This window comes from Pseudomonas sp. B3(2017) (assembly GCF_002113595.1).
Taxonomy (GTDB): Bacteria; Pseudomonadota; Gammaproteobacteria; order Pseudomonadales; family Pseudomonadaceae; genus Aquipseudomonas; species Aquipseudomonas ekonensis.
In genome coordinates this window covers 275,065-330,748 of the sequence record NZ_NEIU01000003.1, presented here as the reverse complement: position 1 = coordinate 330,748, position 55,684 = coordinate 275,065, and the positions used below count along the sequence as shown (strand labels likewise).

The 55,684-nt window shown below is 64.9% G+C and carries 60 protein-coding genes and 1 pseudogene (2 of these 61 running past the window's edge); 58 read left to right on the top strand and 3 right to left on the bottom strand.

Going from position 1 to position 55,684, the window contains the following annotated elements:
- The 10 genes from lpxB to ispD all read left to right on the top strand — a co-directional run.
- Positions 1-909 carry the 3' portion of a lipid-A-disaccharide synthase gene (gene lpxB, locus CAG33_RS06425; RefSeq protein WP_085581399.1) on the top strand. The gene continues 222 nt to the left of window position 1, outside the view, so the window shows 909 of its 1,131 coding nt (coding positions 223-1,131); its start codon lies off the left edge, out of view; the stop codon is at positions 907-909.
- An 11-nt stretch (positions 910-920) separates the two neighbouring features.
- Positions 921-1,547, top strand: a complete 627-nt coding sequence (gene rnhB, locus CAG33_RS06420; protein ID WP_085581759.1) for a ribonuclease HII — start codon at positions 921-923, stop codon at positions 1,545-1,547.
- A 76-nt stretch (positions 1,548-1,623) separates the two neighbouring features.
- Positions 1,624-5,145, top strand: a complete 3,522-nt coding sequence (gene dnaE / locus CAG33_RS06415) for a DNA polymerase III subunit alpha (protein ID WP_085637402.1) — start codon at positions 1,624-1,626, stop codon at positions 5,143-5,145.
- Positions 5,146-5,283: 138 nt separating this feature from the next.
- Positions 5,284-6,231, top strand: a complete 948-nt coding sequence (locus CAG33_RS06410; protein WP_085581403.1) for an acetyl-CoA carboxylase carboxyltransferase subunit alpha — start codon at positions 5,284-5,286, stop codon at positions 6,229-6,231.
- 131 nt (positions 6,232-6,362) lie between these two features.
- Positions 6,363-7,685: a tRNA lysidine(34) synthetase TilS gene (gene tilS, locus CAG33_RS06405; protein WP_085637399.1), complete on the top strand. Its 1,323-nt coding sequence runs from the start codon at positions 6,363-6,365 to the stop codon at positions 7,683-7,685.
- Positions 7,686-7,959: 274 nt separating this feature from the next.
- A complete protein-coding gene (locus tag CAG33_RS06400; RefSeq protein WP_085581407.1) occupies positions 7,960-9,591 on the top strand; it encodes a CTP synthase in 1,632 nt (543 codons plus the stop codon).
- A gap of 4 nt (positions 9,592-9,595) precedes the next feature.
- On the top strand, positions 9,596-10,441 hold the full coding sequence (gene kdsA / locus CAG33_RS06395; protein WP_085581409.1) for a 3-deoxy-8-phosphooctulonate synthase: 846 nt from the start codon (positions 9,596-9,598) through the stop codon (positions 10,439-10,441).
- A gap of 156 nt (positions 10,442-10,597) precedes the next feature.
- Complete coding sequence (eno, locus tag CAG33_RS06390) at positions 10,598-11,887, top strand: phosphopyruvate hydratase (protein WP_085581411.1); 1,290 nt, start codon at positions 10,598-10,600, stop codon at positions 11,885-11,887.
- 169 nt (positions 11,888-12,056) lie between these two features.
- Complete coding sequence (ftsB, locus tag CAG33_RS06385; RefSeq protein ID WP_085581413.1) at positions 12,057-12,335, top strand: cell division protein FtsB; 279 nt, start codon at positions 12,057-12,059, stop codon at positions 12,333-12,335.
- Entirely contained in the window at positions 12,332-13,039 is a 708-nt protein-coding gene (ispD, locus tag CAG33_RS06380; protein WP_085637396.1) for a 2-C-methyl-D-erythritol 4-phosphate cytidylyltransferase, read from the top strand. Before ftsB ends, ispD begins: the two co-directional genes overlap by 4 nt.
- Before the next feature lie 142 nt (positions 13,040-13,181).
- Here the strand turns inward: ispD and CAG33_RS06375 are convergent, their stop codons facing one another.
- On the bottom strand, positions 13,182-14,078 hold the full coding sequence (locus tag CAG33_RS06375; RefSeq protein ID WP_085581417.1) for a LysR substrate-binding domain-containing protein: 897 nt from the start codon (positions 14,076-14,078) through the stop codon (positions 13,182-13,184).
- A 106-nt stretch (positions 14,079-14,184) separates the two neighbouring features.
- On the opposite strand from CAG33_RS06375, the gene CAG33_RS06370 reads away from it, so the two are divergent.
- The 8 genes from CAG33_RS06370 to rpoS all read left to right on the top strand — a co-directional run bounded on the left by CAG33_RS06370 (position 14,185) and on the right by rpoS (position 21,410).
- Entirely contained in the window at positions 14,185-15,297 is a 1,113-nt protein-coding gene (locus tag CAG33_RS06370) for an S-(hydroxymethyl)glutathione dehydrogenase/class III alcohol dehydrogenase (RefSeq protein WP_085581419.1), read from the top strand.
- Positions 15,298-15,362: 65 nt separating this feature from the next.
- Entirely contained in the window at positions 15,363-16,208 is an 846-nt protein-coding gene (gene fghA / locus CAG33_RS06365; protein WP_085581421.1) for an S-formylglutathione hydrolase, read from the top strand.
- 53 nt (positions 16,209-16,261) lie between these two features.
- Positions 16,262-16,735, top strand: a complete 474-nt coding sequence (gene ispF, locus CAG33_RS06360) for a 2-C-methyl-D-erythritol 2,4-cyclodiphosphate synthase (RefSeq protein WP_085581423.1) — start codon at positions 16,262-16,264, stop codon at positions 16,733-16,735.
- The gene (truD, locus tag CAG33_RS06355) at positions 16,732-17,790 is read left to right on the top strand and encodes a tRNA pseudouridine(13) synthase TruD (protein WP_085581425.1); all 1,059 of its coding nucleotides are present in this window, start codon (positions 16,732-16,734) and stop codon (positions 17,788-17,790) included. The genes ispF and truD overlap by 4 nt, the downstream gene beginning before the upstream one ends.
- Positions 17,778-18,527 carry a 5'/3'-nucleotidase SurE gene (gene surE / locus CAG33_RS06350; protein ID WP_085632069.1) on the top strand — a complete coding sequence of 250 codons (750 nt, stop codon included), beginning with the start codon at positions 17,778-17,780 and terminating at the stop codon, positions 18,525-18,527. Before truD ends, surE begins: the two co-directional genes overlap by 13 nt.
- A 41-nt stretch (positions 18,528-18,568) precedes the next feature.
- Positions 18,569-19,204, top strand: coding sequence for a protein-L-isoaspartate(D-aspartate) O-methyltransferase (locus tag CAG33_RS06345; protein WP_170929962.1), 636 nt, complete (start codon positions 18,569-18,571; stop codon positions 19,202-19,204).
- Positions 19,205-19,415: 211 nt separating this feature from the next.
- Positions 19,416-20,297, top strand: a complete 882-nt coding sequence (locus CAG33_RS06340) for a peptidoglycan DD-metalloendopeptidase family protein (RefSeq protein ID WP_085581430.1) — start codon at positions 19,416-19,418, stop codon at positions 20,295-20,297.
- Between the two features lie 105 nt (positions 20,298-20,402).
- Positions 20,403-21,410: an RNA polymerase sigma factor RpoS gene (gene rpoS, locus CAG33_RS06335; protein ID WP_085581432.1), complete on the top strand. Its 1,008-nt coding sequence runs from the start codon at positions 20,403-20,405 to the stop codon at positions 21,408-21,410.
- Between the two features lie 510 nt (positions 21,411-21,920).
- Here rpoS and fdxA read toward each other — a convergent pair.
- Both fdxA and mutS read right to left on the bottom strand, forming a co-directional pair.
- On the bottom strand, positions 21,921-22,244 hold the full coding sequence (gene fdxA, locus CAG33_RS06330) for a ferredoxin FdxA (protein WP_007924025.1): 324 nt from the start codon (positions 22,242-22,244) through the stop codon (positions 21,921-21,923).
- 163 nt (positions 22,245-22,407) lie between these two features.
- Complete coding sequence (gene mutS, locus CAG33_RS06325; RefSeq protein WP_085581434.1) at positions 22,408-24,987, bottom strand: DNA mismatch repair protein MutS; 2,580 nt, start codon at positions 24,985-24,987, stop codon at positions 22,408-22,410.
- A gap of 210 nt (positions 24,988-25,197) precedes the next feature.
- Between mutS and CAG33_RS06320 the strand changes: the two genes are divergently transcribed.
- The 40 genes and pseudogenes from CAG33_RS06320 to CAG33_RS06130 form a co-directional block, all read left to right on the top strand.
- Complete coding sequence (locus CAG33_RS06320) at positions 25,198-25,932, top strand: XRE family transcriptional regulator (protein WP_085581436.1); 735 nt, start codon at positions 25,198-25,200, stop codon at positions 25,930-25,932.
- 333 nt (positions 25,933-26,265) lie between these two features.
- On the top strand, positions 26,266-26,457 hold the full coding sequence (locus tag CAG33_RS28175; protein ID WP_139831343.1) for a hypothetical protein: 192 nt from the start codon (positions 26,266-26,268) through the stop codon (positions 26,455-26,457).
- Positions 26,454-26,879: a tail fiber assembly protein gene (locus tag CAG33_RS06315; RefSeq protein WP_256575481.1), complete on the top strand. Its 426-nt coding sequence runs from the start codon at positions 26,454-26,456 to the stop codon at positions 26,877-26,879. The genes CAG33_RS28175 and CAG33_RS06315 overlap by 4 nt, the downstream gene beginning before the upstream one ends.
- Before the next feature lie 59 nt (positions 26,880-26,938).
- Positions 26,939-27,139 carry a Com family DNA-binding transcriptional regulator gene (locus CAG33_RS06310; RefSeq protein WP_085581438.1) on the top strand — a complete coding sequence of 67 codons (201 nt, stop codon included), beginning with the start codon at positions 26,939-26,941 and terminating at the stop codon, positions 27,137-27,139.
- A complete protein-coding gene (locus tag CAG33_RS06305; RefSeq protein WP_085581440.1) occupies positions 27,136-27,717 on the top strand; it encodes a DUF642 domain-containing protein in 582 nt (193 codons plus the stop codon). Before CAG33_RS06310 ends, CAG33_RS06305 begins: the two co-directional genes overlap by 4 nt.
- Positions 27,718-27,800: 83 nt before the next feature.
- Positions 27,801-28,139 (top strand): phage holin family protein, encoded by a 339-nt coding sequence (locus tag CAG33_RS06300; RefSeq protein ID WP_085581442.1) that lies wholly within the window; start codon positions 27,801-27,803, stop codon positions 28,137-28,139.
- A gap of 72 nt (positions 28,140-28,211) precedes the next feature.
- The gene (locus CAG33_RS06295) at positions 28,212-28,733 is read left to right on the top strand and encodes a hypothetical protein (RefSeq protein ID WP_085581444.1); all 522 of its coding nucleotides are present in this window, start codon (positions 28,212-28,214) and stop codon (positions 28,731-28,733) included.
- Positions 28,734-28,736: 3 nt separating this feature from the next.
- Positions 28,737-29,345: a phage baseplate assembly protein V gene (locus tag CAG33_RS06290; protein WP_085581446.1), complete on the top strand. Its 609-nt coding sequence runs from the start codon at positions 28,737-28,739 to the stop codon at positions 29,343-29,345.
- Positions 29,346-29,359: 14 nt separating this feature from the next.
- On the top strand, positions 29,360-29,692 hold the full coding sequence (locus tag CAG33_RS06285) for a phage baseplate protein (RefSeq protein WP_085581448.1): 333 nt from the start codon (positions 29,360-29,362) through the stop codon (positions 29,690-29,692).
- Positions 29,689-30,684 carry a baseplate J/gp47 family protein gene (locus CAG33_RS06280; protein WP_085581450.1) on the top strand — a complete coding sequence of 332 codons (996 nt, stop codon included), beginning with the start codon at positions 29,689-29,691 and terminating at the stop codon, positions 30,682-30,684. The genes CAG33_RS06285 and CAG33_RS06280 overlap by 4 nt, the downstream gene beginning before the upstream one ends.
- Positions 30,681-31,316: a phage tail protein I gene (locus CAG33_RS06275; protein WP_085637393.1), complete on the top strand. Its 636-nt coding sequence runs from the start codon at positions 30,681-30,683 to the stop codon at positions 31,314-31,316. The genes CAG33_RS06280 and CAG33_RS06275 overlap by 4 nt, the downstream gene beginning before the upstream one ends.
- Positions 31,317-33,728 (top strand): phage tail protein, encoded by a 2,412-nt coding sequence (locus CAG33_RS06270; RefSeq protein ID WP_085637391.1) that lies wholly within the window; start codon positions 31,317-31,319, stop codon positions 33,726-33,728.
- A gap of 15 nt (positions 33,729-33,743) precedes the next feature.
- The gene (locus CAG33_RS06265) at positions 33,744-34,172 is read left to right on the top strand and encodes a phage tail assembly chaperone (RefSeq protein WP_085581456.1); all 429 of its coding nucleotides are present in this window, start codon (positions 33,744-33,746) and stop codon (positions 34,170-34,172) included.
- A 99-nt stretch (positions 34,173-34,271) separates the two neighbouring features.
- A complete protein-coding gene (locus CAG33_RS06260; RefSeq protein WP_085581459.1) occupies positions 34,272-34,457 on the top strand; it encodes a hypothetical protein in 186 nt (61 codons plus the stop codon).
- 2 nt (positions 34,458-34,459) lie between these two features.
- Entirely contained in the window at positions 34,460-35,626 is a 1,167-nt protein-coding gene (locus tag CAG33_RS06255; protein WP_085581461.1) for a phage tail protein, read from the top strand.
- Entirely contained in the window at positions 35,626-36,132 is a 507-nt protein-coding gene (locus CAG33_RS06250; RefSeq protein ID WP_085581463.1) for a phage major tail tube protein, read from the top strand. The genes CAG33_RS06255 and CAG33_RS06250 overlap by 1 nt, the downstream gene beginning before the upstream one ends.
- 150 nt (positions 36,133-36,282) lie before the next feature.
- Positions 36,283-36,864: a phage tail assembly protein gene (locus CAG33_RS06245; protein ID WP_085632088.1), complete on the top strand. Its 582-nt coding sequence runs from the start codon at positions 36,283-36,285 to the stop codon at positions 36,862-36,864.
- A gap of 128 nt (positions 36,865-36,992) precedes the next feature.
- Positions 36,993-39,206, top strand: coding sequence for a phage tail tape measure protein (locus CAG33_RS06240; protein ID WP_085637388.1), 2,214 nt, complete (start codon positions 36,993-36,995; stop codon positions 39,204-39,206).
- Positions 39,203-39,586: a phage tail protein gene (locus CAG33_RS06235; RefSeq protein WP_085581469.1), complete on the top strand. Its 384-nt coding sequence runs from the start codon at positions 39,203-39,205 to the stop codon at positions 39,584-39,586. Before CAG33_RS06240 ends, CAG33_RS06235 begins: the two co-directional genes overlap by 4 nt.
- Positions 39,579-39,791, top strand: coding sequence for a tail protein X (locus CAG33_RS06230; RefSeq protein ID WP_085581471.1), 213 nt, complete (start codon positions 39,579-39,581; stop codon positions 39,789-39,791). Before CAG33_RS06235 ends, CAG33_RS06230 begins: the two co-directional genes overlap by 8 nt.
- Before the next feature lie 9 nt (positions 39,792-39,800).
- On the top strand, positions 39,801-40,829 hold the full coding sequence (locus tag CAG33_RS06225; RefSeq protein ID WP_085637385.1) for a phage tail protein: 1,029 nt from the start codon (positions 39,801-39,803) through the stop codon (positions 40,827-40,829).
- A gap of 64 nt (positions 40,830-40,893) precedes the next feature.
- The gene (locus CAG33_RS06220; protein WP_085632096.1) at positions 40,894-41,466 is read left to right on the top strand and encodes a hypothetical protein; all 573 of its coding nucleotides are present in this window, start codon (positions 40,894-40,896) and stop codon (positions 41,464-41,466) included.
- On the top strand, positions 41,463-41,645 hold the full coding sequence (locus CAG33_RS06215; protein ID WP_085581478.1) for a DUF2635 domain-containing protein: 183 nt from the start codon (positions 41,463-41,465) through the stop codon (positions 41,643-41,645). The genes CAG33_RS06220 and CAG33_RS06215 overlap by 4 nt, the downstream gene beginning before the upstream one ends.
- Positions 41,645-43,144, top strand: coding sequence for a phage tail sheath subtilisin-like domain-containing protein (locus tag CAG33_RS06210; RefSeq protein WP_085581480.1), 1,500 nt, complete (start codon positions 41,645-41,647; stop codon positions 43,142-43,144). Before CAG33_RS06215 ends, CAG33_RS06210 begins: the two co-directional genes overlap by 1 nt.
- Before the next feature lie 66 nt (positions 43,145-43,210).
- Positions 43,211-43,558: a phage tail tube protein gene (locus CAG33_RS06205; RefSeq protein WP_085581482.1), complete on the top strand. Its 348-nt coding sequence runs from the start codon at positions 43,211-43,213 to the stop codon at positions 43,556-43,558.
- A complete protein-coding gene (locus tag CAG33_RS06200; RefSeq protein WP_003222226.1) occupies positions 43,555-43,851 on the top strand; it encodes a phage tail assembly protein in 297 nt (98 codons plus the stop codon). Before CAG33_RS06205 ends, CAG33_RS06200 begins: the two co-directional genes overlap by 4 nt.
- A gap of 130 nt (positions 43,852-43,981) precedes the next feature.
- Positions 43,982-45,754: a phage tail protein gene (locus CAG33_RS06195; protein ID WP_085637382.1), complete on the top strand. Its 1,773-nt coding sequence runs from the start codon at positions 43,982-43,984 to the stop codon at positions 45,752-45,754.
- Positions 45,741-46,976 carry a DNA circularization protein gene (locus CAG33_RS06190; protein ID WP_085632102.1) on the top strand — a complete coding sequence of 412 codons (1,236 nt, stop codon included), beginning with the start codon at positions 45,741-45,743 and terminating at the stop codon, positions 46,974-46,976. Before CAG33_RS06195 ends, CAG33_RS06190 begins: the two co-directional genes overlap by 14 nt.
- A gap of 3 nt (positions 46,977-46,979) precedes the next feature.
- The gene (locus CAG33_RS06185) at positions 46,980-48,023 is read left to right on the top strand and encodes a phage baseplate assembly protein (protein WP_085581488.1); all 1,044 of its coding nucleotides are present in this window, start codon (positions 46,980-46,982) and stop codon (positions 48,021-48,023) included.
- Between the two features lie 209 nt (positions 48,024-48,232).
- The gene (locus CAG33_RS06180; protein WP_085581490.1) at positions 48,233-48,742 is read left to right on the top strand and encodes a phage baseplate assembly protein V; all 510 of its coding nucleotides are present in this window, start codon (positions 48,233-48,235) and stop codon (positions 48,740-48,742) included.
- Positions 48,742-49,140, top strand: coding sequence for a phage GP46 family protein (locus CAG33_RS06175; RefSeq protein ID WP_085637379.1), 399 nt, complete (start codon positions 48,742-48,744; stop codon positions 49,138-49,140). Before CAG33_RS06180 ends, CAG33_RS06175 begins: the two co-directional genes overlap by 1 nt.
- Positions 49,130-50,170 carry a baseplate J/gp47 family protein gene (locus CAG33_RS06170; RefSeq protein ID WP_085637376.1) on the top strand — a complete coding sequence of 347 codons (1,041 nt, stop codon included), beginning with the start codon at positions 49,130-49,132 and terminating at the stop codon, positions 50,168-50,170. The genes CAG33_RS06175 and CAG33_RS06170 overlap by 11 nt, the downstream gene beginning before the upstream one ends.
- Positions 50,161-50,760: a YmfQ family protein gene (locus CAG33_RS06165; RefSeq protein WP_085637373.1), complete on the top strand. Its 600-nt coding sequence runs from the start codon at positions 50,161-50,163 to the stop codon at positions 50,758-50,760. The genes CAG33_RS06170 and CAG33_RS06165 overlap by 10 nt, the downstream gene beginning before the upstream one ends.
- A gap of 14 nt (positions 50,761-50,774) precedes the next feature.
- Positions 50,775-50,973, top strand: a pseudogene (locus tag CAG33_RS28995) (hypothetical protein); the annotation flags it as partial.
- Between the two features lie 534 nt (positions 50,974-51,507).
- Positions 51,508-51,933: a phage tail assembly chaperone gene (locus CAG33_RS06155; RefSeq protein WP_085637367.1), complete on the top strand. Its 426-nt coding sequence runs from the start codon at positions 51,508-51,510 to the stop codon at positions 51,931-51,933.
- A 53-nt stretch (positions 51,934-51,986) separates the two neighbouring features.
- Complete coding sequence (locus CAG33_RS06150) at positions 51,987-53,027, top strand: phage tail protein (RefSeq protein WP_085581502.1); 1,041 nt, start codon at positions 51,987-51,989, stop codon at positions 53,025-53,027.
- 7 nt (positions 53,028-53,034) lie between these two features.
- Positions 53,035-53,616 (top strand): tail fiber assembly protein, encoded by a 582-nt coding sequence (locus tag CAG33_RS06145; protein WP_085581504.1) that lies wholly within the window; start codon positions 53,035-53,037, stop codon positions 53,614-53,616.
- A gap of 82 nt (positions 53,617-53,698) precedes the next feature.
- Positions 53,699-54,625: a hypothetical protein gene (locus tag CAG33_RS06140; protein ID WP_085637364.1), complete on the top strand. Its 927-nt coding sequence runs from the start codon at positions 53,699-53,701 to the stop codon at positions 54,623-54,625.
- Positions 54,625-55,077 carry a hypothetical protein gene (locus CAG33_RS06135; protein WP_085581508.1) on the top strand — a complete coding sequence of 151 codons (453 nt, stop codon included), beginning with the start codon at positions 54,625-54,627 and terminating at the stop codon, positions 55,075-55,077. The genes CAG33_RS06140 and CAG33_RS06135 overlap by 1 nt, the downstream gene beginning before the upstream one ends.
- A 42-nt stretch (positions 55,078-55,119) precedes the next feature.
- Positions 55,120-55,684, top strand: the 5' portion of a protein-coding gene (locus tag CAG33_RS06130; protein WP_085637361.1) for a phage tail protein. Its footprint extends 332 nt past the window's final position; only the first 565 of its 897 coding nucleotides appear in the window; its start codon is at positions 55,120-55,122; the stop codon falls past the right edge of the window.

Genomic DNA, 55,684 nt, shown 5'->3' with positions numbered 1-55,684 from the left:
CGGCGCAAGCACCTGATCGAGACCCTGATCGAGCGCAAGCCGGACGTGTTCATCGGCATCGACGCCCCGGACTTCAACCTCAACATCGAACTCAAGCTGCGTCAGGCCGGGATCAAGACCGTGCACTACGTCAGCCCGTCGGTGTGGGCGTGGCGGCAGAAGCGCGTGCTGAAGATCCGCGAAGGCTGCGACCTGATGCTCACGCTGTTCCCGTTCGAAGCGAAATTCTACGAAGAGAAGGGCGTGCCGGTGCGGTTCGTCGGCCACTCGCTGGCCGACGCCATTCCGTTGCAGGCCGACCGTGGGGCGGCGCGGGCCGAGCTGGGCTTGCCCGACGGGCCGCTGGTAGCCCTGATGCCGGGCAGCCGCGGCGGCGAGGTCGGGCGCCTCGGCGCGCTGTTCCTCGACACCGCCCAGCGGCTGCGGGCCTTGCGCCCTGGCGTGCGTTTCGTGTTGCCCTGCGCCAGCCCCGAGCGGCGGGTGCAGATCGAAGCGCTGCTGGCCGGCCGCGACCTGCCGGTGACCCTGCTCGACGGCAAGTCCCACCTGGCCCTCGCCGCCTGCGACGCGGTGCTGATCGCTTCCGGCACGGCGACGCTGGAGGCGCTGCTGTACAAGCGGCCGATGGTGGTGGCCTACCGGTTGGCGCCGCTGACGTTCTGGATCCTCAAGCGCATGGTCAAGAGCCCTTACGTGTCCCTGCCGAACCTGCTGGCCCAGCGCCTTCTGGTGCCTGAGCTGCTGCAGGACGACGCAACGGTCGAGGCCCTGGCCCAGACGCTTTCCCCGCTGATCGACGGCGGCGAGGAACAGACCCGCGGCTTCGACGAGATCCACCGCACCCTGCGGCTGGACGCCTCCAACCAGGCCGCCGACGCGGTGCTGAACCTGATCGGTCAATCACGATGAGCAAGACAAGCATGCAGATGGGCCTGGATTTCACCCTGGTCGCCGAAGTCGAAGAACTGGTGGCCGGTGTCGACGAGGTCGGCCGTGGCCCGTTGTGCGGCGCGGTGGTGACGGCGGCGGTGATCCTCGATCCTAACCGGCCGATCCAGGGCCTGAACGACTCGAAGAAGCTCACCGAAGCCAGGCGCGAGAAACTGTTCGACGAAATCAAGGAAAAGGCCCTGAGCTGGTGCATTGCCCGGGCCGAGGTCGAAGAGATCGACGAACTGAACATCCTCCATGCCACCATGCTGGCCATGCAGCGGGCCGTCGCCGGCCTGCACATCCAGCCGAAGCTGGCGATGATCGACGGCAACCGTTGCCCGAAACTGCCGATGCGTTCCGAAGCGGTGGTCAAGGGCGACAGCAAGGTGCCGGCCATCGCGGCGGCCTCGATCCTGGCCAAGGTCAGCCGCGACCGCGAGATGGCGGCGTTCGAGCTGACCTACCCGGGCTACGGCATCGGCGGCCACAAGGGCTATCCGACGCCCGTTCATCTGGAAGCGTTGGTGCGCCTGGGGCCGACGCCGATCCACCGGCGTTCGTTCGCGCCGGTGCGTCAGGCCTACGAGGCGCTGGAAGGCCTGGCGCCGGTTTAGGCCCATGGCTGATGTTTTGTTCGAGGCCCGGTACAATCCGGGCCTTGTTGTTTCCATGTAACTGGACAGGATCACTATGCCGGCTTCATTCGTTCACCTACGCCTGCACACTGAATACTCCCTGGTCGACGGGCTGGTGCGGATCAAGCCGCTGGTCAAGGCGCTCACCGGCATGAACATGCCGGCCGTTGCGGTCACCGACCAGAACAACATGTGTTCCCTGGTCAAGTTCTACAAGGCCGCCATGGGCGCCGGGATCAAGCCGATCTGCGGGGCCGACCTGTGGCTGTCGAACAAGGATCCGGACGGCCCTCTGAGCCGGATCAGCCTGCTGGCGATGGACGCCCTGGGCTACCGCAACCTCACCGAGCTGATTTCCCGCGGGTTCATCGACGGCCAGCGCAACGGGATGATCATCATCGAGCGCCAGTGGGTGGTCGAGGCCAGCGCCGGCCTGATCATGCTGTCGGCGGCGAAGGAGGGCGAGATCGGCATGGCCCTGATCGCCGGCAACCCGGCCGAGGCCGAGGCATTGACCCGCGAATGGATGGCGGTGTTTCCCGACCGCTTCTACCTGGAGATCCAGCGCACCAACCGCGTCAACGACGAAGAGCAGCTGCACGGCGCCGTGGCTCTGGCCGACAAGCTCGGCGCGCCGCTGGTGGCGACCAACGATGTGCGCTTCATCAAGCCGGAAGACTTCGAGGCCCACGAGACCCGCGTCTGCATCGGTGAGGGCCGCGCCCTCGACGACCCGCGCCGTTCCAAGAATTACAGCGATCAGCAATACCTCAAAAGCGCCGAGGAAATGGCCGAGCTGTTCAGCGACCTGCCCGACGCGCTGGAAAACACCGTCGAGATCGCCAAGCGCTGCAACATCGACGTGAAGCTGGGCAAGCACTTCCTGCCCGACTATCCGATCCCCGACGGCATGACCATCGACGAGTATTTCCGCAAGGTCTCGTTCGACGGCCTGGAGGAGCGCCTGTCGGTGCTGCTGCCCAAGGACACCACCGAAGACTACGACGCCAAGCGTCAGGTGTATGTCGACCGGCTGAATTTCGAGCTGGACATCATCATCCAGATGGGATTCCCCGGTTACTTCCTGATCGTGATGGACTTCATCCAGTGGGCCAAGAACAACGGCGTGCCGGTGGGCCCCGGACGGGGTTCGGGCGCCGGTTCGCTGGTGGCCTACGTGCAGAAGATCACCGACCTCGACCCGCTGGAATACGACCTGCTGTTCGAACGTTTCCTCAACCCGGAGCGGGTCTCCATGCCCGACTTCGACGTCGACTTCTGCATGGACGGCCGTGACCGGGTGATCGACTATGTGGCCGACAAGTACGGCCGCAACGCGGTGAGCCAGATCATCACCTTCGGCTCCATGGCCGCCAAGGCGGTGGTGCGCGACGTGGCCCGGGCCCAGGGCAAGTCGTTCGGCCTGGCGGACCGCCTGTCGAAGATGATTCCGTTCGAGGTCGGCATGACCCTCGAAAAGGCCTACGAGCAGGAAGAGATCCTGCGCGACTTCCTCAAGGTCGACGAAGAGGCCCAGGAAATCTGGGACATGGCCCTCAAGCTCGAAGGCGTGACCCGCGGCACCGGCAAGCACGCCGGCGGCGTGGTGATCGCGCCCACCAAGCTCACCGACTTCTCGCCGATCGCCTGCGATGAAGAGGGCGGCGGCCTGGTCACCCAGTTCGACAAGGACGACGTGGAGGCGGCCGGCCTGGTGAAGTTCGACTTCCTCGGTCTGCGGACCCTGACGATCATCGACTGGGCGCTCAAGACCATCAACCGCGACCGCGCCAAGACCAACGAGGCGCCGCTGGACATCGCGTTCATCCCGCTCGACGACAAGCCGACCTACAGCCTGCTGCAGAAGGCCGAAACCACGGCGGTGTTCCAGCTCGAATCCCGCGGCATGAAGGAGCTGATCAAGAAACTCAAGCCCGACTGCCTCGAAGACCTCATCGCACTGGTGGCCCTGTTCCGTCCGGGCCCTCTGCAATCGGGCATGGTGGACGACTTCATCAACCGCAAGCACGGCCGCGCCGAGCTGGCGTACCCGCATCCGGACTACCAGTACGAAGGCCTGCAGCCGGTGCTGGCGCCGACCTACGGCATCATCCTGTACCAGGAACAGGTGATGCAGATCGCCCAGGTCATGGCCGGCTACACCCTCGGCGGCGCGGACATGCTGCGACGGGCGATGGGTAAAAAGAAGCCCGAGGAGATGGCCAAGCAGCGCGGCGGCTTCATCGAAGGTTGCGCGTCCAACAACATCGATGCAGATCTGGCGGGCAACATCTTCGACCTGGTGGAGAAGTTCGCCGGTTACGGCTTCAACAAATCCCACTCCGCCGCCTACGGCCTGGTGTCGTACCAGACCGCGTGGCTGAAGGCCCACTACCCGGCGCCGTTCATGGCGGCGGTGCTGTCGGCGGACATGCACAACACCGACAAGGTCGTGACCTTGATCGAAGAAGTGCGCACGATGAAGCTGCGCCTCGACGCGCCGGACGTGAACACCTCGGAGTTCAAGTTCACGGTGAACGACGACGGGCGCATCGTCTACGGCCTCGGCGCGATCAAGGGCGTGGGCGAAGGCCCGGTGGAGGCGATCACCGAAGCGCGCCAGGACGGCCCGTTCAAGGACCTGTTCGACTTCTGCGCCCGCGTCGACCTCAAACGCATCAACAAGCGCACCCTGGACGGCCTGATCCGCAGCGGCGCGCTGGACCGCCTGGGTCCGTACTTCCATGACGAGCAGAAGGCCTACCAGGCCAACATCGACCGCAACCGCGCGGTGCTGCTGGCGTCGATGGAAGAGGCGATCAAGGCCGCCGAACAGACCGCGCGCACCCACGACAGCGGCCACGCCGACCTGTTCGGCGGGCTGTTCGTCGAGGAGGATGCGGACGTCTACGCCAGCCACCGCAAGGCCCGGGAGCTGACCCTCAAGGAACGCCTCAAGGGCGAGAAGGACACCTTGGGCCTGTACCTCACCGGCCACCCGATCGACGAATACGAAAGCGAGATCCGTCGCTTCGCCCGTCAGCGCATCATCGACCTGAAGCCTGCGCGGGATACCCAGACCATCGCCGGCATGATCATCGCCCTGCGGGTCATGAAGAACAAAAAGGGCGACAAGATGGGCTTCATCATCCTCGACGACCGCTCCGGGCGGATCGAGGCGTCGCTGTTCGCCGATGCGTTCCACTCCGCCCAGTCGCTGCTGCAGACCGACGCGATGGTGGTGGTCGAAGGCGAGGTCAGCAACGACGACTTCTCCGGCGGCCTGCGCCTGCGGGTCAAGCGGGTGATGAGCATGGAAGAGGCGCGGACCAGCCTGGCCGAGAGCCTGCGCCTGAAACTGCAGACCCAGGACCTGAAGGGCGATCAGCTACGCTGGTTGGGCGAGTTGCTCAAGCGCCACCGCGGGGCTTGCCCGATCACCATGGAATACACCAGCCCCGATGCGAAGACCTTGCTGCAGTTCGGCGAGAGCTGGCGGATCGATCCGGCGGACGCCCTGATTCAAGCCCTGCGTGACCAGTTCGGACGAGACAACGTCTTCCTCCAATACCGTTGACCGGCAGGTGATATCAGATCGCCTGTCCGCAACCTGAACTTTTAATCTCGACCTCGACGCGCCTGTCCCTTAAGGTAGGGCGCGAACAGACAACCGGCCGGCCCAAGCTTGCTTGGACGCGACCCTAGACGGACGCCTATGAACCCGAATTTTCTAGATTTCGAACAGCCGATCGCCGACCTGCAAGCCAAGATCGAAGAATTGCGCTTGGTCGGTAACGACAATTCGCTGAATATCGGCGATGAGATCTCCCGCCTGCAGGACAAGAGCAAGACGCTGACCGAAGACATTTTCGGCAAGCTGACCAGCTGGCAGATCGCACGTCTGGCGCGTCACCCGCGCCGTCCGTACACCCTCGACTACATCGACCACATCTTCACCGAGTTCGACGAACTGCACGGTGACCGTCACTTCTCCGACGACGCGGCCATCGTGGGCGGCGTGGCACGTCTGGACGACCAGCCGGTGATGGTGATCGGTCACCAGAAGGGCCGCGAAGTGCGCGAGAAGGTGCGCCGCAACTTCGGCATGCCGCGTCCGGAAGGCTACCGCAAGGCCTGCCGCCTGATGGAAATGGCCGAACGCTTCAAGATGCCGATCCTGACCTTCATCGACACCCCGGGCGCCTACCCGGGCATCGACGCCGAAGAGCGCAACCAGAGCGAAGCGATCGCCTGGAACCTGCGCGTCATGGCGCGCCTGAAGACCCCGATCATCGCCACCGTGATCGGTGAGGGCGGTTCTGGCGGCGCACTGGCCATCGGCGTGTGCGACCAACTGAACATGCTGCAGTACTCGACCTACTCGGTGATCTCGCCGGAAGGCTGCGCCTCGATCCTGTGGAAAACCGCCGAGAAGGCGCCGGACGCCGCCGAAGCCATGGGCATCACTGCCGAGCGCCTGAAGGGCCTGGGCATCGTCGACAAGGTGATCAACGAGCCGCTGGGCGGCGCCCACCGCGACTTCGCTGCCGCTTCCGCCTCGATCCGCGCCGAGCTGATCTCGCAGCTGGCGATGCTGAAGAAGTTCGACAACGACGCACTGCTGGCCCGCCGTTATGAGCGTCTGATGAGCTACGGTCTCTGATCGAACAGGCCGTACCCATGTGGGAGCGAGCCTGCTCGCGATAAGGGTTAACATTCAACGCACCTGTTGTTTGTTCAATCGCTGTCGCGAGCAGGCCCGCTCCCACATTTCATTTGTGCGATGTGTCCCCCATGACCCGGATCGATCTGTCTGACCGACTTCTGCGCACCCTGACGCCCTGGCGTACCGCTGCGGCCTGGCGCATCGCCTTCTCCGGCGGACTCGACTCCACCGTCCTGCTGCACCTGCTCGCCCGTCTGGCGAAGACCGAAACCCTGCCGCCCTTGAGCGCCCTCCATGTCCATCACGGCCTTCAGGCCGCCGCAGAGGCGTGGCCGGAGCATTGCCGAGCCTTCTGCGATGCGCTGGGCGTGCCGCTGCAGGTGGTTCGCGTGCAGGTTCGGCCCGGTGCGAGCCTGGAGCGCGCGGCGCGTGATGCGCGTTACGCAGCGTTCGACGCAGCGATCGGCCGCAACGAAGCCCTGCTGACCGGGCAGCACCGTGACGATCAGGCGGAGACCTTGCTGTTTCGTCTGCTGCGGGGGGCGGGGGTGAGAGGGTTATCCGCGATGCCTGCGCACAGGACGCTGGGGCAGGGCAGCCTGGTACGTCCGTTGCTCGATGCGGGAAGGGGCGAACTGGAAGCCTACGCACGGGCCCATCAGCTGACCTGGATCGAGGATCCGTCGAATCAGGACGCGCAGTTCTCCCGCAACTATCTGCGTCATCAAGTGATGCCTTTTCTCGCCGCCCGCTGGCCGCAGGCGACGGCCAGCCTGGTGCGCAGCGCTGCACATGCGCGGGAGGCGCAAGGCTTGCTGGATGAGCTAGCGCAGCTCGACCTGAACGATGCGCGCACCCCGGACGCCTTCGACTGGCTGGGCGTGCCCTCGTTGGCGCTGGCCCCGTTGGCCGGTTTGTCCGCCGCCCGCCAGCGCAATGCCCTCAGCCATTGGCTGGCGCCGCTGACCCGCTTGCCGGATACCGACCATTGGTCGGGTTGGTCGGACCTGTGCGAGGCCGCCGTCGATGCGGCGCCGGTCTGGCGTCTGGCCGACGGTGAACTGCATCGCAGCGCCGGCCGCCTCTGGTGGCTCAGCGGGCAATGGCTGCGCATGCCGGTGGCCGCAGACGCTTGGCCTGATCCTGCGAGGCCGCTGCGCCTGGCCGATAACGGGCGTGTCATGTTGCTGGGGCAGACTCCTGCCGGGCCGCTCAGGATCGCTTACCGGCAGGGCGGCGAGACGATGCGCCTGCCCGGCCGCGGCGGGCGCGACCTCAAGCGCCTGCTCAACGAACGCGGCGTTCCGGCCTTCGTGCGTGGCAGATTGCCGCTGCTGTTCCGCGGCGAGGAACTGCTCGCCGTGGCGGACCTGCCGGGGCTCGACGGCAGTGCGCAGGACGGCTGGCGACTGCATTGGCAGCCTTCGGATGAAGATCAAGGTTTGAGATGAAAGGGGCATTCCGGTAGACTACGCTCCCTTCTTGATACAACTTCTGTGGATTCGCCTGAATTGCAGGAGTTGCCGATTACCAAGCAGTCTTTGCTGGGCGATTCCAAAAAATGTGTAGCGAGCTACGTACCGGTGTTTTCACTTCCGGTCTGTCCCAACGCGGCGGTTTTTTTGAAAGGTGCACTGTGATTAATGCAGGTGATCGGGGGCTTCGGCCTTCCTTCGCTTTCCCCGGCGGCTCGGACCGCTTTAACGCAGACTTCTAGGGTTTTTCATGACGCGCTACATATTCGTCACGGGCGGTGTTGTTTCTTCATTGGGGAAAGGCATTGCCTCGGCTTCATTGGCGGCCATCCTGGAGGCGCGGGGGCTCAAGGTCACCATGCTCAAGCTGGATCCGTACATCAACGTCGATCCGGGCACCATGAGCCCGTTCCAGCACGGTGAAGTGTTCGTCACCCACGACGGCGCCGAGACCGACCTCGACCTGGGCCACTACGAGCGGTTCATCCGCACGACCATGACCCAGAACAACAACTTCACCACCGGTCGCGTCTACGAGCACGTGCTGCGCAAAGAGCGCCGCGGCGACTACCTGGGCGCCACCATCCAGGTGATCCCGCACATCACCGACGAGATCAAGCGTCGCATCATCAAGGGCGCCGGCGATGCCGACGTGGCCCTGGTGGAGATCGGCGGCACCGTCGGCGACATCGAGTCGCAACCGTTCCTCGAAGCCATCCGTCAACTGCGGGTGGAAGTCGGTTCCAAGCGCGCGATGCTGATGCACCTGACGCTGGTTCCTTACATCGCCACCGCCGGCGAGACCAAGACCAAGCCGACCCAGCACTCCGTGAAGGAACTGCGCTCCATCGGCCTGCAGCCTGACGTGCTGATCTGCCGCTCCGACCATCCGGTGGATGTGTCCTCGCGCCGCAAGATCGCCCTGTTCACCAACGTTGAAGAGCGTGCGGTGATCTCCCTGGAAGACGTCGACACCATCTACAAGATCCCGGCCGTGCTGCACGCCCAGGGCCTGGACGACTTCGTCGTCGAGCGCTTCGGCCTGCAGTGCAACGGCGCCGACCTGTCCGAGTGGGAAAAGGTCGTCGACGCCAAGCTCAACCCTGAGCACGAAGTCACCATCGCCATGGTCGGCAAGTACATGGAGCTGCTGGACGCCTACAAGTCGCTGATCGAAGCGATGAGTCACGCCGGCATCACCAACCGCACCAAGGTCAACCTGCGTTACATCGATTCCGAAGACATCGAGAACCAGGGCACCGCGCTGCTGGAAGGCGTCGACGCAATCCTGGTGCCGGGCGGCTTCGGCTTGCGTGGCGTGGAAGGCAAGATCACCGCCGTCCAGTACGCCCGTGAGAACAAGGTGCCGTACCTGGGCATCTGCCTGGGCATGCAAGTGGCGGTCATCGAGTTCGCCCGCAACGTGCTGGGCTGGAAAGACGCCAACTCCACCGAGTTCGACCGCGCCAGCGGCCACCCGGTCGTGGGCCTGATCACCGAGTGGGCCGATGCCACCGGTGCGGTCGAGACCCGCAGCGAAGCCTCCGACCTGGGCGGCACCATGCGTCTGGGCGCGCAGGAATGCCTGCTGGAGTCCGGCTCCAAGGTGCACGACTGCTACGGCAAGGACGTGATCGTCGAGCGTCACCGCCACCGCTACGAAGTGAACAACAACCTGCTGCCGCAGATCATGGAAGCCGGCCTGAAGATCTCCGGCCGCTCCGGTGACGGCGCGCTGGTCGAAGTGGTCGAGGCACCGGATCATCCGTGGTTCGTCGCCTGCCAGTTCCACCCTGAGTTCACCTCGACCCCGCGTGACGGCCATCCGCTGTTCAGCGGTTTCGTCAAGGCCGCGTTGGCTCAACACCAGAAGAAGGCGTAACCCGATGGCACAGAAGATCATCCGCGTCGGCGACATCGAGATTGCCAACGACAAGCCCATGGTGCTGTTCGGCGGCATGAACGTGCTGGAAAGTCGCGACATGGCCATGCAGGTTTGCGAGGAATACGTGAAGGTCACCGAAAAGCTCGGCATCCCTTACGTGTTCAAGGCCAGCTTCGACAAGGCCAACCGGTCTTCTGTGACCTCGTACCGCGGTCCTGGCCTGGAAGAGGGCTTGCGCATCTTCCAGGACATCAAACAGGCCTTCGGCGTGCCGATCATCACCGACGTCCATGAGCCCGACCAGGCCCTGCCCGTCGCCGAGGTCTGCGACATCATCCAGCTGCCGGCCTTCCTGTCGCGCCAGACCGACCTCGTGGTCGCCATGGCCAAGACCGGCGCGGTGATCAACATCAAGAAAGCCCAGTTCCTCGCGCCCCAGGAGATGAAACACATCCTGAACAAGTGCGTGGAGGCGGGCAACGATCAGTTGATCCTCTGCGAGCGCGGTTCGAGCTTCGGCTACAACAACCTCGTGGTCGACATGCTCGGCTTCGGGATCATGAAGCAGTTCGAATACCCGGTGTTCTTCGACGTGACCCACTCGCTGCAGATGCCGGGAGGTCGTTCCGACTCCGCCGGCGGGCGCCGCGCCCAGGTCACCGACCTGGCCAAGGCGGGCATGAGCCAGTCGCTGGCCGGGCTGTTCCTCGAAGCGCATCCGGATCCGGACAACGCCAAATGCGACGGCCCTTGCGCCTTGCGCCTGGACAAGCTGGAGCCGTTCCTGGCCCAGCTCAAGGCCCTGGACGAACTGGTGAAGAGTTTTCCGACGGTAGAGACCGCGTAAGCCTCATTTCTCCGGTAAAGTACCGCACGATTCCTGGCTCAGACCTTCGGGTTTGAGCCTTGTCGTCTGCAAGACTGCCTGCTGCACACCCCTTGCCGACGGTCAAAGATTTCCTCTAGCTGCGTCGTTTTCGTCAACTTTGGAGTGTTTACAACAATGGCAAAAATCGTCGACATCAAAGGTCGTGAAGTTCTCGACTCCCGTGGCAACCCCACCGTGGAAGCGGACGTGCTTCTCGATAACGGCATCATCGGCAGCGCCTGCGCGCCGTCCGGTGCTTCCACTGGCTCGCGTGAAGCGCTCGAGCTGCGTGATGGCGACAAGAGCCGTTACCTGGGCAAGGGTGTGCTCAAGGCGGTAGCCAACATCAACGGTCCGATCCGCGAACTGCTGCTGGGCAAAGACCCAAGCGACCAGAAAGCCCTGGACCTGGCGATGATCAAGCTGGACGGCACCGAAAACAAGGCGACCCTGGGCGCCAACGCCATCCTCGCCGTGTCCCTGGCCGCCGCCAAGGCTGCCGCCCAGGACCAGGACCTGCCGCTGTACGCGCACATCGCCAACCTGAACGGCACTCCGGGCGTCTACTCGATGCCGGTTCCGATGATGAACATCATCAACGGCGGCGAACACGCCGACAACAACGTCGACATCCAGGAATTCATGGTGCAGCCGGTCGGCGCCAAGTCCTTCTCCGAAGGCCTGCGCATGGGCACCGAGATCTTCCACCACCTCAAAGCCGTGCTGAAGGCCCGTGGCCTGAACACCGCCGTGGGTGACGAAGGCGGTTTCGCGCCTAACCTGGCCTCCAACGAAGACGCGCTGTCGGCCATCGCCGAAGCGGTCGCCAACGCCGGCTACAAGCTGGGCACCGATGTGACCCTGGCCCTGGACTGCGCGGCCAGCGAGTTCTTCGAAGACGGCAAGTACAACCTGTCCGGCGAAGGCAAGTCCTTCGACGCCGCCGGTTTCGCCGACTACCTCAAAGGCCTGACCGAGCGCTTCCCGATCATCTCGATCGAAGACGGCCTGGACGAGTCCGACTGGGCTGGCTGGAAGATCCTGACCGACAAGATCGGCGACAAGGTGCAACTGGTCGGCGACGACCTGTTCGTGACCAACACCAAGATCCTGAAGGAAGGCATCGAGAAGAACATCGCCAACTCGATCCTGATCAAGTTCAACCAGATCGGCACCCTGACCGAAACCCTGGAAGCCATCCAGATGGCCAAGGCCGCCGGCTACACCGCCGTGATCTCGCACCGTTCCGGCGAAACCGAAGATTCGACCATCGCCGACCTGGCCGTGGGTACCTCGGCCGGCCAGATCAAGACCGGTTCCCTGTGCCGTTCCGACCGCGTCTCCAAGTACAACCAACTGCTGCGTATCGAAGAGCAGTTGAACGGCAAGGCCAAGTACAACGGTCGCGGCGAGTTCCGCGGCTGAGCCTTGAACGTAAAAGGACACCGGATTGTGTCGGAAAAGTCGTGACAGCGATGGATTTGCCACTAATCTGATGCCTTATCAGCACAAGCCTGGATCTTCCAGGCTTCGTGCTATCAGATGCTTCAACGTTTTGCGTGGCTGTCTTTTTTCACTGGATACCTGATATTCGATGCGCAGTCCCTATTGGTTGTTTCTCGTCCTGCTTCTGCTGCTGGCCGGTCTGCAATACCGCCTGTGGGTGGGTAACGGCAGCCTGGCGCAAGTGGCCGAGCTGACTCAGCAAATCGACGACCAGCGCGCCGAGAACGAAGCCTTGCTGGAGCGCAACCGGGTGATGGACGCCGAGGTCAGCGAGTTGAAGAAAGGCATGGAGACCGTTGAAGAGCGGGCCCGCCATGAGCTGGGCATGGTCAAGGACGGCGAAACCCTTTACCAGTTGGCCCAATGAGCGATTTTCTGCCGGCCTTCTGGGCCGTGATTCCTGCCGCGGGCATCGGTGCCCGTATGGCCGCGGACCGTCCCAAGCAATACCTGCAACTGGGCGGACGCACCATTCTCGAACACAGCCTCGGCTGTTTCCTCGATCACCCGAGCCTCAAGGGCCTGGTGGTCAGTCTTGCTGTCGATGATCCTTACTGGCCGGGCCTGGCCTGTGCCGGCGACGCGCGCATTCAGCGGGTCGACGGCGGCGCCGAGCGTTCAGGTTCGGTGCTCAATGCCTTGCTGCACCTGCATGCCCAGGGCGCCAACGATGAGGATTGGGTGCTGGTGCACGATGCGGCGCGCCCCAACCTGAGCCGCAATGACCTGGACAAGCTGCTCGCCGAGCTGGCGCATGACCCGGTCGGCGGGTTGCTGGCGGTCCCGGCGCGGGACACGCTCAAGCGCGTCGACAAACAGGGGCGCGTGGTCGAAACCGTCGACCGCAGCGTGATCTGGCAAGCCTACACGCCGCAGATGTTTCGCCTGGGTGCGTTGCACCTGGCGTTGGCCGACAGTCTGGTGGCGGATGCGGTGATCACCGACGAAGCCTCGGCGATGGAGTGGGCCGGCCTTGCTCCGCGCCTGATCGAAGGGCGGGCGGACAACCTCAAGGTGACCCGGCCGGAAGACCTGGAGTGGTTGCGTCAGCGTTGGGCGAACCGGCGCTGAGTGCAGGTGGTGTCCGTTAGATAGCCATCGCGGGCAAGCCCGCTCCCACAGGTCTTGGGCACTCCACGGTCACTGTGGGAGCGGGCTTGCCCGCGATGGCGTCGGTGGGGGCACCGCAGAATCTCGGATGATCCACCCGTGTTCAGTTGCGGTACTCCGGCCGTTGCGCCAACCCTTCCTTGAGAAAATCCACCAGCTTGCGCACCTTCGGCGACAGGTGCCGCTGCTGCGGGTACAGCGCCCACACCGCGGTGTTCGGCGGCTGATGGGCCTCCAGCAGCGAAATCAGCGCGCCGCTGTGCAGATGCTCCAGCACGTAGTAGTCCGGCAACTGACACAGCCCCACCCCTTGCAAAGCCGCATCCAGCACCGCTTGCCCGCTGTTGCAGCGCCAGTTGCCCTGCACCCGCTGGGCGAATTCCCGCCCGTTCTGCTCCAGTTGCCAGATGTCCGAACTGCCGATCAGGCAATTGTGCCGGCTCAGCTCCGACAGGCTGTGGGGGCGGCCGTACCGTTCAAGGTAGGAGGGCGATGCGCACAGGTACATGCGCCGCGGCGCCAGCCGGGTGGCGACCAGCCGCGAATCCTGCAGGCGGCCCAGGCGGATCGCCAGATCCAGGCCTTCGTGAACCAGGTCGAGCTGGCGGTTGGTCAGCTCGATGTCGACCCGCAGTTGCGGGTAGTGACCCATGAACCGGGTCACCAGCGGCACGATGAAGCGTTCGCCGTAGGCCACGGCGCAGGTCATGCGCAGCATGCCTTTGGGCTCGCTGGCCAGGTCGCCGACGGCCCGCAGCGCTTCTTCGCGGCCGTCCTGCAGACGCTGGCAATGCTGCAGGAATGTCTGCCCGGCTTCGGTCAGCGTCACCCGCCGCGTACTGCGGTAGAGCAAGCGGGTCTGCAGGCGTTCTTCCAGCCGCGCGATCTGGCGGCTGATGTGCGAAGAGGAAACGCCCAAGCGTTCGGCGGCGGCGGTGAATTGGCTGCATTCGGCCACGGCGACGAACTCGTCGATGCCTTCCCAGCGGTTTTCGGACATCGGATTATCCCTGTACGGCAATAATGTTTTGCTTTTGTCCGGATTATTCACTCTCAGGTCGTGGATTACACTCCTTGTCTCGTTTTAATTCACTGGGAGAGTCAGGATGATCAAGTCGCGCGCCGCCGTAGCCTTCGGGGCCAAGAAGCCGCTGGAAATCGTTGAAGTCGATGTCGCCATGCCGAAGGCCGGTGAGGTGCTGCTTCGCGTGGTGGCCACCGGGGTGTGCCACACCGACGCCTACACCCTGTCCGGCGCGGATCCGGAAGGGATCTTCCCGTCGATCCTCGGCCATGAAGGCGGCGCGATCGTCGAGGCCATCGGTGAAGGCGTGACGTCGGTGGCGGTGGGCGACCACGTGATTCCGCTGTACACCCCGGAATGCGGCCAGTGCAAATTCTGCAAGTCGGGCAAGACCAACCTGTGCCAGGCCATTCGCGCCACCCAGGGCAAAGGCCTGATGCCGGACGGCACTTCGCGCTTTTCCTACAAGGGCGAAACGATTTTCCACTACATGGGCACCTCGACGTTCTCCGAGTACACCGTGCTGCCGGAAATCTCCGTGGCCAAGATCTCCAAGGACGCGCCGCTGGAGAAGGTCTGCCTGCTCGGTTGCGGCGTCACCACCGGTATCGGTGCGGTGATCAACACCGCCAAGGTCCAGCCGGGCGACACCGTGGCCATCTTCGGCCTGGGCGGCATCGGCCTGTCGGCTGTGATCGGCGCAGTGAAGGCCAAGGCTTCGCGCATCATCGCCATCGACATCAACCCGGCCAAGTTCGAGATCGCCAAGCAACTGGGCGCCACCGATTGCGTGAACCCGAAAGACTTCGATCGTCCGATCCAGGAAGTGATCGTCGACATGACCGACGGCGGCGTCGACTTCTCCTTCGAGTGCATCGGCAACGTGCAACTGATGCGCGCCGCGCTGGAATGCTGCCACAAGGGCTGGGGCGAGTCGGTGATCATCGGCGTGGCCGGTGCCGGCCAGGAAATCGCCACCCGTCCGTTCCAACTGGTGACCGGCCGCGTCTGGCGCGGTTCGGCGTTCGGCGGCGTGCGCGGTCGCAGCGAGCTGCCGAGCTACGTCGACATGGCCCAGAGCGGCGAAATCCCGCTCGACACCTTCATCACCCACACCATGGGCCTGGAAGACATCAACAAGGCTTTCGACCTGATGCACGAAGGCAAGAGCATCCGTACCGTCATCCATTTCTGATCAATCGCGGCAAGGCGCGGCTGCGGAGGTGTTCACCGGCAGCCGCGTCCGCGTAGGAGCCTTACATGAGTCTGGAAAACATCTCCTGTCAGAAAAGTTTCGGCGGCTGGCACAAGCGCTACCGGCACCGCTCCGACGTGCTGGGCTGCGACATGGTGTTCGCCGTGTACCTGCCGCCGCAGGCGGAGCAGGGCGGCAAGCTGCCGGTGCTGTATTGGCTGTCGGGGCTGACCTGCACCGACGAGAACTTCATGCACAAGGCCGGCGCCCTGCGCATGGCCGCCGAGCTCGGCCTGATCATCGTGGCGCCGGACACCAGCCCGCGCGGCGCCGAGGTGCCGGGCGACCCGGACGGGGCATGGGATTTCGGCCTCGGCGCCGGGTTCTATCTCAATGCCACCCAGGAGCCTTGGTCCCGGCACTATCGGATGCATGACTACGTCGTGCAGGAATTGCCTTCGCTGGTCGAGGCGCATTTCCCGGCGTCTGACAAGCGCAGCCTCAGCGGCCACTCCATGGGCGGCCACGGTGCGCTGGTGTGTGCCTTGCGCAATCCGGGGCGTTACCGCTCGGTGTCGGCGTTTTCGCCGATCAGCAATCCGATGGACTGCCCATGGGGCCAGAAGGCGTTCTCCCGCTACCTCGGCGAAGACCGCTCGAAGTGGCGCGAGTGGGATGCCTGTGCGCTGATCGCCGAGGCCGAAGAAAAGCTGCCGTTGCTGGTCGATCAAGGCGACCGCGATGATTTCCTGGCCAACCAGCTCAAGCCGGAGGCCCTGCAGCAAGCGGCAAGACAAGCGGGACATCCGCTGACGTTGCGCCTGCAGCCGGGTTACGACCACAGCTATTTCTTCATCTCAAGCTTCATCGACGACCACTTGCGACATCACGCACGCGCGCTAGGCGCCTAATGCCCGTCAAAGCAGGTAGAATCACGCCCTGACCAAAATCGGGGCGTTTTTTTATGCGTATTGGCCACGGCTACGATGTTCACCGTTTCGCTGAAGGCGATTTCATTACTCTGGGCGGCGTGCGGATCGCACACGGCTTCGGGCTGCTCGCCCACTCCGACGGTGACGTCCTGCTGCACGCCTTGAGCGACGCCCTGCTCGGCGCCGCGGCGCTGGGCGACATCGGCAAGCATTTCCCGGACACCGATCCGCAGTTCAAGGGCGCCGACAGCCGTGCGCTGCTGCGCCACGTGGTCGGCCTGATCCATGCCAAGGGCTGGAAGGTCGGCAACGTCGACAACACCATCGTGGCCCAGGCCCCGAAAATGGCGCCCCACATCGAAACGATGCGCGCCCTGATCGCCGCCGACCTCCAGGTGGAGCTCGACCAGGTCAACGTGAAGGCCACCACCACCGAGAAGCTGGGCTTCGTCGGTCGTGAGGAAGGCATCGCCGTCCATTCCGTCGCGTTGTTGCTGCGCGCATGAACGAACTGCAATTGCTCGGCCCTCGGGCCCACGGCGACGTGCTCGGCACGGCGGTGCTCAAGGCCGTCGCCGAAGACTTCCAGGTCGATGAAGTGCTCGACATCCCGTTCACCGGCGACGGCGAGCACCTGTGGATCTGGGTGGAAAAGCGCGGCCTGAACACCGAAGAGGCAGCGCGCCGGATCGCCAAGGCCGCCGGCGTGCCGTTGCGCACAGTGAGCTATGCCGGGCTCAAGGATCGTCAGGCCCTGACCCGTCAGTGGTTCAGCGTGCAGCTGCCGGGCAAGGCCGATCCGGATCTGTCGGCGGCGGAAAACGATACGCTCAAGATCCTCAAGACCACCCGCCACAAGCGCAAGCTGCAGCGCGGCGCGCACTCGGCCAACGGCTTCACCCTGCGCCTGACGCAGCTCGCCGGCGACAAGGCGGCCCTTGAGGAGCGCCTGCAACGCATCGCCCGGCAGGGCATCCCGAACTACTTCGGCGCCCAGCGCTTCGGCCATGATGGCGGCAATGTGGTCGATGCCCGCTCCTGGGCTGCGCGCAAGGCATTGCCGGAGCAGCGCAACGTGCGCTCGCGGCTGCTGTCGGCGGCGCGCAGCTTCCTGTTCAACCAGGTGCTGGCGGCGCGGGTCGCCGACGGCTCCTGGCAGCGCGCCCAGGTCGGAGACTTGCTGGCGTTCACCGACAGCCGCAGCTTTTTCCCGGCTGGCGAAGCCGAATGCAGCGATCCGCGCCTGGCGATTCTCGACCTGCATCCGACCGGTCCCCAGTGGGGCGAAGGTGACTCGCCGGCGGCCGGCGCAGTCCATGATCTGGAGCAGGGGATCGCCGCGCGCGAAGCGGACCTGCGCGATTGGTTGATTCACGCCGGCATGAGCCACGAACGTCGCATCCTGCGACTGCCCATTGGCGGGTTGACGTGGCATTATCCCGAGCCTGACATTCTGCAACTGGAATTCGTCCTCCCGGCCGGATGCTTCGCCACCGCATTGGTGCGCGAACTCGTTGATCTGGTGCCGGTGGGGCAGACGGACAGCCCATGCGTATTCTGATTTCTAACGACGATGGGGTAACCGCACCCGGACTCGCCGCGCTGTATGGTGCGCTGGCGGATTACACCGAATGCGTGGTTATCGCCCCGGAGCAGGACAAGAGCGGCGCCAGCAGTTCGCTGACGCTCGACCGTCCGCTGCATCCGCAATACCTGGCCAACGGTTTCATCGGCCTCAACGGCACGCCGACCGATTGCGTGCACCTGGGGCTCAACGGTTTGCTGGAGCGCGAGCCGGACATGGTGGTCTCGGGCATCAACCTGGGCGCCAACCTGGGCGATGACGTGCTGTATTCCGGAACGGTGGCGGCGGCCCTCGAGGGGCGTTTCCTCGACCGACCTTCGTTTGCCTTCTCGCTGGTGTCGCGGCAGGCGGAAAACCTGCCCACGGCCGCCCATTTCGCGCGCAAACTGGTGGAGGCCCATGAAGGGCTCGACCTGCCGCCGCGCACGGTGCTGAACGTGAACATCCCTAACCTTCCGATCGAGCGCATCCGCGGCGTTCAGTTGACCCGCCTGGGCCATCGCGCCCGTGCGGCGGCGCCGATGAAGGTGGTGGATCCGCGCGGCAGGGCCGGCTACTGGATCGCCGCCGCCGGCGACGCCGAGGACGGCGGCCCGGGCACCGACTTCCACGCGGTGATGCAAGGTTATGTGTCCATCACGCCGTTGCAGCTCGATCGCACGTTCAACGATGCATTCAGAAGCCTGGACGGCTGGCTGGAGGGGCTGAACTGATGGCTCGCGAACAAGACGACAGGCTGCGCAGCGGCATCGGCATGACCTCCCAGCGCACCCGTGAGCGCCTGATCCAGCGCCTGTACGAAGAAGGGGTGTCCAACGCCAGCGTGCTGGAGGTGATCCGCCGCACGCCGCGCCACCTGTTCGTCGATGAGGCGCTGGCCCACCGCGCCTACGAAGACACCGCGCTGCCGATCGGCAACAACCAGACCATTTCCCAGCCTTATATGGTGGCGCGCATGAGCGAGCTGCTGCTGGAGGCGGGGCCGCTGGACAAGGTGCTGGAGATCGGCACCGGTTCCGGCTACCAGACGGCGGTGCTGTCGCAGCTGGTGGAGCGGGTGTTCTCGGTCGAGCGGATCAAGGTCCTGCAGGATCGGGCCAAGGAGCGCCTGGTCGAGCTGAACCTGCGCAACGTGGTGTTCCGTTGGGGCGACGGCTGGGAAGGCTGGCCGGCGCTGGCGCCGTACAACGGCATCATCGTCACGGCGGTGGCCACGGATGTGCCCCAGGCCTTGCTCGACCAATTGGCGCCGGGCGGTCGGATGGTGATACCGGTCGGTTCGGGGGAAGTGCAGCAACTGATGCTGATCGTGCGTGAAGAGCACGGCTTTTCCCGGCACGTCCTGGGGGCGGTTCGCTTCGTGCCTTTGCTCAACGGACCGCTGGCCTGAGTCTCTTTTTCGAGGCGCTGAATTCCTGTCGTCCGGCCCGGTCTTACACCGGCGGCGATTGCGTAAACACTGCCGATCGTCATCAGGCAAACGTGTGCGCGACGGCAGTTCGCTTCATTAAAGGTAAAGCGGCTGCGGCCCGTTATACTTGCGACACTTCACGCCGGAGTCCGGCATTTCATTTTTTCAGCCACCAAGAAGGGAGCGGCGGGTGAGTCTCACAGTCATTGCGCAGCGTATGGGTAACACGAGCTTTCAGCGCCTGGTGACTGGCCTTGTCTTGAGCACCTTGCTGGTCGGTTGCTCCAGCACCAAATCGAACAATGTGCGGGTCGTCGACCGCAATGGCGCCGCGCCCCAACGTCCTGTCGTCACGACCGGGCAGTATGTGGTCCGTCCGGGCGATACCCTGTTTTCGATCGCTTTCCGCTACGGCTGGGACTACAAAGCCCTCGCCGCCCGGAACAACATTCCTACGCCTTACACGATCCATCCGGGTCAGACGATTCGCTTTGACGGCCGCACCGGTTCAACGCCGGCCGCCGTCGTCGCCGGCAGCGGTTCAACGCCTTCCTCGTCGAGCAAAACCACGGTAATCCGGCGCCAGGCGAATGGCACGACGACCACCACAACCACGGGCTCCGGGGCCGCTTCCACGGCGGTCGTACCGTCCGTCGCCAGCAAATCCGCACCCGCTCCACTGCCTCCTCCGGGCCCGGCCCCGACCGGCTGGGGATGGCCATCTAATGGCATTCTCATTGGCAAATTCTCTTCAAACGGTAGTTTGAATAAAGGAATTGATATCGCCGGAGATTTGGGACAGCCTGTTTTAGCTGCGTCTGATGGGACGGTGGTTTACGCCGGGAGTGGCTTAAGGGGCTACGGCGAATTGGTCATCATCAAACACAGCGAAACCTACGTCAGCGCCTACGGCCACAACCGCAGGCTTTTGGTACGGGAGGGGCAGCAGGTCAAGGTCGGACAGACAATTGCCGAAATGGGGTCAACGGGTACAGACCGGGTGAAACTGCATTTTGAGATTCGCCGACAAGGTAAACCTGTGGATCCGCTGCAGTTCCTGCCACGACGTTGATTTGAAGCCAGCCTGTTCCGTCGCGTAGAGGGGACAGGCTCCAGCGCTGCCAAGGATAGAGGCGTCGCTTGAGCTTGGGGTCGAACTCACCAAAGGACTATAACAATGGCTCTCAGTAAAGAAGTGCCGGAGTTTGACATCGACGATGAGGTTCTCCTGATGGAGGCCGCCATCGATACGGATTCGATGTCGAATGATGAAGGGGCAGCTCCACCTTCCGTTCGTGCCAAATCCAAACACTCCGCTTCACTTAAGCAACACAAGTACATCGACTACACGCGGGCGCTCGATGCCACGCAGCTGTATCTCAACGAAATCGGCTTTTCCCCCTTGCTCTCCCCGGAAGAAGAAGTTCATTTTGCGCGCCTGTCGCAAAGTGGCGATCCCGCCGGGCGCAAGCGCATGATTGAAAGCAACCTGCGGCTGGTGGTGAAGATCGCCCGGCGTTACGTCAATCGGGGGCTGTCGCTGCTGGATCTGATCGAAGAGGGCAACCTCGGGCTGATCCGGGCGGTGGAAAAGTTCGATCCCGAGCGCGGCTTCCGCTTCTCGACCTACGCGACCTGGTGGATCCGCCAGACCATCGAACGCGCGATCATGAACCAGACCCGGACCATCCGGCTGCCGATTCATGTGGTCAAGGAGCTCAACGTGTACCTGCGGGCCGCACGGGAGCTGACGCAAAAGCTCGACCACGAACCCTCACCCGAAGAAATCGCCAACCTGCTGGAAAAACCGGTGGGCGAGGTCAAGCGCATGCTGGGCCTGAACGAGCGGGTTTCTTCGGTCGACGTCTCGCTGGGGCCGGATTCGGACAAAACCCTGCTGGACACCCTGACGGACGACCGTCCGACCGATCCGTGCGAACTGCTGCAGGACGATGACCTGTCGCAGAGCATTGATCAATGGCTCTCGGAACTGACCGACAAGCAGCGCGAGGTGGTGGTGCGCCGCTTCGGTCTGCGCGGCCACGAGAGCAGCACGCTGGAGGATGTGGGCCTGGAGATCGGCCTGACCCGGGAACGGGTGAGGCAGATCCAAGTGGAAGGCCTCAAGCGCCTTCGGGAGATCCTCGAGAAGAACGGCTTGTCGAGCGAGTCGCTGTTTCAATAAGCGCCTCACCTGACCGCCCGCAAGAAGCCCCGACTGGATCGGGGCTTTTTGTTGTCTGCCGCCGGGCAAGGGAGCCCGCGTGTGGCCAGGGGGCGCCACCAGGCGCTTCGCTCCGAAGTTTGTAGTCTCGCGTTGTAAGCCTTGGCTGACAGTTTCGTAAGTGTTCACTATGTTTACACTTCCGTAGACGTCCATTAGGCGTAATGCAGGTTTATAACTATTTGATTTTGTTGGTTATTTATAAAAATGAAGGCCTTATGACAAGCCGTTCCGCAGCCGAGTGCCGATTGCTCTCGGCGGGGAACTCTTTAGTATCTGGGTTGTGTCGACGGATAGACACGCCCTTCAAGGAAGAGGGGAATGGACATCGCAGGACGCGATTCATCAGGACGATGAAAAGGATCACAGGGAATAGGGAAAAAATGTGGGCGGGTCAAACCGCCCCTTTTTTTCGCCTGCAGAAAAGCAAAAAGGCCCGCAAGGGGCCTTTTCTGTCGAGCGCAGGACGGATCAGCGTTCGAGGTCTTTGATCTTGCCTTTGACGCCATCCCACTCTTCGGCGTCCGGCAGCGAATCCTTCTTCTCGGTGATGTTCGGCCAGATCTCGGCCAGCTCGACGTTCAGCTGAATGAACTCTTGCATCTCTTCCGGCACTTCGTCCTCGGAGAAAATGGCCACGGCCGGGCATTCCGGTTCGCACAGGGCGCAGTCGATGCACTCGTCCGGGTGGATCACCAGGAAGTTCGGGCCTTCGTAGAAGCAGTCCACCGGACAGACTTCTACGCAGTCGGTGTACTTGCACTTGATGCAGTTGTCGGTGACGACGAAGGTCATTTCTAATTTTCTCCTCAGGCGGCGGCAGCGTTGCCCCTTCACGGTTGGGGTCGCCAGGTTCGGGAGCGATGTCTGCCGGCCAGGCTATTAGCCAGCAGCATCCCGAACCGCGCGAGATTCTACCAGCTTGAAGCCGTTTGCGTTATATCCGCTTCTTCAGTGCTTATATCCGGTTCTTTAAGGTATAGAGCATTTCGAGCGCACGGCGCGGGGTCAGGTCGTCCAGGTCCAGTTTGGCCAATTCGTCCAGCACCGGGTGCGGCAGGCTGGCGAACAGGTCGCTCTGCATCGGAGCGGCCGGCTTGCCCTTGACCGGTGCCGGTTGCTCGTGGGGCAGGCTGGTGGTCTCCAGGCGGCCCAGGTGTTCGCGGGCGCGGGCGATCACTTCGCTCGGCACCCCGGCCAGTTGCGCAACGGCCAGGCCGTAGCTCTGGCTCGCCGGCCCCGGCAGCACATGGTGCAGGAACACGATGCGCTCGTTGTGCTCGGTGGCGTTGAGGTGCACGTTGGCCACCAGCGGCTGGGCCTCCGGCAGCACGGTCAGTTCGAAGTAGTGGGTGGCGAACAGCGTGTAGGCGCGCAGGTGCGCCAGGCGCTCGGCTGCCGCCCAGGCCAGGGACAGGCCGTCGAAGGTGCTGGTGCCGCGGCCGACTTCGTCCATCAGCACCAGGCTGCGGTCGGTGGCGTTGTGCAGGATGTTGGCGGTCTCGCTCATTTCCACCATGAAGGTCGAGCGCCCGCCGGCCAGGTCGTCGCTGGAGCCGATCCGGGTGAAGATCCGATCCACCAGCGACAGTTCGCAACTGGCCGCCGGTACGAAGCTGCCGATGTGCGCCAGCAGTACGATCAGCGCCGTTTGCCGCATGTAGGTGGATTTACCGCCCATGTTCGGGCCGGTGATCACCAGCATTCTTGTGTTGTCGTCCAGGCTCAGGTCGTTGGCCACGAACGGCGTGGTCAGCACCTGCTCGACCACCGGGTGACGGCCCTGGACGATGCGCATGCAGGGTTCGCTGACGAACGTCGGGCAGTTGAGGTCGAGGTTCAGCGCGCGTTCGGCGAGGTTGCTCAGCACGTCGAGTTCGGCCAGCGCCGAGGCGGTGTCCTGCAGCGGCGGCAGCCGGCCGATCAGGTCTTCCAGCAGTGCTTCGTAGAGCATTTTTTCCCGGGCCAGCGCCCGGCTTTTGGCCGACAGCGCCTTGTCTTCGAACGCTTTGAGCTCGGGCGTGATGAAACGCTCGGCGCCCTTGAGGGTCTGGCGCCGGATGTAGTCGGCCGGCGCGGATTCGGCCTGCTTGCTCGGCAGCTCGATGAAGTAGCCGTGGATGCGGTTGTAGCCGACCTTCAGGTTGGCAAGGCCGGTGCGGGCCTTTTCCCGGGCTTCCAGGTCGATGAGGAACTGGCCGGCGTTTTCGCTCAGCGATTGCAGTTCGTCCAGTTCGCTGTCGTAGCCGGTCTTGAGCACGCCGCCGTCGCGGATCACCGCCGGCGGGTTGTCGATGATGGCTTTCTCCAGCAGCGCCGCCAGTTCCGGGTAGGTGCCGGCGGTGGCGGCCAGGCGCGCCAGGTGCGGGGCTTCCAGATCCGCCATCGCCGTCTGCAGTTCCGGCAGGGCACCCAAGGCGTCGCGCAGGCGGGCGAGGTCACGGGGCCGCGCGTTGCGCAGGCCGATCCGCGCCAGGATCCGTTCGATGTCGCCGATTTCCTTGAGTTGCGGTTGCAGGCGTTCGAAGCGGTAGCGGTCGAGCAGGCAACTGATGGAGGTCTGGCGCGCCAGCAGGACGGTGAGGTCGCGCAGCGGGCGGTTCAGCCAGCGGGTCAGCAGGCGGCTGCCCATGGCGGTCTGGCAGCGGTCGACCACCGATTGCAAGGTGTTGTCGCGACCGCCGGCCAGGTTGGTGTCCAGCTCCAGGTTGCGCCGGCTCGCGCCGTCCAGCACCACGGTGTCGTCCAGGCGTTCATGACGCAGGCTGCGCAGGTGGGGCAGGGCGGTGCGCTGGGTTTCCTTGGCGTAGGCCAGCAGGCAGCCGGCGGCGCCGATGGCCAGGGTCAGGTTCTCGCAGCCGAAGCCTTTCAGATCCTGGGTGGAGAATTGCTGGCACAGGCTCTTGAGCGCCGAATCACGCTCGAAATCCCACGGGGCGCGACGGCGCACGCCACGGCGCTTTTCCGCCGGCAGGTCTTTCGGCCAGTCGTCCGGGATCAACAGCTCCACGGGGTTGACCCGCTCCAGCTCCGCCAGCAGGTTTTCCCAGCCCTTGATCTCGAGCACGCTGAAGTTGCCGCTGGTGATGTCCAGCACCGCCAGGCCGAACAGACGCTCGTCGCCCAGCACGGCCGCGATCAGGTTGTCGCGGCGCTCGTCCAGCAGCGCTTCGTCGCTGACCGTGCCCGGGGTGATGATCCGCACCACCTGACGCTCCACCGGGCCCTTGCTGGTGGCCGGGTCGCCGATCTGCTCGCAGATCACCACCGATTCGCCCAGTTTCACCAGCTTCGCCAGGTAGCCTTCCGCCGCGTGGAACGGGATCCCGCACATCGGAATCGCCTGTCCCGCCGACTGCCCGCGGGCGGTCAGGGTGATGTCCAGCAGCTTGGCCGCCTTCTTCGCGTCCTCGTAGAAGATCTCGTAGAAGTCGCCCATGCGGTAGAACATCAGCTGATCCGGGTGCTGGTTCTTCAGGCGCCAGTACTGCTGCATCATCGGGGTATGGGAGGACAGGTCGGAGACGGCTTTATTCATCGGATTGTCAGGCAACTCGTTCAAAGGAGTGGGGCAAAAGCGGGGCGTCGGCCAGGCTTTTCCGCGATGGGCGCAAGATTACCATGGGCGGTCTGTCGGGCGCAGGGATGGCGGTCGAGTGACGGGTTCATGCCGTAAAAAACGTGATTATGCAGAAAATATGCAAATCAGCATTTGTCTTCGCCGAATTCTTCAAGCACTATGCGCGTTATGCAAAAACGCAACGTATCTACCGTATTAAGAGCACTGCTCGACCGGCACGGGATCTCCCCCACGGAGCTTCACCGTCGCACCGGCGTGCCTCAATCCACTCTCTCGCGGATCCTCAGCGGGAAGATCGTCGATCCTTCGGACAAGCACATCTCGAAGATCGCCGAGTACTTCGCCGTGAGCACCGATCAGTTGCGCGGGCGCGCCGACATTGCGCCGGCGGCTGCCGGCGCGCGCCATGACGTGCATGCGGAACTCAAGGACATAAGCCTGTGGGACGACGACACCCCTGTCGATGACGACGAGGTGTCGGTGCCCTTTCTTCGTGAGGTTGAATTGGCTGCAGGATCAGGAAGATTCGTCGTGGAAGAGAGCGAACGCTCAAGCCTGCGCTTCGGCAAGCGCAGCCTGCGTCACAACGGTGTGCAGTTCGACCAGGCCAAATGCGTGACGGTACGCGGCAACAGCATGTTGCCGGTGCTGCGCGACGGCGCCACGGTCGGCGTCAACGCCGGCAAGAGCGGCATCGGCGACATCGTCGACGGCGATCTCTACGCCATCAACCACAATGGCCAACTGCGGGTGAAGCAGCTCTATCGCCTGCCCACCGGCATCCGCCTGCGCAGCTTCAACCGTGACGAACATCCGGACGAGGACTACAGCTTCCAGGAGATCCAGGAAGAGCAGATCGTCATCATCGGTCACGTCTTCTGGTGGGGCATGTACGCCCGATAGCACCACCCCTGCCTGACAGAACCCGCCCCTCGGCGGGTTTTTTTTCGCCTGTCGAAAACGGCCGAAGCCAAGAGCGGCGGGGCTTTCATGCGTCCGTGCATTTGCTGCGCATAAATAAATGCATTTTTGCATTGACTGCATATGCATGAGTGCATATTCTTGCCACCAAGCCGCTCGACAAAGCGGCTGGCAAGACCGCTCTTTAGTTCCACAAGAACAGGCAGCGATGAACCGGCCTCAACGGTTCAGAGGGTTGGCAACTGACCCGGGTGTGCAGCGTAAAGCACCAAGAGCAGTTATCCGGCGGGCAGGGACCGCGGCCGGAGGAACAATTTGAACGGACTCGTACCGCGCCAGCAGCGCCGAAAAGTCAGCTTCCTTTCGGTTTTAGGGAATGAAAGGAAGGCAAAGGAGTGCATTGCTGAAAAGCCCGGCCTGGCGCCGGGCTTTTTGGAATGCCTGCCTTGTGCAAACAGAAACACGAACGCCGACATGTCGGCAATCCATCAAGGAAGTGAACAATGAGCCTGAAAAAGTATGCCCGTGTGGTAGACGGCAAGGTCGACAACATTTTTGAAACCGTCAACCCGATCACCGAAGAGTTTCCGGCCAGCCAGCTCTGGGTCGACATCACCGGCACCGTGAACTCGCAGGTCGATTACGGCTACAACGCCGTCAACACCGACGGGGTCTGGACCTTCAATTCGGGGTTCCCGTGGCCGCAATCGGTGCTGGGCGAGCAAATGCGCAACGAGAAAGTCCGCCGGCTCGACAACGTCATGGCCAGCGTCGCCTCGTCGGGCTTGCAGTTCAAGGTCGACCTGGGCGTAGCCACCTCGGCCGAACAGGCCTACCTGACGGCCTTCAAGGAATACTGCGTCGCGTTCGGCCAGGTCAACAAGCAGCCGGGTTTCCCGGTGACCATCGCTTGGCCGCAACTGCCGTAAGGCGTTGCGCCGCACCGGCGAAAAGGAAGGATCCCGCCCATGAAGAAGGCCCGTTGCAGATGTTGAAAGACTGCAGATGCGGACACTGCAACAGGCTGCTTGCCCGCGTGGGCCAGTGTGCCGAGCTCCAGATCAAATGTTCCCGATGCGGGACGCTGAATCATGTGAGGGCCGCGAGCCCCGAGCCATCGCCCGTGAGCGACATGAAGGCTGCCCAGGCAGCTCAACCCCCTCATTCCACTCGACAGGTGAACACATGAACGTTCTGAAAAAATACATCGCACCGCTTCTCGCCACCGCCGCGCTGTTGGGCGCCGCAGGCAATGTGAAGGCGGCCAACCTGCTGGTCAACGGCAGCTTCGAACAGCCGGGCTGCAGCGGCAGCTGCATCCTGGACACCCCGGCCAAGGCCAACTTCATCACCGGCTGGACCACGTTCCTGTCCGGTGCCGAGTACTTCAACATGCCGGCCTCTATCGGCGGTTCCGCTGCGGCGGACGGCGTGGTGATCGTTGACCTGGCCAACTATGTCTACGGCAACGGCGGCGGCATTCAGCAGAACTTCGCCACCACCCCCGGCGCCAAGTATCGCCTGACCTTCAGCGCCGGCAACTCTCGCTTCGCCAGCCGTTCCGGCAGCGGCGTCGTGCAGGTCAAGGTGGCCGGGCAGACCGTCAGCTTCGACACGCCGGTCGCCAAAGGCGTCGCGGTCGAATGGAGCACCGTCACCTACGACTTCACCGCCACCACCGCGCAAACGACGCTGGCCTTTTTCAACGAGCAGAATCCGTACGCCAACTATGCCTTCATCGACAACGTCATCGTTGAACGCCTGTAATCCCGGATCGGCGCATCCACCCGAGGCGGTGCCCGGCACCGGCGGTTTCCCCCCCATCCATCAACGCACCCTGGAGGCGTGACATGACGAACGAGCAACAAGCGTTGGCGGACATGCCGATCTGGCTGGTCATCCTCCTGGCCGTCGTCGGCGGGGTGTCCGGCGAGATGTGGCGCGCCGACAAGGAAGGCGCCCGGGGCTGGGCGCTGCTGCGCCGGCTGGCCTTGCGCTCCGGCGCCTGCATGATCTGCGGGGTCTCCGCGATCATGCTGCTGTACGCCGCCGGCCTGTCGATCTGGGCCGCCGGCGCCTTCGGCTGCCTGACGGCCATGGCCGGCGCGGACGTCGCCATCGGCCTCTACGAGCGCTGGGCCGCCAAGCGCATGGGCTTGAGCGAACCGCCGCCGCACGATCCGCAGTAACCCCTTCACATCCAGTCCTCGCTGCCGTCCGGCGGCGGGGTTTCGTGTGGACATTCGAAAAGGAGGTCATGCATGCCTGCACCGATCCAGCAGCCTTCGCAGCTGTTCACGGCGATGGCGACAACCTTGCGCAACGCCGCCGGCCTCGATGTGCAGGTCGGCGCCCACCCTGAATTCACCGCCCCGGGCGACAAGGCCTGGGTGCTGATCGACATCGAACGCAACGGCCCGGGCGAGCGGGCGGCCGACGGGCGCATCGCCCATGTGCTGACGCTGTCGCTGCAGGTCGTCCCGGCGCTTGCCGCCAGTGCGTTTGCCGCTTGCGACTTGATCGCCGCACTGAAGAACCTGGCCACCGACAACCGCTGGGGCTTGCCCGGCGACCAATGCGACCGGCCGTTGAACCTCGACGGCGTGCCGTCGCTGCTGGTGCGGGACGGGCAGTCCCACAAGGCCTGGACGCTGTCGTTCATCCAGACCCTCTACCTCGGCCCGACCTTGCTCGACGACCCGCTCGGCACCCCGAAATTCGCCCGCACCTGGGAAGTCAGCGACATCGACGACCCCGACCAATACACCTCGCTGGAGGCCTGAGCCGTGTTCGATGCGCTGATACGCATGCAACTGGGGCCGATCATCGAGCGGCTGGCCGAGATGGAAGCGGAAGTCGAAGACCTGCACCGCCGCGCCGAGAGTTTCTGCCGCATCGGCGTGTGCCAGGACGTGGATGCCGCCGGCAATACCTGCCGGGTCAGTCACGGCGGATTGCTGACGCCGTCCATCAAGTTCTTCAACCCCAGCGCCGGGGCGCAGAGCGAATCGCGGATCCCCACGCCGGGCGAGCAGTGCCTGCTGCTGAACTACGGCAGCGGCGAAAGCGGCGCGCAGAGCGTGGCGCTGTTCGGCTTGAACAGCGACCGGTTTCCGCCGGCCTCCACGGTGCCGACGCTGACCCGTCGGGTACACGGGGACGGCAGCGAAAGCGGCTATGACGACGCCACCCACACCCTGCATTGGCAGAACGGCCCGGCCGCGTTCAAAGGCTCCCGCGAATCGCTGGAGCTGAGCATCGGCCCGGCGCGCCTGGCGATGACCGCGCAGGCGATCAACCTGCAACTGGGCGGCGCCGGCCTGACGATCGATGCGGCGGGCGTGCACTTCAGCGGCCCGCTGGTGGATCACCAGGGCCGCGTCATCAGCCCCTGACCCGAGAGCCTTCCATGATCGGAATCGATAGAGACACCGGGGCCACGGTCGACGACTGGCTGCAGTTCGTGCAGCGCGCGACCCGGGCCCTGACCACGCCGCTGGGCACCCGGCAGAAACGGCCCTTGTACGGCTCCCTGATCCCCACCTTGCTGGGCCGCAACCTGGGCGACGACGTCCTGCTCCTGGCCCAGAGCCATGCGGCCCAGGCCTTCTACAACCCGCAGAACGGCATCGGCGACTTCCAGCCGCAGGTGATCGTCGCCACACGGCAGGGCGCCGGTCTGCTGCTGCGTTTCGCCGGCACCTGGAAAAACCGCCAACAGACTTTCGAGGTCGTGACATGAGCATGCTGATCCCCGGCCAGAACCAGTTGGCTGAACCTGCGCTGATCGCCATCGACGCGTTCGAGGACTTGCTCGCCGAGTTCAAGGCCTTCGTCGTCGACTACGTCGGCACCCGCGCCCCGCAGAGCGCCGAGAAGCTCAAGGCCAGCCTGGAGAACGAAAGCGAACTTTTGACCCTGGCCCTCGAAGCGTTCTGCGTGCGCCTGCAGACCCATGAGCGCAAGTACAACGCCCGCATCAAGCAGATGCTGGCGTGGTGGGCCACCGGCAGCAACCTGGACGCGCGGCTGGCCGACATGGGCCTGGAGCGGCAGTTGCTCGATCCGGGCGATCCGGCCGCTTTCCCGCCGGTGCCGCCGGTGTACGAAAGCGACGACGACGCCCGCCTGCGCTACTACCTGGCGCCCCATGCGCCGGCGGCGGGGTCGCGGATGCAGTACCGCCGCGAGGTCTTCACCCTCGGCGAACGGCCGACGGTGAAGGTGGCATCCACCGACGCCGGCGTGGTGAACGTCACCTACACCTTCGACCCGGACGGCCTCGCCGCCCAGGTCAAGGACGGCAACGGCCGGCGCACCGCGCCCGGCGAAGTGCAGGTCACCGTGCTGGCGCGGGAGGGCGACGGCACGCCGTCCGCCGCGTTGCTCGACGGCGTGCGCAAACATTTCGCCCGGCCTGACGTCTGCCCGGAGACCGACAAGGTCACCGTGCGCGGCGCCGACATCCAGCGCTACAAGATCCGCGTGGTGGCCAAGATCAACTCAGGCCCCGATTCGGGCCTGACCCAGGTCGCCGCCGAGCAGCACCTGCAAGCCTACGCCGACAGTTGCCACCGCCTGGAAGGGCGGGTCGACCCGAGCTGGATCGACTACACGCTGCACAGCGCCGGCGCCGTGCAGCTGCAGATCCTCGAACCGCTGGCGCCCATCGTCACCACCGCGTTCCAGGCACCGTACTGCACCGCGGTCGAGGTCGAGGTGCAGACGCTATGAGCGATCAAACGCAGCGCCCGACGCTGCTGCCGGCCAACAGCTCACCGCTTGAGCGCGCGCTGGACATTGGCTTCGGCGCTTTGCTCGACCGCATCGCGCCGCCGTTTCCCGAGCTGATGGATCCCAAGCAGACGCCGGTGGCGTTTCTGCCGTATCTGGCGGCGGACCGTGGGGTCGCCGAATGGAGCACCGACGCGCCGGAGGCGGAGAAGCGCCTGACCGTCGAACTGGCCTGGCCCACCGCGCGCCGGGCCGGCACCCGCACGGCGTTGGAAAACGCCGCCAAGGGCCTGCAACTGCGTCCCGAGGTGCGCGCCTGGTACGAGCAGACCCCGCCCGGCACGCCCTACAGCTTTTCGGTGCGGGCGTTTTCCGAGCAGCCCTACAGCGAAGAGATCGACGCCCGGCTCGACCGGCGCCTGGCTGACGCCAAGAGCGAACGGGATGTGCTGTCGGTGTCGGTGGGCTTGAGCGCCTTCGGCAGCCATTCGGTCGGCGCCGCGACGTTCTGCGGCGAACTGACCACGGTCTATCCGGTGTTCATCGAAGGGCTCGAAGCGACGGGCCAAGCCTTCAAGGCGGCCGGCCTGTACGCCGTCGAAACATTCACTATTTATCCTCAGGGGGCCTGAATGGCTGACTATTACACCCTGCTCACCAACGCAGGGATTGCCTACGAGACCGCCTGCAAGGCGGCGGGCGTGCCGATCAAGCTGACGCAGGTTTCCGTCGGCGACGGCGGCGGCACGGTCTACAACCCGGCGGCCACCGCCACCGCGCTCAAGCGCGAAGTCTGGCGCGGGCCGCTCAACGCGCTGTTCCAGGACGAGAAGAACCCGAGCTGGCTGCTCGCCGAAGTCACCATCCCGCCGGACGTCGGCGGCTGGTACGTGCGTGAGGCGGGGCTGTGGACCGACACCGGCATCCTCTACGCCATCGTCAAGTATCCGGAGTCGTTCAAGCCGGTGCTGGCCTCGTCCGGTTCGGGCAAAGAGTTCTACATCCGCTCGATCTTCGAGACCAGCAACGCGTCGCTGGTGACGCTGCTGATCGACGACACGGTGGTCAAGGCCACCCGCGCCTGGGTCATGAGCTACCTGGCCGAAGAGCTCGGCAAGCTCGACGGCAAGCAATCGGTGCGCGTGGCCGCGACCGGCAATGTGGTGCCGAACGGCGCGCAGCAGATCGACGGTGTGGCGGCGGTCGCCGGCGACCGCGTGCTGCTGGCGAACCAGACCCTGGCCAAGGACAACGGCCTGTGGGTCGTGGCCAACGGCGACTGGACGCGGGCCAACGATGCCAATGTCAGCGCCAAGGTCACGCCGGGCCTGACCGTGATGGTCGAGGAGGGCACCGTCAACGGCGATTCGCTGTGGCACCTGACCACCAATGCGCCGATCACCCTGGGGACGACCGCGCTGACCTTCAAGATGCTGGCCGGGCGCACGGGCGTTGCCGCCGGCAGCTACAAGAGCCTGACCGTTGACGAATACGGTCGGGCCACGGCGGGTTCGAACCCGGACACTCTGGCCGGGTTCGGCATCAAGGATTCCTACACCAAGGCCGAAGTCGAAGCACTGATCGCCAAGGCCTCGGCGTTGCCGGTGGGCTCGATTGTTGCCTTCCCTGTTGATACCCCACCGCCAGGCTTTCTGGAGCTGGACAACAGCGTCAAGAGCAGCGCGACTTACCCCGACCTGAGCGCCTATCTGGGCGGCAAGTTCAACAAGGGCGACGAGGGCGCGGGCAATTTCCGCTTGCCGGAAGCGCGTGGCGAGTTCCTGCGGGGATGGGATCACGGACGAGGAGTGGATTCGGGCCGTGCACTCGGCGGCTGGCAAGCCGATGAGATAAAGGCCCACGTTCATGCGACCGAATATGAGCTCATTACCGATACGTTTGCGGCCGGAACAGTGTTACGAAACTTTGTTCAGAAATACGGCACACAGAGCAGTGTCCAGACCAAAGCGACCGGTGGTGCGGAGTCACGTCCGCGCAACATCGCCGTCATGTGGTGCATCAAGGCCTGGAATGCGCCGGTCAACCAGGGAAACATCGATGTTGCCGCACTGGTCAAGGAAGTCCAACGGCTCGGTTCCGCCGTGCCGGTCGGCGCCGTCATGGCGTTCCCGACCGGCATCGTTCCTCCAGGGTTCCTGGAGCTCAACGGCAGCGTGCAGAGCATCGCGACCTACCCGGATCTGGCGAGCTACCTGAGCACCGCCTACAACAAGGGTGACGAAGGCGCCGGCAACTTCCGCCTGCCGGATTCGCGCGGCGAATTCCTGCGCGGTTGGGATCATGGGCGGGGCGTGGATTCGGGGCGAGCGGTAGGAAGCTGGCAAAAAGGAAGCTTACAGACTTACGACTACAGCAATGCCAATCCGGCCGTTTCCGGTCTTTGGCATAACGTCGCATCGGATACAGGTCTTGCCGAGTTTCACGGCCTGGATGCCTACACGGCACCTAGCTATATCGTCAGCAACGCAATCTTCACCGCAGGCGCGACCCCCGTTAGCGCTGGCGCATTGGGCGTCACACGTCCGCGAAACCTCGCCGTCATGTGGTGCATCAAGGCCTGGAACGCGCCGCTCAACCAGGGAAACATCGATGTCTCCGCGTTGGCCGTTCTGGCGCAGCAAGCCACCGAGCTCAATCAGGGCACGGCGAAGACCGCCACTCAGGCCCAGACAGACGCCGGCAGCGACGATCAAACGATCGTCACGCCGAAGAAACTGCGGTGGGGATTCTCGGCGCTCAAGGCTTCCAATGGATATCTGATGCTGCCGAGCTGGCTGGGCGGTCTGGTCATCCAATGGGGAACCACCGGTGCCATTGCCGCCGGTGCCCAAATGACAGTGACCTATCCGATTGCGTTCCCGAACGTTTCTGTCATGACATTGATCGGCAACAGTTCCTCGATAGGGTCTACCGGTGCCACTTCCACGCTTTGTGTCATGTACGGTGACAAGACAAATTTCACGGTTTCCGCGCTCGGCAGCACGGGCCAACCGAATGGTCCATGGATTTCGATTGGCTGGTAATCAGGAGAACAGGTTATGTCACTTTTTTATGCCGCCTCCACTGGCGGTTTCTACGACGACACCGTTCACGGTGTCATGCCGGATGACGCAGTGAAGATCACTGCGCAGTTGCGTTCGCAACTGCTCGCCGGCCAGTCACAGTCACTGGCGATCGTTGCGGATGCCGACGGAAACCCTGTGCTCAAACGGCCGGAGATGGATGCCGAAGCGCAAGCCAATCGTGAGCGCATGTGGCGCGACGGCGAAATCGACAGCGTGAAATGGCTGCGTGAGCGTCATCGCGATGAACTCGAAATGTCCAGCCAGACGACATTGACCGTCGATCAGTACCAGACGCTGCTGGCTTATCTGAAGCGCCTGCGCGACTGGCCGCAGTCGGAGCACTTTCCCGACGAACAGGCTCGCCCTGGACAACCTGACTGGATTGCGCTGCAGATCCGTTGAACGCCCCGCACCCCGGGGCGTTTTTCTTCCCCCAATAAGCAATCAACACCCGCCAAGCCCCTCCCCGCAGGGGCTTTCCCGTTTATGGAGAAACGAAAAATGGCAACCCGCCAAACCTACACCGTGCTCGTCCCGTTCCCCACCGGGGGCGGTCACTGGTCGAGCGTCGGCCAAGAGCTCGACCTGCTCGACGTCGAGGCCAGCGCGCTGCACACCGCCGGCCGGCTTGAGCTGAAAACCCCAACCACCCAGGCCAAAAAGGCCGCTGCCAAGAAGGCTGACTGAACATGGCTGAAGTCCTGAACTTCGAGCACAACGGCATCACCGTCAATGCCACCGAATCCCCCGAGGCCATGGGCGGCCTGGGCGACAACGTCATCGGCCTGGTCGGCACCGCGCCGAAGGCCGATCCGCTGATTCCGCGCAATGCGCCGTTTCGCATCAACAGCTTCACCACCCACGCGTTGCTGGATCCGACCGGCGCCGAAGAGGGCACCCTGTACCACGCGGTCTACCAGATCCTCAAAGTGGTCAAGGTGCCGGTGTACGTGGTGATCGTCGAGGCGGGCGCGACCCCGGCCGACACCGTCAACAACGTGATCGGCGGCATCGAACCGGCCACCGGCCGCAAGCTGGGCCTGGCGGCGCTGGGCAGCGTGCCGGAAGACCTGACCATCATCGGCGCGCCGGGCTTCACCGGCACCAAGGCGGTGGCCGGCGAGTTCGCCTCGTTCGGCAAGCGCATCAAGGCCCGTGTGGTGCTGGACGGCAAGGACGCCTCGGTGGCGGACCAAGTGCTGTACAGCCAGGAACTGGGCGGCGCGGACCTGGGCTTCGACCGTTGCCTGGTGGTGCACAACATGCCGGCGGTGTACTCGAAAGCGGCGAAGAAGAACGTCTTCCTCGCGCCATCGAGCCTGGCGATCGCCGCGCTGGCCAAGGTCAAGCAGTGGGAGAGCCCGGGCAACCAGGTGACCTACGCCGAGGACGTGTCCCGCGTCGTGGAATACAACATCCTCGACACCTCCACCGAAGGCGACCTGCTCAACCGCTACGGCGTGAGCTACTACGCCCGCACCATCCTCGGCGGCTTCTCGCTTTTGGGTAACCGCTCGATCACCGGCAAGTTCATCAGCTACGTGGGCCTGGAAGACGCCATCAGCCGCAAGTTGGTGAAGGCCGGCCAGAAGGCCATGGCCAAGAACCTGACCAAGTCCTTCATGGACCAGGAGGTCAAGCGCATCAACGACTGGCTGCAGACCTTGGTCGCCGACGAAACCATCCCCGGCGGCAGCGTGTACCTGCACCCGGAACTCAACAGCGTCGAGAAGTACAAGAACGGCACCTGGTACGTGGTCATCGACTACGGCCGCTACGCGCCGAACGAACACATGGTTTACCAACTCAACGCCCGCGATGAAATCATCGAGCAGTTCCTGGAGGACGTTCTCTAATGTTTACCAACCGCAACCGCCAGGCCATCGCGGCCACCCTGCAAGGCCTGCCGCTGTCGGCGACCGTGGAAGAGTTCACGGCGCCGAAGATCGAGTTCGACATGGAAAACATGACGGGCGGCCGCTTCATCGTCGAGGAAATGGCCAAGAGCGCCAAGGCCCTGGGCGCCAAGCTGATCCTCCAGGGCGCAGGCCCCGAAGTCATGCTGGCCCTGGGCGTGAAGCTGGGCGACGACATCCTGCTGAACGTGCGCGAGGCCGGCCAGGACCAGGACGGCAACACCTGGTTCACCTACCACACCGTCGGCGGCAAGCTGAAATCCCTTGAGGAAGGCACCGTGAAAATGGGCGAGAAGCCCAAGACCACCCTGGAGCTGTCCTGCCGCACCTACAACCGCCTGGAAAACGGCGTGCCGGTGATCGACATCGACGTGCGCACCCAGAAGTTCGTGCTCAACGGCGTGGACATCCTCGGCGACGCACGCCGCGCGGTGCTGATGCCGTAAGCCGATCCCCGCAGCCAACCGATCCCCTGTGGGAGCCAGCCTGCTGGCGATAAGGCCTGACGCCATCGCAGGCAGGCCCGCTCCCGCAGCGGGGCCGGGTTGGCGGGCATCAAGCAACACCCCTCTCAAGAATCACCAAGGAATTCATTCATGTCGTGGATGCCACCCCAGCATGACCTGCTGTCGCCGATCACCGGCGACGACGGGGCCGAGATCGCGCAGATCCAGCTCAAGCCGTTGTTCTACGCCGCGCAGAAAGAAGCGCTGGAGCGCGCCGGCGACGACGAGGACGATCAGTTCTTCGAGCTGGCGCTGCTGGCCACCGGGCTGTCGGTCAAGGAACTCGACCAGCTCAAGCGCCCGGACTACGTGAGCATCGCCCAGTACGTGCACGAGATGTCCACCCAACCGGCGTCGCACTTTCTCGCCCAGGCCGAAGACGCCAGGCGTTCGGACGACCCGGACGAAGTGCAGCTGCTGCAGCCGCTCGCCGTGACCGGCCGCACCGTGACCTCGCTGAGCCTGGAAATGCCCGCGCTGCGCGCCACCAAAGTGATGAAGAAACTGAAGACGGCCAAGGAACGCGCCGAATTCATCACCGCCCATTGCACCGGCCTGATGATCCCCGATCTGGCCCACCTGAGCGTCCCGGACTGGACGCAGCTGCAGGTGCGCATCGACGATTTTTTAAACCAGCCGGCGGCCTACTTTCGGAGCGCGACATCGAAGTGATCCTCGATGTCGTGCCGCTCATTTACCCGGTAAGTGAGGCGGAGATTCTGGAATGGGACGCCGAAAAGGCGTTGCGCCGCTACGACATAGCGATCACTCGCCTTGGCGTGAAACAGGAGTAGGGCGGCATGGCAGAAAACAGATATGCGCTCACCTACGCCGGTGAGGGCGGCAACAGCGCAGGCGCACTGGTGATGCCCGAGGGTTTGGGCAAGCCGCTGCAGGACTTGAACCTGACGCTGGCCCTGGCGAGCGTGGACATCCGCTTGCTGACCCAGGAGCAGATCAAGCTGCGCGAGCAGCTGGTCAGCCAGCAATCACTGTTCAAGGCGGGGGCCGCAGCCCCGGCGGCGGCTCCTGAGCCGAAGTCGAAGCTCAAGGCCGAGATCGAACAGCGTCCGCCGCCCAAAGGCCTTCAGTCGGCCATGGCCAACGAGACGGCGCTGGTCGAGCTGAACCAGGTGCTGCACCTGAGCAAGGAATCGCTTCAGGCCCTCTCGGAAAAGAACCTGGAAACCGCCAGCGACAAACGGATCGCCCCCAGCGGCGCCACGGGGGCGGACTTGCTGCAGGTGCAGCTGGCCGCCCTCAGGTCCGGCATCAGCGATGGCTTGAAGGGCGAGCAGAAGCGGGACGCGTTGCAGACGTTCTCCAGCGATGCCGCCCTCAACGCGTCGGCGTTCAAGATCGACGTCAAGGCGGCCGGCGAGATGCTGGCCGGCTGGCGCACGACGCTGAAGCTCGACCGGTTGCAGAGCCAGGACCTGGCCGACGCGACCAGCCATCTGGGCAACAGCGGCCTGAACGTCAAGGCCGCCGACATCGGCGCTGTCGTTCAGAGTGCCGGCGAGAGCGCGAAAGCGACGGGCATGACGCCCGAGCAAGTGGCCGCATTGGCGGCCGCGTTCCTCAACAGCGGCGCCGGCAAGGCCGACGCCGGGGCGGCGCTGAAGAGCTTCACGGCGACCTTGGGCAAGGGCGAAACCGCGTCCTCGGCGCAACGCGAAGCCTGGGCGCAGATGGGCCTGAACCCTGAGTCGCTGGCCCGCGGCATGAGCGGCGATGCGCCGCAGACGATCAAGCTGGTGCTTGAAGAACTCAGGAAACAGCCTGAAGAGAAACAGGCTGCGCTGACCAAGACGCTGTTCGGCAACAACGATGCGGTGCTCGAACTGCTGAAGAAGCCGGAGGATGTCAGCACTGCCTTCAGGCTGGTGGCCGACAAATCTCAGTACGCGACCTCCAAACGCGGCGAGGGCGCAGGATCGGCGGCCGCGACCGCCGAGGCCTACGGCAATACCTCCCAGGGGCGCTGGAATGCACTGGACGCGAGCCTCAACAGGCTGTCCACGTCCGTCGGCACGGCGCTGGCGCCGGTGACCGATGGCATTGCCGTAGGGCTCACGGCGCTGGTCAACGGGCTGAGCGCAGCAGCCGAGACGTTCCCGTTCGTCACGGCAGCGCTGACGTTGCTGGGGGTGGCCGCCACGCCGTTCGTGGCCGGCGCGCTGAAGACCGGCGTGTCCTCGGTGCTCGATGCGGTCTCCGGGAGGCTGCTGCGCCTGGCGGCGGCGCGTTTGCCGTCCGACATCGGCGACATGATCACCGGTGACGATGAGGGTGACGGCGGGCGCAAAAAGAAACGGTCCGGCCGCAAACCGGGCCAAGGCAAGGGGGCCAAGGCTCCCGCCAAGCCCGCCCAGCCCCGGGCAGGCGCCGTGCGCCAAAGCCCGCTGGCCCGTCTGCGCAGCGCGGCGCTCAAGGTCATGCCGTCGATCAGGGGCGCCGCCGCCCGCGTCATGCCCGCGTTGCGCAGTGCCGGGGCCAAGGTCATGCCGCTGATGGCCAGGGCGGTGCCCTTCGTCAGCAAGGCCGCGACGCCGCTGATGCTTGCCGGCGCCGCCTATAAAGGCCTGAAAGGCTGGCGTGAAGGCGATGATCAAGCGGTGGGCGGGGCGGCCGGCCAATTGGCCGGGACGGCCATCGGCGCCACTATCGGATCGTTCTTGCTGCCGGGCATCGGCACGGCCATCGGTGGCGTCATCGGCGGAACGGCAGGTGCCTGGCTGGGAGAGAAACTGGCCGCCCCGGCGGTCGACAAACTCGCGCCGCCGGCAGACGTCGCCAAGAACCTCGTCAACGCCCCGAGCCAGACCCAGCAGGTCACCTTTTCGCCGTCGATCCAGGTCACGTGCCCGGCACCGGACACGGCCGAGCAGATCCGCACGATCATCGGGCAGCAACTGAGCGGGCAGTTCCATGGCCAGTTCCTGCCGATGCTCACCCACAACCCGCTCGCCACCCGCCGTGATGCGGCCCTGACCGATGGAGTCGCCGGATGAAACAGCAAATGGCACTGGGCAGTTTCATCTTCGGCCTGTCCCGCGGCTTCGCCTACAGCACGCTGGCGCGCAAGTCCGACGGCGGCTGGAGCGAATTGCCGATCCTCACCAGCAAACCCAAGGCCCATCAGACCGGGCAGAAACCGCAAACCCTGACCGTCACCGGCAAATCGATGCACGCCGTGGCCATGGAGCGGCTCGATGAGCTGCGGGCGTTGCAGGCCCTGCGCATGCCGCTGCCGTTGATCGACGGCATCGGTCGCAACTGGGGCTTGTGGCGGATCAACAACATCCAGGAGAACCAGAGCCAGGTCATCGACGACGGCACGGCGATGGTCGTCGACTGGACCCTCGAACTGGCGGAGTTCAACAATGCGTAAGGTACGGAGCGTGGCCGGCGACTCGGTCAACCTGCTGCTCTACCGCGAGTCGGGCCGCAGCGACGATCAGGCCGAAGAGGCCTTGTGGGCGCTCAATCCGGCGCTGGCCGAGCAGGGCCCGGTCCTGCCGGCGGACGTCTGGGTGACGCTGCCCGAACTCGACACGAAACCCACCGCGATCAAACCGGTCACGGCCTGGGACTAAGGAGGCGGCATGGCACTGGGATTCACGCCGTCGGTCGAGATCTACGGGGCCAACGCGGCCCTGCTCAACCAACGCCTGATCAGTTGGGAACACATCGATGCCGCCGGGCTTGAGTCCGACCAGCTGACGCTGGTGCTCGACCTGGAAGGCCTCGCCGGGTTGCCGACCCTGGGCGGGAACATCGGCCTGCGGGTGGGCTACCTGGAATCCGGCCTGGTCGACAAGGGCCAGTTCAAGGTCACCCGCCTCACGCCGACCCTGTTTCCGCTGCGCCTCACGCTGGTGGCCACGGCGGCGCCGTTCAGCGCCAAGGACGAGACCGGCTTCAAGCAGCGCCGCACGGCCAGCCACGGCCCCACCACCCTCGGCGCGCTGTTTCGCGAGCTGGTGTCGCGGCACGGCTTTTCGCCGCGGGTCGATCCCGCGTTGGCGATGATTCGGATCGCCCACGTCGACCAGTCGAACGAGACCGACATGGGCTTCATCACACGGCTGGCCGGCAAGTACAAGGTGATCGCCAAACCGGTGAACGAACTGTATGTGCTGGCGCGGCCGGGGCAGGTCAAGTCCTTGTCCGGCAAGGTGTTGCCGGACGTCCGGCTGTCGGTGACGAGCGACAACCGCCCCGGCGACCACGCGTTCATCAGCGCCGTCCTGGAAGAGACCGCCCGCACGCAGAACCAAGGCTGCAAGACCACGTTCTGGGATGCCGCCGCCTGCGTGATGCGGGAGGTCAAGACCGGCCTTGCACCGTACAAGACCCTTCGCCAGACCCTGCCCAGCGAGGAAGAGGCCAAAGCCGTGGGCGAGGGCGAAGTGCGCAAGATGCTGCGGGAGAAATACAAGGTGAAGGTCAGTTGCCCCGGCGACCCGAGGCTGTCCGCCGAGGGCCTGCTGGTGCTTGACGATACCTGGCCGGATTTCATGCGCGGGCGCTGGTCCATCGACAAGGTCACCGCCAGCGGCAAGCGCGAGGAAAGCTACCGCTGCCTCATCGAGGCAAGCGGCCTGGATCCAAAGGCCGACGCCAAAGCCTGACTTCGCATGCCCCCTGTGGGCGCGAGCCTGCAGATCCTCATCCCCCCGACTTTGGAACGCACCCATGAAGATCACCCCGATCCTCACGCAGCTGCGTGAGCAATGCCCCGGCTTGGCCAACCATGTGGCGGCCGGGGGCGACCTGAACGATCCGAACCTGCCGCTGCCGTCGGCCTGGGTCACGCCGCAAGCCGACCTGGCCGGCGCCAGCACCGCGCAGAACGCCGCACGGCAACCGGTGCGCGACCGCTTCGACGTCGTCCTCGTGCTGGACGCCACGGACGCCGCAAAAGCGCTGGACCGGCTGCACGAACTGCGCGCCGAACTGTGGCGCGCGCTGGTGGGCTTCAAGCCCGGCGGCGACTACAGCGCCATCGCCTACGACGGCGGCGAACTGGTTTCGATCAACGGCAGCCGCGTCCTGTACCGGCTGCGCTTTTTTGCCGAGTTCCAGCTCGGCCGCAATCTGGCGAGTCAGCCTGCGGAGAGTTGGCACGAACGCGAACTGGACGGCTTGTCGTCCTTCACCGGGGTCACTGTGCGGGTCGATGCGATCGACCCGGCCGACCCCAACCTCAAACGCCCGGGGCCCGACGGGCGCCTGGAAATGACTTTCTCTGGAGACGTAACCCCATGAGCAATCGCATCACCGTGCTGCCGGCCGCCGGCCGTGCCGTGCCTGACCCGGAAGCGGGCGACCTGCTGCCCCAGGAGGGCCGCGAAGTGACGGACAGCGCCTGGTGGCGCCGGCGCCTGGCCGACGGCGACATCACCATCAAAACCGCGAAAGCGGCTAAACCACAGGGAGCCAAATAATGGCGATCGGATTCAGCAACATCCCCGCGGACATTCGTGTACCGCTGTTCTATGCCGAAATGGACAACTCGGCGGCCAATAGCGCGACGTCGGCCATGCGCCGCCTGATCGTGGCCCAGGTCAACGACAACATCGCCCCGGCCGACGTCGGCAAGCTGGTGCTGGTGTCCAGCGTGGCGCTGGCCAAGAGCATCGGCGGCCAAGGCTCGATGCTGGCCTCGATGTACGAGACTTTCCGCAAGACCGACCCGGTCGGCGAGATCTGGTGCCTGCCGCTGCACAGCACCGACGGCAGCATCGCCAAGGGCGTGCTGACCCTGACCGGCACCGCCACCCAGGCCGGCCAGCTCAACCTGTACGTCGGCGGCGTGCGTGTGCAGGCCACCGTGGTCAACGGCGCCACCGCCGCCCAGGCCGCCACGGCCCTGGTGCAGAAGATCAACGCCACGGCCGACCTGCCGGTGAGCGCGGCCGCCGCCGACGGCGTGATCACCCTGAGCGCCAAGTGGACCGGCGCCAGCGGCAACGACATCAGCCTGCAGTTCAACCGCCTGGGCAAGAGCAACGGCGAAGAGACCCCGGCCGGTCTGACCGTCGCGGTCACCACCGTCATGGGCGGCGGCACCGGCGTGCCGGACCAGGTCGCGGCGGTCGCCGCACTGGGCGACGAGCCGTTCGAGTTCATCTGCCTGCCGTGGTCGGACCTGGCCACCCTCAACACCTGGCAAGCGGTGATGGACGACAGCACCGGCCGCTGGTCCTGGGCCAAGCAGTTGTTCGGCCACGTGTACAGCGCCAAGCGCGGCACCGTCGGCACCCTGGTGGCGGCCGGTCAGGCCCGCAACGACCAGCACATGACCATCCAGGCCCTGGAGCCGGGCGTTCCGCAGCCGGTCTGGGTGCAGGCCGCCGCGCTCGCCGCGCGCACTTCGGTGTTCATCTCCGCCGACGCCAGCCGTCCGACCCAGAGCGGCAGCCTGCCGGGCGTGGATCCGGCACCGGCCAGCGAACGCTTCACCCTGACCGAGCGTCAGTCGCTGCTCAACTACGGCATCGCCACCGCCTACTACGAAGGCGGCTACGTGCGCATCCAGCGCTCGATCACCACCTACCAGAAGAACGCGTTCGGCCAGGCCGACAACTCCTACCTGGACAGCGAGACCATGCACCAGTCGGCGTACATCGTGCGTCGCCTGCAAAGCGTGATCACCAGCAAGTACGGCCGCCACAAGCTGGCCTCCGACGGCACCCGCTTCGGCGCCGGCCAGCCGATCGTCACCCCGGCGACCATTCGCGGCGAGCTGATCGCCCAGTACGCCAAGCTGGAACTGGAAGGCCATGTGGAGAACGCCGAGCTGTTCGCCGAGCACCTGATCGTCGAGCGCGACGTGCAGGACCCGAGCCGCGTGAACGTGCTGTTCCCGCCGGATTACATCAACGGCCTGCGCGTGTTCGCGCTGCTCAACCAATTCCGCCTGCAGTACGACGACGTCGCCTGAGCGGCCCGTTCGGTTCTGTGAATCCAGCCCACCCCGCGTGGGCTTTTTTTTGAAGGGAGTAACACCATGGGTCAACTGATTGCAGGCACCTGCTACGTGAAAGTGGACGGCGCGCAACTGACCATCAACGGCGGCTGCGAAGCCCCGCTGATGGCCGTCAAGCGCGAGACCGTCGTGCCGGGCTTCTACAAGGAAACCGACATCGCGCCATCGTTCAAGGTGACCGCGCTGCACACCGCCGACTTCCCGCTGAAGAAGCTGGTCGAAGGCACCGACATCACCGTCACCTGCGAATTCAGCAACGGCAAGGTCTACGTGCTGGCCGGCGCCTACCTGGTCGAAGAGCCGGTCTCCAAGGGCGATGACGCCACCATCGAACTGAAGTTCGAAGGCATCAAGGGGACCTGGCAATGAGCGGCGCCGTGAAGCTTCAAGTTGCGATCGAAGCTCACGGCGAGCCCCTGACCGAACTCGTCCTGCGCCGTCCGACGGTGCAGGAAGTGCGGGCGATCAAGGCGCTGCCGTACAAGATCGACAAGAGCGAAGAAGTCAGTCTCGACATGGACGTCGCGGCCAAGTACATCGCCGTGTGCGCCGGCATTCCGCCGTCGTCGGTCAACCAGTTGGACCTGGCTGACCTCAACGCGCTGAGCTGGGCCGTCGCGAGTTTTTTCATGAGTGCGGCGTCGGAGCCATCACCGACCTGATTTCGGTCGCCTATGACCTGGCCTGGTTCTGGAAGGTTGACCCCGAACAGATGATGGCCAGGCCACTGGATGTGCTTCGCGAATCGCTGGAGCACGCGCAACGGATCAATGCGATGCAGCAGGTGCAGTGATGGCAGAGACAGAAACCAAGGAAAAGGCGTCGGTGCTGCTCACGGGCATCGACGAGCTGTCGCCCAAGCTCGGTGCCTTGCGGGCGAAGGTCGACAGCTTCAAGAAAAACCTCGAGCAGACCGGCCTCGGCAAGCTGGACATCAGCGGCCTGTTCAAGGGCGGCAGCGTGATCACGCCGTTCGTGGATGGCATCAAGTCGGCGGCGGCGTTCCAGGGCAAGCTGACCGAGGTGGGCGATGCGGCGAAAACCGTCGACATGCCCGCCGCGCCGAAGGCCGCCGCGCAGAACCTCAACGTATTCAGCGCATCGATGGAGAAGGTGTCGGCCGCCGTGGATGCCGCGCTGCTGCCGGCGGTGGGCACGCTGGTGGTGGCGCTGGAGCCGATGCTGACCCAGGTCGGCAGCCTGCTCAACGACAACCCGAAGCTGGTCGAAGGCCTGGCGGCGGGGGCCATCGCGTTTTCGGCGATGCAGACCGCCGTGACCGGCGCGACCCAGGTCTTCGACCTGATGAGCATGGTGCTCAAGACCAACCCGATCATGCTGATCGCCATGGGCATTGCCGTGGCGGCCGGCCTGATCGTGGCCAACTGGACACCGATCTCCGCCTTCTTCAGCGGGTTGTGGGACGGGGTGAAAAGCGCCGCGGCCAACGCCATGGCGTTGCTGCGGTCGGTGCTCGACTGGCGGCCGCTCCAGGCGCTGGCGGCGTTGTGGGAACCGGTCAGCGGGTTCTTCGCGGGCGTCTGGGACAAGGTCAAGGCGGTCACCGCGCCGGTGTTCGAGTTCTTCAGGACGCTGTTCTCCTGGTCGCCGGCGGGCATGATCATCGAAAACTGGGGACCGCTGACCGGGCTGTTCTCGGCGATCTGGGAACTGCTCAAGGCCTTGAGCGTGCCGGTGACGGCGTTCCTCAAAGGGCTGTTCGACTGGACGCCGCTGGGGATGGTCATCAACCACTGGGGTGCGATCACCGGGTACTTCGCGTCGCTCTGGGCCTCGCTGCTGCCGGCGGCGCAGGCGGTGAAGGGCTTCTTCGTCACGTTGTTCGACTATTCCCCGTTGGGGCTGATCATCAACAACTGGGGCAGCATCGTCACCTTCTTCGAGCCGGTCTGGGCAGCGCTGCTGGCGTCGGCGCAACAGGTCAAGAGTTTCTTCGCGGCCCTGTTCGAATGGTCGCCGCTGGAGCAGATCGCCCAGTACTGGCAACCGGTCAGCCAAGTGTTCGCCGCGCTGTGGGATGTGGTGAAAGCGTTGGCCGCACCGGTGATGGAGTTCCTGCACACGATGTTCGAGTGGTCGCCCCTGGGGCAGATCATCAAGAACTGGGGCCCGATCACCGAGTGGTTCGGCGAGCTGTGGCAGAAGCTGCAGACCGTGATCGCTCCGATCAAGGAACTGTTCGACGGCGGTTTCGCCGGCCTGATCGCCAAGGTCACCGGCAAGGTCGAAGGGCTGACCGAAGCGCAGCGCCGCACCAACGCCGAAGGCAAGGGTGAATTGGCGCCGGCGTTCTTCGGCGGTTCGAATCCTGAAGGCGCCGCCGCGTTGCAGGGCGGTTCGCTGCCGCAGAGTTCCGGTGCCCTGATCCAGCAAAGCGCCGCCAACAACCGCACGCAACTGGAAGGCGGCCTGACGGTCCGCTTCGAAAATGCGCCGGCGGGGCTGCGCACCGATCAACCGCAAACCAATCAGCCGGGGCTGGCGCTCAGTTCGCGCATCGGCTATCGCTCGCTGTCCATGGGAGGTTCCAATGAGCTGGCGTGACCGTTTGTTGCCGGCGTCCTTTCGCGGCGTCGGCTTCTGGATCGACCAGGCGAAGACCCCGGTCGGCCGCAAGGGGCAGCTGCACGAATACCCGCAGCGCGACCTGCCGTTCTTCGAGGACCTGGGCCAGCAGGCCAAGATCCATGACGTGACGGCGCTCATCGTCGGCCCCGATTGCCTGGAGCAGCGCGACAAGCTGCTCAAGGCGCTGGAGCAGGGCAGCGGCGAGCTGGTGCACCCGTGGCTGGGGCGCCTGCAGGTCAAGGTCGGCGAGTGCGACATGACCCACACCCGCCAGGACGGCGGGCTGGTGACCTTCACCCTGAAGTTCTACCCCGATGTGCCGCTGCCGTTCCCGACCGTGACCGTCAGCACCCAAAAGGTGCTGCTGGCCAAGGCCGACACGCTGCTGGGCTCGGCGGTGGCGCGCTTCGAGCAGGCCATGACCCTGATCAAGGCCGCGCGGATCGGCATCGCCAACCTGCGCAACAGCCTCACCGGGGTGTATGACGTGATCAAGGAACAGCTCAAGCCGCTGATCGATCAGTACCGGCAGATCACGGAGCTGGTGAAGGCGGTGAAGGAGTTGCCCAAGGAAGTGGCGGCGGAGTTCAAGGGGCTTCTCGGCGACATCAAGGAGCTCAAGGCTTTCGCGAAGGAGGGCTACCGTGGCGTGATCGCCGACGTGTCCCAGCAGCTCGAAGCCATCCGCAAGGCCGACGCGCCGAAGCTCACCACCGGCAAGGACACCACCGCCGCGGCGCAGGCCATGACCGACCTGGTGCAGGACACCGTACTGGTCAAGGTGGCGCAGTGGGTGGCGTCGATGCCGGTGGCGACCGCCCCGGTGAAGCTGCCGTCTACGCCGTCGCTGGAGCACCAGGCCAAACTGCCGGTCACCCGTCAGGAAGTGCCGGTGACCGACGACCTGCAAGCCTTGCGCAACGCGCTGGTCGAGGCGATCAACCCGATGCTCGACAAGGCCAGCCCCGCGCACTACCAAGCCATCAGCGACGTAAAGGATGCGCTCAAGGCGCACCTTCAGGCCGTGGCCACCTCCGGCGTGCGCCAGGTCAGCAAGTCGTTCCAGGAAAGCTTTCCGGCCGTGGTGGTGGCGTACAAGCAGTTCGCCGACGCCACCCGGGTCACCGAAGTGATCCAGCGCAACGGCATCACGCATCCCGGCTTCTCGCCCAACGATGTGAAAGTCACCGGGGAGTGAGCCATGAGCGAGATAGACAACCGCGTCACGCTGACCGTCAATGATGTGGAGTACGGCGGCTGGAAGAGCGTGGAGATCACCGCCGACCTTGAGCGGCAGTTCCGCACCTTCAAGCTCGACATCACCTGGCAGTGGCCGGGGCAGACCACCGACAGCCGGATCAAGCCCGGCGACCCGTGCGAGGTGAGGATCGGCAAGGACCTGGTGCTGACCGGGTACGTGTTCAAGGCCCCCATCCGCTACGACGGGCGGCAGATCAGCCTGTCGGTCGAAGGCAGTTCCAAGACCCAGGACCTGGTCGATTGCGCCGCGACCAACCGGCCGAGCCAATGGCAGGAGCAACCGTTGCTGAGCATCGTCCAGGCCCTGGCCATGGAGTATTCGCAGACGGTGGTCAACGAGATTCCCGAGACCTCGCGGCTGGCCAAGCACACCATCGTGCCGGGCGAGACCGTGTTCCAGTCCATCGACCGCTTGCTCTCGCTGTTCCGGGTGTACTCCACCGATGACGAGCAGGGCCGGCTGGTGCTGGCCAAGCCCGGCAGCAGCGGGCGCGCCAGCGATGCGCTGGAGCTGGGCAAGAACATCCTCTCGGCCAGTGCGCCGATGGACTACAGCCAGGTGTTCTCCGAATACCGGGTGATCGGCCAGCAGAAGGGCACCGACGCCAAGAGCGGGGCGGCGGCCAGCGAAGTGGAATCGGTGGCCGCCGACCTGACCTTCAAGCGCCGGCGCACGACGGTGATCAACGAAGGCACGCAACTGACCTTCGAGCTCGCCCAGCAGCGCGCCCAGTGGGAAAGCGCCACCCGTATGGGCCGGGCGCAGTCCACCACCTACCAGGTGCAGGGCTGGCGCCAGTCCAACGGCGACCTGTGGCGGCACAACACGCTGGTGCGGGTCAAGGATCCGGTGCTCGGCTTCGACGGCGACATGTTGATCTCCAAGGTGACGTATTCGCTGTCGGCACAGGGCTCGGTCACCACCTTGCAGGTGGCGCCGCCGCACACCTTCGACGCCAACCCCACACCGCCCAAGAAAGCCTGAGCCAGCTTCGCGCCGCCCCTGCGGTGTCTGCACCGACGCCATCGCCAGCAGGCTGGCTCCCACTGTCTGGCGGCGCCGCAGACCCCCTGTGGGAGCGAGCCTGCTCGCGAAGGCGGACGGCCAGGCCAATCGATTTCGACTGACGCAACGCCTTCGCACCGCCGCTCCCACGGTGGATCGCGTCGTGGCCCAACTCTGAAGGAAACCCCATGAGCCTACTGACACGCCTGCTGGCGCGCGGCACTGTCGTGCTCGCCAGTTCGGCCTCCAAGCTGCAATCGCTGCAGATGCGCCTCACCGCAGGCGAGGTGAACGATGACCTGGAGCATTTCGAACCCTACGGTTTCACCAGCCATCCGCTGGCCGGCGCCGAGGGCGTCGTCACCTTTCTGGGCGGCGACCGTTCCCACGCCATCGCCCTGGTGGTCGCCGACCGCCGCTACCGCCTGCAATCGCTGGCGGCGGGCGAGGTGGCGATCTACACCGACGAAGGCGACAAGATTCATTTCAAGCGCGGGCGGATCATCGACATCGAGACCGCCACGCTCAACATCCGCGCCAGCAGCGCGGTGAACTTCGACACGCCGGTGATCAACCAGACCGGCAAGATCGTGTCCAAGGGCGACCAGGTCGCCGGCGCCATCAGCCAGATCAAGCACGTGCACGGCGGCGTGCAGGGCGGCAACGGCCAGACCGCCGCCCCCGCGGGAGGTGCCTGATGCTCATCGGCCAGAACCTCCACGCCGCGCTGACCCGCGCGGTGCTCATCAGCCTGTTCACCTGGCGGCGCGCCGCCGATGACGACGCCCTCGACGACGAGGAACGCTTCGGCTGGTGGGGCGACAGCTTTCCCACCGTGGCCGACGACCGCATCGGTTCGCGGCTGTGGCTGCTGCGGCGGGTCAAGCTGACCCGCCAGACCCAGATGGACGCCGAGTTCTATGCCCGCGAAGCCCTGCAATGGCTGATCGACGACGGCCACTGCAGCGCCATCGACCTCATCAGCGAACGCCTCGACGCCCAGCGCTTGAACCTGCGCACGGTCCTGACCCTGGCCGACGGCGAGCGCCTGGACATCAACCCCGATAACAGTTGGCAGGTGATCTATGCCGTTTGAAACCCCTTCGCTGCCGGTGCTGATCAAGCGCACCCAAAGCGACCTGGCCGGCGATTCGCTGCGCCAGTCCGATGCGCAAGTCCTGGCCCGCACCCTCGGCGGCGCGGCGTTCGGCCTGTACGGCTACCTTGACTGGATCGCCGAGCAGATTCTGCCCGACACCGCCGACGAATCGACCCTTGAGCGGATCGCCGCGCTGCGCCTGAACCAGCCGCGCAAGGCCGCCCAGGCCGCCACCGGCAGCGTGAGCTTCAGCGCTGCGGCCGGCGCGGTGCTGGACGTGGATACGCTGCTGCAGGCCAGCGACGGTCGCACCTACAAGGTCACCGCCGCGCGCACCACGGTCAGCGGCACCAACACCACCACCGTCGCCGCGCTCGACGCCGGCAGCCTGGGCAACGCCGATGCGGGCCTGGCGCTGACCCCGGTGCAGCCGGTCGCCGGCATTGTCGGCAACAGTTTCGTGGTCGCGGCGCCGGGCCTGAGCGGCGGTGTGGCGCGGGAGAGCCTGGAGTCCCTGCGTTCGCGGGTGATCCGCTCCTACCGCGTGATCCCCCATGGCGGCTCGGCCCAGGACTACGAGACCTGGGCGCTGGAATGCCCCGGCGTGACCCGCGCCTGGTGCCGCGGCGGCCTGCTCGGCCCGGGCACGGTGACAGTGTTCATCATGCGCGACGACGACCCGCAGCCGGTGCCCAACGACGAGCAACTGGCCGAGGTCCAGGCCCACATCGAACCGCTGCGCCCGGTCACCGCCGAGGTGCATGTGCAGCGGCCGGTGCAGGTGCCGGTCACCTATCGCCTGAGCGTCAATCCGGACACCACGGCGGTGCGGGCGGCGGTCGAGGCGCAGTTGCGCGACCTGCACAACCGCGAGGCCGACCTCGGCCAGTCGCTGCTGATCAGCCACATCCGCGAAGCCATCAGCAGCGCCGGCGGCGAGTACGACCACACGCTCACCGCGCCGGTCGCCAACGTACCGGCCGGGCAAAGCGAACTGCTCACCTTCGGAGGTTGCGTATGGGGGTGATCAGAACCGCCGCGCAGTACCAGGCGCAATTGCGCGCGCTGCTGCCCGGGGGGCCCGCCTGGGATCCGGAACGGGTGCCGGAGCTGGAAGAGGTGCTGCACGGCGTCGCCGTCGAACTGGCGCGCCTCGACGCCCGCGCCGCCGACCTGCTCAACGAGATGGATCCGGCCGGCGTCAGCGAACTGGTGCCGGATTGGGAAAAGGTGATGAACCTGCCCGACCCGTGCCTGGGCGCCACGCCGCTGTTCGACGACCGCCGCCTGGCCGTGCGCCGCCGCCTGCTGGCGGTCGGCAGCCAGGCCGTCGGTTACTACCTTGAGATCGCCAAGAGCCAGGGCTACCCCAACGCCACCATCACCGAACTCGAAGCCCCGCGCATGGGCCGCTCGCGGTTCGGCACGGCGCACTTCGGCACCTGGGAGGCGCAGTTCATGTGGACGCTCAACACCGGCGGCCGCCTGCTGCTGGGCCGGCGCTACGGCGCGAGCTACTGGGGCGAACGCTTCGGCGTCAACCCGGGCTCGGCGCTCGAATGCCTGATCCACCGCGCAGCGCCGGCGCACACCAAGGTGCACATCAATTATGACTAGGGAGGTTTGACGGAATGGATTATCCGAAGAGTGTCCCCAGCTCCGGGCTGGTGAACGGCAAGTTTGTCGATGAGAACCCGCTGACCGGCACGCCGGGGTCGCTGATCCCGGCTCGCTGGGGCAACAGCGTCACGGACGAAATCGTCAATGCGATCGTCGCCGCCGGGCTGGTGCCGGACGAAGGCGACAGCACGCAGCTCAAGGCGGCGATCTCAGCGATCGTCGAGAAGAGCAAGAACGACGCGTTGGCGAGCAAGGACGAAGCGGAGTCAGGCACCAGCAGCGTTCGCCTGATGACGCCGCTGCGAGTGTTTCAGGCCATCGAAAAGAAACTGGTGCAGGCGACCGAGTCGGTGCTGGGCTGGGCGCGGATCGCCACCCAGGCGCAGGTCAATGCCGGCGCCGATGACGCCACCGTCGTGACGCCGAAGAAACTGCGGCTGGGGGTCACCTACAGCTTCGGGGAAAACGGCTACGTCGTGTTCCCCGCCTGGATGGGCGGTTTCACCATCCAATGGGTCTTGGTCACGATCAGCGTGGACAAAGGCTACGTGTCCAAGTCTTGGCCGCTGGCCTTCAAGAACCAGTGCAGCGGTGCCTGGGCGAGTTATTCGCACGCCGGGAACGCCCCCTATCTGGACATCACCACGCCGCCGTTGGTGACCTATTTCGACGTGAATCAGGTGCAGGTGATGAGCAACTCCGGCGGCACGGGCTTCATCAGCGTCGTGAGCGTGGGGAACTGAAATGAAACGATTCTATAGCCGTACGACAGGCAACACCTATCTGGCCGGTCATCACACTTCACTGCCGGACGATGCCGTCGAAATCGACGATGAGCGCTACGAGACGGTGATCGCCAATCCGGCGGCGGGAACCGAGCGGTCTCACGACGACCAGGGGCTGCCGGTGTTGATCGAGGCCGCGCCGGTCTCGGACGAGCAAACGGCGCGGCAGGCCAAGGCCTGGCGCGACAAGGAGTTCGATCGGGTGGTCTGGCTGCGTGACCGCCATCGGGATGAAGTCGAGTTGATGAAGTCCACCACGCTGTCGGACGCCGAATACCAGTCGCTGTTGGCTTATCTGCAAGCGCTGCGCAAGTGGCCGCAGACGAAGAAATTTCCTTCCGCACGCTCCCGGCCGAAGAAACCCGCCTGGCTGAAAGCCGAGTGAGCCGCGGCCGCCTCGCCGGCCCCGCAACCATGATTCAGATAAAGGATTGAAGTATGGATTATCCAAAAAGCGTCCCCAGCGTCGGCCTGGTCGACGGCCGGTTCGTCGATGAAAACCCGGTGGCAGGCACGCCGGGTTCGTTGATTCCGGCGGTGTGGGGCAACGGTGTGACCGAAGAGCTGCTGACCGTCATCAAGGCGGCCGGCATCGCGCCGGCCGAAGGGGTGAACGATCAGTTGCTGACGGCCGTCAAGAAGCTGCTGAGCCTGGCCAGCCCCATGTCATCAAAAGTCGTCGAGGTGTCCGGATCGAGGGTATTGGGCGCCGATGAGCTGGGGCTGGTCCTGATCAGCGCCGGCACGGCGGACACGACCGTCACCCTGCCGGCGGTGAACGCGCTGTCAGGCGTGCGGGACGTGATTGTCCGCCGCACCGACAACAGCGCCAACCGGCTGGTCGTGCAGGCCGGCGGCAACGACCGGATCAGGTTTCACACTCACCTGTCCGCCAGCGGTTATCCGTTTTTCGTGTTGATGGGGGCGGGCGACTGGTGGCATCTGCGCAGCGACGGCTCGGGCAACTGGTGGCCGGTCGGGCGGTTTGACGGGACGGCGCTGGGGCGGATCGTGTACGAGAGTTCGACCGCCCTCAGTCCCGGCGGTTACGGCGCACTGAACGGCAGAGAGTTCCAGCGCGCCGAATGGCCATGGCTGTGGGATCACGCCGTTCAGTCCGGGATGCTGCGCGCCGAGGCCGACCGCGCGGGCGGCTGGAGCAGCGGCGACGGCGTCAAGACCTTCCGGGGCCCGGAAGTGCGCGGCGAATTCATCCGGACGCTGGATGAGCAGCGCAACATCGACGCCTCACGGGTGGCCGGTTCCTGGCAGACCGGCACCAACATCGCCGGCGACAACGGTTCCGCCCCGGCGGTCCACGGGATCGGCAACCTGGCGACGATCGGGGCGGATCCGACTGCCTATACCGGGCTGACCTACTACGTCGCCGCGACGGCCGCCGAAAACTTCGGCTCCCCGTACTGGGGCTTGGCCCGGCCTCGGAACATCGCCTATCCGGGCCGTCTTAAACTCATTTGAGGTGCTTATGGCTTTCTACTACGTCAACGAACTGACCCAGGAAATGACCGGGCCCGTCGAACTCCCGGAATATCCGGGGTTGGGCGTTGTGGTGCCGGGCAACGCCATCGGCTTGCCTGAAGCATTGCCTGCCGCCGAGCCGGGCCATGTCTGGGTATGGCGCGATCAGCAAGCGGTGCAACTGATCGATCTGCGCAACCGAACGGTTTATTTCAAGGAAAACGGCAATGCCCTGTATTGGACCCAATTGGGGCCGTTGCCCGATCACTTGACCGTCAAACCCCGGCCTAACGCCTACTGCTTCTGGAAGGAAGGTGACTGGGTGCTGGATGAAGAGGCCGAGCGAGCAGGTCTGGCGGCGCAGGCCGACATCGATCGGGATAACCGTCTGCGTGAAGCGGTCATCCGTGTGGCGCCGCTGCAGTACGCCTATGAACTGGGCGAAGCGGGCAGCGATCAGGTCGCGATGATGCAGGCCTGGAAACGCTACGCCATCCACCTGTCGCAGATCGAGCAGCAGGCGGACTATCCGCGCAACATCGTCTGGCCGGTCGCGCCGGGCCGCACCGCGGTGCCGCCCTCCGCCTGACTGACACTCCCTCACCCCTCTACAGGCGGTTCAGTGCTGCCGGCATTCGGCTGCCCGTAGAAACCCATTCGAAGGTTGTGCAATGGACTACCCCAAAAGCATCCCCGGCGTCGGCCTGGTCAACGGCGGCTTCATCGATGAGAACCCCGTGGCCGGCACGCCGGGCTCGCTGATCCCCGCTGCCTGGGGCAACAGCGTGACGCAAGAAATCCTCAACGCCATCAAGGCGGCCGGGCTGACGCCCGACGAAACCCGCAACGATCAGCTCGCCTCGGCCATCGGTGCCCTGGTCGACTTCACCAAACTGAGAAACACCCCGACCACGCTGAGCGGCTACGGCATCACCGATGCGACCGGACGGCTATTGGCGGTCAAGCAGTTCGACACGGTCGGGATCACGGTGTACCAGCCTGATCCCAGGGCCAAGCGGATCCGCGTGAGATTGATCGGGGCTGGCGGCTCCGGGGGCGGATGCGGGCCGGTGCCGGCCAACTCCCTGGCGATCGGCGGAGGCGGCGGATCGGGCGCCTACGGCGAGAGCTTCTATGACGTCACTGCGCAAATGCTCGCCGGCGTGCCGGTTTCGCTGGGCGCGGGAGGTGCCGCGCGCAACGCGGCCGGGCAGGCGGGCGGTGGCGCTTCCTTCGGCGCTTACATGAGTGCGGCAGGCGGCGGGGGCGGGCAGGTGCTGACCGTTGCAGTGACGGCGACAGCTTCCGGTTTCGTGCAGGGCGGCGTGGGCGGCCAGACCGTCACCGGCGGCAACCTGGCCAATGCCCGCGGCAACACCGGAAGCTTTGCGATGTTCAACAACAATTGGGGAATGCTCTCCGGCGGCGGTGGCGCAAGCCCGTTCGACGGCGGCGGCACGTTCACCGGCGTCAACGGAAACGGTTGGCCCGGCGTCCGTGGATCGGGCGGCAGCGGTGCCTGCTCGAACAGTGCCTCCACCTCTTTCGTGAGCGGTGCGGGCGGTAACGCTTTCTGTGAAATCTGGGAGTACGCCTAATGGCCCTGTATGCACGGGTGGAAAACGGCATTGCCGTCGAACTGATCGACACCGGGGACTACGCGATCACCCAGCTGTACGCCCCGTCCTTCGTCGAGTCGATGGTGCAGGTGCCTGAGGGCGCCGAGGTCGAGATCGGTGCGCCGCTGGGCGATATCCGGCGGGCCGCCGAACCGGCGCCCGCGTCGGTCGCGTCGGTGCCAGTAGCACCGGCCATTACGGAAGAACCGTCGCGGGCGCAGGAAAAGGCCTGGCGCGAGTCCGTGCTGGCGGACACCCAATGGCTGATGGCGCGCCACCGCGACGAGCAGGAGCTCGGCCGCGCGCCGACCCTGGCCGCGCCGCAGTACCTGGCGCTGCTCCAGTACCGCCAGGCCCTGCGCGATTGGCCAGGTGCCGGCGCAACCCAGCGGCCGGCGGCTCCGCCATGGCTGGGTGCCGACGGCGGTTGACGCCATCGCGGCGCCTGTCATTTCAATATCAGGAGAAGAACAGTGGATTATCCGAACAATGTACCCAGCGCCGGCCTGGTGGACGGCCAATTCGTCGATGAGGATCCGGTCTCGGGCAAGCCGGGGTCGCTGATTCCGGCCAGTTGGGGCAACGGCGTCACCCAGGAACTGCTGAATGTCATCCGCATGGCCGGCATCACGCCGACCGAGGCGGCCAATGACCAGCTGCTCAAGGCTTTACGCAGCAGCAAGCTGTTTGTCACCCCGCCGCAGTTCGACAACGGCCAGTCGGTCGCGACCACCGGGTTCGTGACCCGCAGCGGCCTGCAGTTTTCCGGTTTTTCGTCCTATGCGGTGAGCACCGCCCTCAGCGCATCGAGCGTGGGCGGCGTGGCCAGTTTCGCCAGCGGGACGCCGATCACGGCGACCTTGCCGTCCATCGCCGGGCTTGCCCATGGCAGCACCGTGCATGTCATCAACGCCGGCAACGGCGTCCTGACCATCAATCCCGCCGCCAGCGAAACCATCGAAACCTGCAACGGCACCTTCGGCGCGCTGAAGCTCGGCATCGGCGACAGCGCCCAATTCATCAAGCTGAGCGGCCAGT

Coding starts and splice junctions, on each gene's coding strand:
- CAG33_RS06195 (WP_085637382.1), top strand. CDS start 43,982: ATGGCAGAGACAGAAACCAAGGAAAAGGCGTCGGTGCTGCTCACGGGC.
- CAG33_RS06260 (WP_085581459.1), top strand. CDS start 34,272: ATGGCAACCCGCCAAACCTACACCGTGCTCGTCCCGTTCCCCACCGGG.
- CAG33_RS06240 (WP_085637388.1), top strand. CDS start 36,993: ATGGCAGAAAACAGATATGCGCTCACCTACGCCGGTGAGGGCGGCAAC.
- CAG33_RS06305 (WP_085581440.1), top strand. CDS start 27,136: ATGAACGTTCTGAAAAAATACATCGCACCGCTTCTCGCCACCGCCGCG.
- CAG33_RS06205 (WP_085581482.1), top strand. CDS start 43,211: ATGGGTCAACTGATTGCAGGCACCTGCTACGTGAAAGTGGACGGCGCG.
- CAG33_RS06270 (WP_085637391.1), top strand. CDS start 31,317: ATGGCTGACTATTACACCCTGCTCACCAACGCAGGGATTGCCTACGAG.
- CAG33_RS06185 (WP_085581488.1), top strand. CDS start 46,980: ATGAGCGAGATAGACAACCGCGTCACGCTGACCGTCAATGATGTGGAG.
- ftsB (WP_085581413.1), top strand. CDS start 12,057: ATGCGCAGTCCCTATTGGTTGTTTCTCGTCCTGCTTCTGCTGCTGGCC.
- CAG33_RS06170 (WP_085637376.1), top strand. CDS start 49,130: ATGCCGTTTGAAACCCCTTCGCTGCCGGTGCTGATCAAGCGCACCCAA.
- CAG33_RS06220 (WP_085632096.1), top strand. CDS start 40,894: ATGAAGATCACCCCGATCCTCACGCAGCTGCGTGAGCAATGCCCCGGC.
- fdxA (WP_007924025.1), bottom strand. CDS start 22,244: ATGACCTTCGTCGTCACCGACAACTGCATCAAGTGCAAGTACACCGAC.
- CAG33_RS06245 (WP_085632088.1), top strand. CDS start 36,283: ATGTCGTGGATGCCACCCCAGCATGACCTGCTGTCGCCGATCACCGGC.
- fghA (WP_085581421.1), top strand. CDS start 15,363: ATGAGTCTGGAAAACATCTCCTGTCAGAAAAGTTTCGGCGGCTGGCAC.
- kdsA (WP_085581409.1), top strand. CDS start 9,596: ATGGCACAGAAGATCATCCGCGTCGGCGACATCGAGATTGCCAACGAC.
- CAG33_RS06140 (WP_085637364.1), top strand. CDS start 53,699: ATGGACTACCCCAAAAGCATCCCCGGCGTCGGCCTGGTCAACGGCGGC.
- CAG33_RS06215 (WP_085581478.1), top strand. CDS start 41,463: ATGAGCAATCGCATCACCGTGCTGCCGGCCGCCGGCCGTGCCGTGCCT.
- CAG33_RS06410 (WP_085581403.1), top strand. CDS start 5,284: ATGAACCCGAATTTTCTAGATTTCGAACAGCCGATCGCCGACCTGCAA.
- CAG33_RS06225 (WP_085637385.1), top strand. CDS start 39,801: ATGGCACTGGGATTCACGCCGTCGGTCGAGATCTACGGGGCCAACGCG.
- CAG33_RS06280 (WP_085581450.1), top strand. CDS start 29,689: ATGAGCATGCTGATCCCCGGCCAGAACCAGTTGGCTGAACCTGCGCTG.
- CAG33_RS06155 (WP_085637367.1), top strand. CDS start 51,508: ATGAAACGATTCTATAGCCGTACGACAGGCAACACCTATCTGGCCGGT.
- CAG33_RS06145 (WP_085581504.1), top strand. CDS start 53,035: ATGGCTTTCTACTACGTCAACGAACTGACCCAGGAAATGACCGGGCCC.
- CAG33_RS06345 (WP_170929962.1), top strand. CDS start 18,569: ATGACCTCCCAGCGCACCCGTGAGCGCCTGATCCAGCGCCTGTACGAA.
- eno (WP_085581411.1), top strand. CDS start 10,598: ATGGCAAAAATCGTCGACATCAAAGGTCGTGAAGTTCTCGACTCCCGT.
- CAG33_RS06175 (WP_085637379.1), top strand. CDS start 48,742: ATGCTCATCGGCCAGAACCTCCACGCCGCGCTGACCCGCGCGGTGCTC.
- CAG33_RS06210 (WP_085581480.1), top strand. CDS start 41,645: ATGGCGATCGGATTCAGCAACATCCCCGCGGACATTCGTGTACCGCTG.
- CAG33_RS06315 (WP_256575481.1), top strand. CDS start 26,454: ATGAGCCTGAAAAAGTATGCCCGTGTGGTAGACGGCAAGGTCGACAAC.
- CAG33_RS06300 (WP_085581442.1), top strand. CDS start 27,801: ATGACGAACGAGCAACAAGCGTTGGCGGACATGCCGATCTGGCTGGTC.
- surE (WP_085632069.1), top strand. CDS start 17,778: ATGCGTATTCTGATTTCTAACGACGATGGGGTAACCGCACCCGGACTC.
- ispF (WP_085581423.1), top strand. CDS start 16,262: ATGCGTATTGGCCACGGCTACGATGTTCACCGTTTCGCTGAAGGCGAT.
- truD (WP_085581425.1), top strand. CDS start 16,732: ATGAACGAACTGCAATTGCTCGGCCCTCGGGCCCACGGCGACGTGCTC.
- tilS (WP_085637399.1), top strand. CDS start 6,363: ATGACCCGGATCGATCTGTCTGACCGACTTCTGCGCACCCTGACGCCC.
- mutS (WP_085581434.1), bottom strand. CDS start 24,987: ATGAATAAAGCCGTCTCCGACCTGTCCTCCCATACCCCGATGATGCAG.
- CAG33_RS06285 (WP_085581448.1), top strand. CDS start 29,360: ATGATCGGAATCGATAGAGACACCGGGGCCACGGTCGACGACTGGCTG.
- rnhB (WP_085581759.1), top strand. CDS start 921: ATGCAGATGGGCCTGGATTTCACCCTGGTCGCCGAAGTCGAAGAACTG.
- dnaE (WP_085637402.1), top strand. CDS start 1,624: ATGCCGGCTTCATTCGTTCACCTACGCCTGCACACTGAATACTCCCTG.
- ispD (WP_085637396.1), top strand. CDS start 12,332: ATGAGCGATTTTCTGCCGGCCTTCTGGGCCGTGATTCCTGCCGCGGGC.
- CAG33_RS06150 (WP_085581502.1), top strand. CDS start 51,987: ATGGATTATCCAAAAAGCGTCCCCAGCGTCGGCCTGGTCGACGGCCGG.
- CAG33_RS06200 (WP_003222226.1), top strand. CDS start 43,555: ATGAGCGGCGCCGTGAAGCTTCAAGTTGCGATCGAAGCTCACGGCGAG.
- CAG33_RS06295 (WP_085581444.1), top strand. CDS start 28,212: ATGCCTGCACCGATCCAGCAGCCTTCGCAGCTGTTCACGGCGATGGCG.
- CAG33_RS06255 (WP_085581461.1), top strand. CDS start 34,460: ATGGCTGAAGTCCTGAACTTCGAGCACAACGGCATCACCGTCAATGCC.
- CAG33_RS06165 (WP_085637373.1), top strand. CDS start 50,161: ATGGGGGTGATCAGAACCGCCGCGCAGTACCAGGCGCAATTGCGCGCG.
- CAG33_RS06250 (WP_085581463.1), top strand. CDS start 35,626: ATGTTTACCAACCGCAACCGCCAGGCCATCGCGGCCACCCTGCAAGGC.
- CAG33_RS06190 (WP_085632102.1), top strand. CDS start 45,741: ATGAGCTGGCGTGACCGTTTGTTGCCGGCGTCCTTTCGCGGCGTCGGC.
- CAG33_RS06400 (WP_085581407.1), top strand. CDS start 7,960: ATGACGCGCTACATATTCGTCACGGGCGGTGTTGTTTCTTCATTGGGG.
- CAG33_RS06370 (WP_085581419.1), top strand. CDS start 14,185: ATGATCAAGTCGCGCGCCGCCGTAGCCTTCGGGGCCAAGAAGCCGCTG.
- CAG33_RS06230 (WP_085581471.1), top strand. CDS start 39,579: ATGCGTAAGGTACGGAGCGTGGCCGGCGACTCGGTCAACCTGCTGCTC.
- CAG33_RS06265 (WP_085581456.1), top strand. CDS start 33,744: ATGTCACTTTTTTATGCCGCCTCCACTGGCGGTTTCTACGACGACACC.
- CAG33_RS06235 (WP_085581469.1), top strand. CDS start 39,203: ATGAAACAGCAAATGGCACTGGGCAGTTTCATCTTCGGCCTGTCCCGC.
- CAG33_RS06275 (WP_085637393.1), top strand. CDS start 30,681: ATGAGCGATCAAACGCAGCGCCCGACGCTGCTGCCGGCCAACAGCTCA.
- CAG33_RS06135 (WP_085581508.1), top strand. CDS start 54,625: ATGGCCCTGTATGCACGGGTGGAAAACGGCATTGCCGTCGAACTGATC.
- CAG33_RS06375 (WP_085581417.1), bottom strand. CDS start 14,078: ATGTCCGAAAACCGCTGGGAAGGCATCGACGAGTTCGTCGCCGTGGCC.
- CAG33_RS06310 (WP_085581438.1), top strand. CDS start 26,939: ATGTTGAAAGACTGCAGATGCGGACACTGCAACAGGCTGCTTGCCCGC.
- rpoS (WP_085581432.1), top strand. CDS start 20,403: ATGGCTCTCAGTAAAGAAGTGCCGGAGTTTGACATCGACGATGAGGTT.
- CAG33_RS06320 (WP_085581436.1), top strand. CDS start 25,198: ATGCAAAAACGCAACGTATCTACCGTATTAAGAGCACTGCTCGACCGG.
- CAG33_RS06180 (WP_085581490.1), top strand. CDS start 48,233: ATGAGCCTACTGACACGCCTGCTGGCGCGCGGCACTGTCGTGCTCGCC.